46 protein-coding genes, 4 pseudogenes, 2 riboswitches and 1 other annotated feature (1 of these 53 running past the window's edge) are annotated in these 42,850 nt (G+C 35.1%); of the genes and pseudogenes, 32 read left to right on the top strand and 18 right to left on the bottom strand.

The annotated features are described in order from the left end of the window. Positions 1 to 44: 44 nt before the first annotated feature. Positions 45 to 188, bottom strand: coding sequence for a hypothetical protein (locus U860_RS35845; protein WP_002172701.1), 144 nt, complete (start codon positions 186 to 188; stop codon positions 45 to 47). Between the two features lie 98 nt (positions 189 to 286). Then, a riboswitch (cyclic di-AMP (ydaO/yuaA leader) is annotated at positions 287 to 431 on the bottom strand. 28 nt (positions 432 to 459) lie between these two features. Continuing rightward, positions 460 to 930: a GNAT family N-acetyltransferase gene (locus tag U860_RS0111685; protein WP_025148682.1), complete on the bottom strand. Its 471-nt coding sequence runs from the start codon at positions 928 to 930 to the stop codon at positions 460 to 462. 114 nt (positions 931 to 1,044) lie between these two features. Between U860_RS0111685 and U860_RS35840 the strand changes: the two genes are divergently transcribed. Further along, complete coding sequence (locus U860_RS35840) at positions 1,045 to 1,245, top strand: hypothetical protein (protein WP_033795411.1); 201 nt, start codon at positions 1,045 to 1,047, stop codon at positions 1,243 to 1,245. A 68-nt stretch (positions 1,246 to 1,313) separates the two neighbouring features. Then, complete coding sequence (locus tag U860_RS0111680; RefSeq protein WP_025148681.1) at positions 1,314 to 2,435, top strand: AI-2E family transporter; 1,122 nt, start codon at positions 1,314 to 1,316, stop codon at positions 2,433 to 2,435. 28 nt (positions 2,436 to 2,463) lie between these two features. Here the strand turns inward: U860_RS0111680 and U860_RS0111675 are convergent, their stop codons facing one another. Further along, entirely contained in the window at positions 2,464 to 3,621 is a 1,158-nt protein-coding gene (locus tag U860_RS0111675; RefSeq protein WP_025148680.1) for a 1-deoxy-D-xylulose-5-phosphate reductoisomerase, read from the bottom strand. 140 nt (positions 3,622 to 3,761) lie between these two features. Next, positions 3,762 to 3,969, top strand: a binding site (T-box leader). A gap of 51 nt (positions 3,970 to 4,020) precedes the next feature. Here U860_RS0111675 and U860_RS0111670 point away from each other — a divergent pair. After that, positions 4,021 to 5,019, top strand: coding sequence for a tryptophan--tRNA ligase (locus U860_RS0111670; RefSeq protein WP_025148679.1), 999 nt, complete (start codon positions 4,021 to 4,023; stop codon positions 5,017 to 5,019). On the opposite strand, the gene U860_RS0111665 is transcribed toward U860_RS0111670, so the two are convergent. Both U860_RS0111665 and U860_RS0111660 read right to left on the bottom strand, forming a co-directional pair. Continuing rightward, positions 5,016 to 5,483, bottom strand: coding sequence for an NUDIX hydrolase (locus U860_RS0111665; RefSeq protein ID WP_025148678.1), 468 nt, complete (start codon positions 5,481 to 5,483; stop codon positions 5,016 to 5,018). The two genes, U860_RS0111670 and U860_RS0111665, sit on opposite strands and share 4 nt — an antisense overlap. 17 nt (positions 5,484 to 5,500) lie before the next feature. Next, a pseudogene (locus U860_RS0111660) lies at positions 5,501 to 5,785 on the bottom strand (DUF2785 domain-containing protein); the annotation flags it as partial. A 126-nt stretch (positions 5,786 to 5,911) separates the two neighbouring features. Here U860_RS0111660 and U860_RS0111655 point away from each other — a divergent pair. The 6 genes and pseudogenes from U860_RS0111655 (at position 5,912) to U860_RS0111630 (ending at position 11,632) form a co-directional block, all read left to right on the top strand. Continuing rightward, positions 5,912 to 6,634, top strand: a complete 723-nt coding sequence (locus U860_RS0111655) for a GNAT family N-acetyltransferase (RefSeq protein WP_025148676.1) — start codon at positions 5,912 to 5,914, stop codon at positions 6,632 to 6,634. A 50-nt stretch (positions 6,635 to 6,684) separates the two neighbouring features. Then, positions 6,685 to 7,524: a hypothetical protein gene (locus U860_RS0111650; protein ID WP_025148675.1), complete on the top strand. Its 840-nt coding sequence runs from the start codon at positions 6,685 to 6,687 to the stop codon at positions 7,522 to 7,524. Between the two features lie 90 nt (positions 7,525 to 7,614). Then, entirely contained in the window at positions 7,615 to 8,637 is a 1,023-nt protein-coding gene (locus tag U860_RS0111645) for a tyrosine-protein phosphatase (RefSeq protein WP_025148674.1), read from the top strand. 120 nt (positions 8,638 to 8,757) lie between these two features. Further along, positions 8,758 to 9,676, top strand: a pseudogene (locus U860_RS31415) (phosphotransferase). A 48-nt stretch (positions 9,677 to 9,724) separates the two neighbouring features. Beyond that, a complete protein-coding gene (locus U860_RS0111635; RefSeq protein ID WP_025148673.1) occupies positions 9,725 to 10,435 on the top strand; it encodes a YjjG family noncanonical pyrimidine nucleotidase in 711 nt (236 codons plus the stop codon). 234 nt (positions 10,436 to 10,669) lie between these two features. After that, positions 10,670 to 11,632: a hypothetical protein gene (locus tag U860_RS0111630; RefSeq protein ID WP_025148672.1), complete on the top strand. Its 963-nt coding sequence runs from the start codon at positions 10,670 to 10,672 to the stop codon at positions 11,630 to 11,632. Between the two features lie 286 nt (positions 11,633 to 11,918). Here the strand turns inward: U860_RS0111630 and U860_RS0111625 are convergent, their stop codons facing one another. Together U860_RS0111625 and U860_RS0111620 are read right to left on the bottom strand one after the other, a co-directional pair. After that, positions 11,919 to 12,119, bottom strand: a complete 201-nt coding sequence (locus U860_RS0111625; RefSeq protein WP_025148671.1) for a helix-turn-helix transcriptional regulator — start codon at positions 12,117 to 12,119, stop codon at positions 11,919 to 11,921. Beyond that, a complete protein-coding gene (locus U860_RS0111620; RefSeq protein WP_025148670.1) occupies positions 12,107 to 12,466 on the bottom strand; it encodes a DUF3796 domain-containing protein in 360 nt (119 codons plus the stop codon). Before U860_RS0111620 ends, U860_RS0111625 begins: the two co-directional genes overlap by 13 nt. 179 nt (positions 12,467 to 12,645) lie before the next feature. On the opposite strand from U860_RS0111620, the gene U860_RS0111615 reads away from it, so the two are divergent. From U860_RS0111615 to U860_RS33145, 6 genes are all read left to right on the top strand, one after another. Further along, positions 12,646 to 12,840, top strand: coding sequence for a hypothetical protein (locus tag U860_RS0111615; RefSeq protein ID WP_025148669.1), 195 nt, complete (start codon positions 12,646 to 12,648; stop codon positions 12,838 to 12,840). Between the two features lie 103 nt (positions 12,841 to 12,943). Continuing rightward, entirely contained in the window at positions 12,944 to 13,669 is a 726-nt protein-coding gene (locus U860_RS0111610; protein WP_025148668.1) for an ABC transporter ATP-binding protein, read from the top strand. After that, positions 13,662 to 15,326 carry an ABC transporter permease gene (locus U860_RS0111605; protein ID WP_025148667.1) on the top strand — a complete coding sequence of 555 codons (1,665 nt, stop codon included), beginning with the start codon at positions 13,662 to 13,664 and terminating at the stop codon, positions 15,324 to 15,326. Before U860_RS0111610 ends, U860_RS0111605 begins: the two co-directional genes overlap by 8 nt. 56 nt (positions 15,327 to 15,382) lie before the next feature. Continuing rightward, entirely contained in the window at positions 15,383 to 16,141 is a 759-nt protein-coding gene (locus U860_RS0111600) for an SDR family oxidoreductase (RefSeq protein WP_025148666.1), read from the top strand. Between the two features lie 337 nt (positions 16,142 to 16,478). Continuing rightward, entirely contained in the window at positions 16,479 to 17,189 is a 711-nt protein-coding gene (locus tag U860_RS0111595) for a hypothetical protein (protein ID WP_025148665.1), read from the top strand. Between the two features lie 264 nt (positions 17,190 to 17,453). Next, positions 17,454 to 17,717, top strand: a complete 264-nt coding sequence (locus U860_RS33145) for a DUF3947 family protein (RefSeq protein ID WP_081806691.1) — start codon at positions 17,454 to 17,456, stop codon at positions 17,715 to 17,717. A gap of 172 nt (positions 17,718 to 17,889) precedes the next feature. On the opposite strand, the pseudogene U860_RS36355 reads toward U860_RS33145, so the two are convergent. Then, positions 17,890 to 18,043: pseudogene (locus tag U860_RS36355) on the bottom strand (IS4 family transposase); the annotation flags it as partial. Positions 18,044 to 18,176: 133 nt separating this feature from the next. Between U860_RS36355 and U860_RS0111585 the strand changes: the two are divergent. Continuing rightward, positions 18,177 to 19,646, top strand: coding sequence for a S8 family serine peptidase (locus tag U860_RS0111585; RefSeq protein ID WP_025148664.1), 1,470 nt, complete (start codon positions 18,177 to 18,179; stop codon positions 19,644 to 19,646). A 217-nt stretch (positions 19,647 to 19,863) separates the two neighbouring features. Here U860_RS0111585 and U860_RS0111580 read toward each other — a convergent pair whose 3' ends face one another. After that, complete coding sequence (locus U860_RS0111580) at positions 19,864 to 21,537, bottom strand: alkaline phosphatase (RefSeq protein WP_025148663.1); 1,674 nt, start codon at positions 21,535 to 21,537, stop codon at positions 19,864 to 19,866. 282 nt (positions 21,538 to 21,819) lie between these two features. Between U860_RS0111580 and U860_RS0111575 the strand changes: the two genes are divergently transcribed. After that, the gene (locus tag U860_RS0111575; protein ID WP_025148662.1) at positions 21,820 to 22,872 is read left to right on the top strand and encodes a pyruvate kinase; all 1,053 of its coding nucleotides are present in this window, start codon (positions 21,820 to 21,822) and stop codon (positions 22,870 to 22,872) included. A 168-nt stretch (positions 22,873 to 23,040) separates the two neighbouring features. Further along, complete coding sequence (locus tag U860_RS0111570) at positions 23,041 to 23,316, top strand: DUF1292 domain-containing protein (RefSeq protein ID WP_025148661.1); 276 nt, start codon at positions 23,041 to 23,043, stop codon at positions 23,314 to 23,316. Positions 23,317 to 23,409: 93 nt separating this feature from the next. On the opposite strand, the gene U860_RS0111565 is transcribed toward U860_RS0111570, so the two are convergent. Beyond that, complete coding sequence (locus U860_RS0111565) at positions 23,410 to 23,718, bottom strand: hypothetical protein (protein WP_025148660.1); 309 nt, start codon at positions 23,716 to 23,718, stop codon at positions 23,410 to 23,412. Between the two features lie 166 nt (positions 23,719 to 23,884). After that, positions 23,885 to 25,177, bottom strand: coding sequence for a histidine--tRNA ligase (locus tag U860_RS0111560; RefSeq protein ID WP_025148659.1), 1,293 nt, complete (start codon positions 25,175 to 25,177; stop codon positions 23,885 to 23,887). 344 nt (positions 25,178 to 25,521) lie between these two features. Here U860_RS0111560 and ybaK point away from each other — a divergent pair, with 344 nt between their 5' ends. Continuing rightward, complete coding sequence (ybaK, locus tag U860_RS0111555; RefSeq protein WP_025148658.1) at positions 25,522 to 25,998, top strand: Cys-tRNA(Pro) deacylase; 477 nt, start codon at positions 25,522 to 25,524, stop codon at positions 25,996 to 25,998. Positions 25,999 to 26,414: 416 nt separating this feature from the next. Further along, positions 26,415 to 26,582: pseudogene (locus U860_RS33140) on the top strand (alpha/beta hydrolase); the annotation flags it as partial. 126 nt (positions 26,583 to 26,708) lie between these two features. Here the strand turns inward: U860_RS33140 and U860_RS0111545 are convergent. Together U860_RS0111545 and U860_RS0111540 are read right to left on the bottom strand one after the other, a co-directional pair. Next, a complete protein-coding gene (locus U860_RS0111545) occupies positions 26,709 to 27,155 on the bottom strand; it encodes a PH domain-containing protein (RefSeq protein ID WP_025148657.1) in 447 nt (148 codons plus the stop codon). 256 nt (positions 27,156 to 27,411) lie between these two features. Then, positions 27,412 to 28,845: an SLC13 family permease gene (locus U860_RS0111540; protein WP_025148656.1), complete on the bottom strand. Its 1,434-nt coding sequence runs from the start codon at positions 28,843 to 28,845 to the stop codon at positions 27,412 to 27,414. Between the two features lie 220 nt (positions 28,846 to 29,065). Between U860_RS0111540 and rraA the strand changes: the two genes are divergently transcribed. From rraA to U860_RS0111505, 7 genes are all read left to right on the top strand, one after another. Beyond that, positions 29,066 to 29,548, top strand: coding sequence for a ribonuclease E activity regulator RraA (gene rraA / locus U860_RS0111535; protein WP_025148655.1), 483 nt, complete (start codon positions 29,066 to 29,068; stop codon positions 29,546 to 29,548). Between the two features lie 360 nt (positions 29,549 to 29,908). Next, on the top strand, positions 29,909 to 31,714 hold the full coding sequence (locus U860_RS0111530) for a DUF4430 domain-containing protein (RefSeq protein ID WP_025148654.1): 1,806 nt from the start codon (positions 29,909 to 29,911) through the stop codon (positions 31,712 to 31,714). Between the two features lie 56 nt (positions 31,715 to 31,770). Next, a complete protein-coding gene (locus U860_RS0111525) occupies positions 31,771 to 32,571 on the top strand; it encodes a DUF4430 domain-containing protein (RefSeq protein WP_025148653.1) in 801 nt (266 codons plus the stop codon). Between the two features lie 23 nt (positions 32,572 to 32,594). After that, positions 32,595 to 33,473 carry an energy-coupling factor transporter transmembrane component T gene (locus U860_RS0111520; RefSeq protein WP_025148652.1) on the top strand — a complete coding sequence of 293 codons (879 nt, stop codon included), beginning with the start codon at positions 32,595 to 32,597 and terminating at the stop codon, positions 33,471 to 33,473. After that, positions 33,446 to 35,107: an energy-coupling factor ABC transporter ATP-binding protein gene (locus U860_RS0111515; RefSeq protein WP_025148651.1), complete on the top strand. Its 1,662-nt coding sequence runs from the start codon at positions 33,446 to 33,448 to the stop codon at positions 35,105 to 35,107. Before U860_RS0111520 ends, U860_RS0111515 begins: the two co-directional genes overlap by 28 nt. Further along, a complete protein-coding gene (locus tag U860_RS0111510) occupies positions 35,080 to 35,781 on the top strand; it encodes an ECF transporter S component (protein WP_025148650.1) in 702 nt (233 codons plus the stop codon). The genes U860_RS0111515 and U860_RS0111510 overlap by 28 nt, the downstream gene beginning before the upstream one ends. Positions 35,782 to 35,974: 193 nt before the next feature. Then, positions 35,975 to 36,697: a YwiC-like family protein gene (locus tag U860_RS0111505; RefSeq protein ID WP_002172661.1), complete on the top strand. Its 723-nt coding sequence runs from the start codon at positions 35,975 to 35,977 to the stop codon at positions 36,695 to 36,697. Between the two features lie 31 nt (positions 36,698 to 36,728). Here the strand turns inward: U860_RS0111505 and U860_RS0111500 are convergent, their stop codons facing one another. After that, on the bottom strand, positions 36,729 to 36,920 hold the full coding sequence (locus U860_RS0111500; protein ID WP_002172660.1) for a hypothetical protein: 192 nt from the start codon (positions 36,918 to 36,920) through the stop codon (positions 36,729 to 36,731). A gap of 112 nt (positions 36,921 to 37,032) precedes the next feature. Next, a riboswitch (SAM riboswitch) is annotated at positions 37,033 to 37,131 on the top strand. Positions 37,132 to 37,171: 40 nt separating this feature from the next. Between U860_RS0111500 and U860_RS0111495 the strand changes: the two genes are divergently transcribed. From U860_RS0111495 to U860_RS0111480, 4 genes are all read left to right on the top strand, one after another. Continuing rightward, positions 37,172 to 37,492: a hypothetical protein gene (locus tag U860_RS0111495; RefSeq protein WP_002172659.1), complete on the top strand. Its 321-nt coding sequence runs from the start codon at positions 37,172 to 37,174 to the stop codon at positions 37,490 to 37,492. A 263-nt stretch (positions 37,493 to 37,755) separates the two neighbouring features. Then, on the top strand, positions 37,756 to 38,139 hold the full coding sequence (locus tag U860_RS0111490; RefSeq protein WP_025148648.1) for an SWIM zinc finger family protein: 384 nt from the start codon (positions 37,756 to 37,758) through the stop codon (positions 38,137 to 38,139). A 28-nt stretch (positions 38,140 to 38,167) separates the two neighbouring features. Beyond that, the gene (locus U860_RS0111485; RefSeq protein WP_025148647.1) at positions 38,168 to 38,743 is read left to right on the top strand and encodes an NAD(P)H-dependent oxidoreductase; all 576 of its coding nucleotides are present in this window, start codon (positions 38,168 to 38,170) and stop codon (positions 38,741 to 38,743) included. Then, a complete protein-coding gene (locus tag U860_RS0111480) occupies positions 38,740 to 39,093 on the top strand; it encodes a hypothetical protein (RefSeq protein ID WP_025148646.1) in 354 nt (117 codons plus the stop codon). Before U860_RS0111485 ends, U860_RS0111480 begins: the two co-directional genes overlap by 4 nt. 52 nt (positions 39,094 to 39,145) lie before the next feature. On the opposite strand, the gene U860_RS0111475 is transcribed toward U860_RS0111480, so the two are convergent. Then, complete coding sequence (locus U860_RS0111475; protein ID WP_025148645.1) at positions 39,146 to 40,492, bottom strand: short-chain fatty acid transporter; 1,347 nt, start codon at positions 40,490 to 40,492, stop codon at positions 39,146 to 39,148. A 382-nt stretch (positions 40,493 to 40,874) separates the two neighbouring features. Here U860_RS0111475 and U860_RS0111470 point away from each other — a divergent pair, with 382 nt between their 5' ends. Then, positions 40,875 to 41,303 carry a helix-turn-helix transcriptional regulator gene (locus U860_RS0111470; RefSeq protein ID WP_025148644.1) on the top strand — a complete coding sequence of 143 codons (429 nt, stop codon included), beginning with the start codon at positions 40,875 to 40,877 and terminating at the stop codon, positions 41,301 to 41,303. 289 nt (positions 41,304 to 41,592) lie between these two features. On the opposite strand, the gene U860_RS33135 is transcribed toward U860_RS0111470, so the two are convergent. The 3 genes from U860_RS33135 to U860_RS0111455 all read right to left on the bottom strand — a co-directional run. Next, on the bottom strand, positions 41,593 to 41,697 hold the full coding sequence (locus U860_RS33135) for a YjcZ family sporulation protein (protein ID WP_081806688.1): 105 nt from the start codon (positions 41,695 to 41,697) through the stop codon (positions 41,593 to 41,595). A gap of 311 nt (positions 41,698 to 42,008) precedes the next feature. Next, complete coding sequence (locus U860_RS0111460; RefSeq protein ID WP_025148643.1) at positions 42,009 to 42,380, bottom strand: cupredoxin domain-containing protein; 372 nt, start codon at positions 42,378 to 42,380, stop codon at positions 42,009 to 42,011. Positions 42,381 to 42,553: 173 nt separating this feature from the next. Next, on the bottom strand, positions 42,554 to 42,850 hold the 3' portion of the coding sequence (locus U860_RS0111455) for a serine hydrolase (RefSeq protein WP_025148642.1). It continues 963 nt past the right edge of the window; only the last 297 of its 1,260 coding nucleotides appear in the window; the start codon falls outside the window, past its right edge; its stop codon occupies positions 42,554 to 42,556.

Genomic DNA, 42,850 nt, shown 5'->3' with positions numbered 1-42,850 from the left:
TTGCAAAGCCTTTTGTATTACATTATATCGTACGTATAATCTATTTATCTTTTCGGCTGAAAAATATGTTGGAAAAAGTATTTGTGATGTAAATTATCGACCATTTTGTTTGCTTGATACGTACGTTGTTGTTCTAATCGAATGCGTTGCTCCATCATTTTTACTTCGTGATCTGATAAACGTAACATTATACATGTCTCCTTTTCTATAAATATAGGTTTTTGTTTGATATCGATTCCATAATTTATAGTTAAGGAGGTATACTGTGTAACATTGGCAAAAAGCACCTTCCTCTCCCATTACGCTTACGAGGTTAGCTGTCGGACTCGGGAAGTGAGAGTTTCCCTACTTAAAAAGATTCGCCCCAAGTAGCAAAAAGCTACATAAATGGTTCCCCCGCTCCAAAAAAATGGACTCAGCAAAAGGTTGTATAGAGTAAAAAATAACATACATAAACAACTAAGTCAAATTATTTCGTATTTTCTGTTTTTTGAGTTGTGTAAGAATCATGCCATCAGGGAGTGTTGTATCTGTTACTTCAGTGAAGCCGTGTTTTTTATATAATGCGATAGCAGGAGTATTTGCTTTCCCTGTTTGTACAATATACGTTTCAGAAGAGGAGAACATGTCAAATATATGTAGGAGCAGCTTCGTTGCAATCCCTTTATGAAAATGATCGGGTGAGACTACTAAACGATGAATATCAACTACATCTTCATCAACTTTAAAAGAAATAAATCCGGTGAGTAAGTCTTCATGAAAATATCCGTAAAAAGTTTCATCACAATTTTGAATATCAGTTACAGTGTCATATAAACGGGGGATGGCTGTACTATTTATATATTTTGCCTCAATTTCATAAGCGGGAATTTGAATTTTTAAAATAGACGTAGCTGTATCATAAGAGTTTACTATTAATTTTTGAATCATAGTTTATAATCTCCTTTTGGGCCGTTTTTTCATGCGTTTGACAAGATTTTTCTTTTCTGGATATAATAAATGTAAGGATTAAGTAATGACTTGGTAGCTAAATAGAGTCATACTATTATAGGTACAATTGCAGTTTCTATAATAGGTAAAGATTTTCCTGCTCGTATGTTTGGAAATATAATCGCTTGTTTACTAGGAGTTTGGCTAGGTGATGAATTATTGTGCTTAGTGTCCTTCGTTAGATGGTGTGTATACATAGGAGCAATTGTTCTAATTCTCATTGTATCATTTATCGTAAAGGTCGCAAGAAGATAAATTTATAATATATACAATGATGAAAAGCCCTTTATAAGGGCTTTTCATCATTAACTGAGGTGGTATAGTTGGAGAAAGTAAATTTGAGAAAAAGAGATAAGTTGAAAAAGTTTTTTAAAGAACAAAATTATTTAGCGGTGTTACTTGGATTTGCATTATTGTTCATTAACATATTGTTGCTAACAAAAATTTCATTTGTCTTTACACCGTTTATTGTCTTTTTGAAAACAATCTTCTTCCCAGTGTTATTGGCGGGAGTCCTATTTTACATCTTGCATCCTTTCGTTTCATTTCTAGAAAAGAAGGGTGTTTCAAGAATTGTATCGATAGCTTCCATATATATACTTGTACTAGGGCTATTTGTGTTTTTAGTTGTAACGGTTATCCCGATTATTAGAGACCAAATTGATGCGTTAATAAGTAACCTACCGTATTTTGGTCATGAGATTGAGAGAGCAGCACGTAGACTTGGAGAAAGTAATTTACTTGGTAAAATTCAAGAGAATTTAAATGTTGATGTTGCGAATATAGTAAAAGACTACACAGTAGATTTTACAAAATCGTTATCATCAGTAACGGGAAATGTAACAGGATTTTTAAGCACAGTAACTGAGGTCGTCTTAACATTTGTGATGGTTCCCTTTATATTGTTCTATCTTTTAAAGGATGGCGAACAGTTACCGAATCACTTTTTAAAGTTTATATCTGAGCAAAGGCAACCAGCTGCGAAGAGAATACTAGATGATATGCATTATGCGATTAGTTCGTATATTAGAGGACAAATCATTGTTAGTCTATTTATCGGAATTATGTTATTTATCGGGTATTTAATCATTGGAATTAAATACGCCGTATTACTCGCTATTTTGGCGATGATTGTAAACGTTGTTCCGTATGTAGGCCCTGTTATTGCGATAACACCAGCATTAATTATCGCATTTATTGACTCACCAGCAATGATTTTAAAAGTAATTATCGTAATGATGGTTGTACAACTAGCAGAAGGGAAATTTATTTCACCACAAGTAATGGGGAAAAAGTTAGATATTCATCCCATTACAATCATATTTATCATTTTGACCGCAGGGAATTTATTTGGAATTATGGGGGTTATTTTAGCAATTCCGGGATATGCGATACTAAAAGTGTTAGTGACGCATGGTTATAGATTTGTTAAGTTGAATACGTGAAAAAAGAGCTGAAACAGATAAAACTGTTTTAGCTCTTTTTCATTAACAATTGATTTGCATATTGGCGCGCCCATTGATCAGCTTCCAATATGGCATCTAAAGAAGGATCTTTTACGTTATGATGAGCCTCAATTGTTTTGTAAATTGTTTTTTCAATATCGAAAAATGGAATTTCATTTTTAAGAAATAGTGCATTTGCAATTTCGTTCGCTGCATTTAATACGGCGGGAGTAGTACCACCGATTTTGCCACATTCATATGCGTATTGTAGACATGGGAACTTCTCTAAATCTGGTTTTTCAAAATGTAAACTACCGATTTCTAGTAAATTTAATTTTTCATAGGAAGAAGGTAGTCGAGTAGGGTAGTGAAACGCATATTGAATCGGCATTCTCATATCAGGAGCACCAAGTTGTGCCATGACTGATCCGTCAATAAATTCGACTAAAGAATGAATAATACTTTCTTTATGGATCATAACATCAATTTTTTCGTAAGGAATATCAAATAGCCATCTCGCTTCCATCACTTCAAACCCTTTATTCATTAATGTGGCAGAATCGATTGTTAGTTTTGCCCCCATTAACCAGTTTGGGTGTTTTAAAGCATCCTTCGCTTGTAATAGTTTCATTTCTTCACGTGCTTTATCACGAAAAGCGCCACCAGAAGCTGTAACAATTAGTTTTTCGATTTCTTTATTATTTTCTCCGTTTAAACATTGGAAGATGGCTGAGTGTTCGCTATCAACTGGAATTAAGCGACATCCATTTTGTTTCGCTAATTCGGTTACGATATGTCCAGCTGCAACTAAAGTTTCTTTGTTAGCGATGGCAATATCTTTCTTTGCTTTTAATGCTTCAATCGTTGGAAGTAATCCTGAAACACCGACAACGGAACTTAATACAAGATTTGTATCAGGATGAGTAGCTACTGTAATTAAACCATCAGTCCCATATGTAATTTTCGTATTTGTTGAAATACGAGAACGTAATGTATCTGCTAATTCTTTTGTCGCAACGTTTACAATATGAGGTTGAAACGTTTCAATTTGTTTTTCGAGAAGATCGATATTATAATTTGCAGTTAAACCGACGATTTTAAAATGTTCAGGATGAGCTGAAACGACATCTAATGCAGATGTGCCGATGGACCCTGTTGAACCTAAAATGGATATATATTTTACCATGAAAAAAACCTCCAAAGATGTTTCAATTATTTCTACAAACCTATATATTATTAGACAATTAAAGTGGAAATTCCTGCTATATAAAACGGAAAATTGGGGTTTATTTGGAAGTGAAGTGTGATAAACTGTGGAGAATAAATGAAAAAGCAATGAAAGAGAAGAGTACATATTCAAAGCTTTTCAGAGAGCTGATATTTGGTGAGAATCAGTAAGGGATGAATATGGAATGGGCTCTGGAGCTTCTAGCTGAAATGAGTAGGCGAAGACGGTTACTTCACGTTAAGAAGTTGAAGTGAGCTATAGTGATAGCTAATTAAGGTGGTACCGCGGGAGTCTCTCGTCCTTTTTTTAGGATGAGGGGCTCTTTTGTTTTTATATTTGTATAAAGGAGGGGTTAGGATGAGTGAGAAAATTGTGATTACAGGAATTAAGCCAACAGGTTATCCTCATTTAGGTAATTATATTGGTGCAATTAAACCTGCATTACAAATGGCTAAAAACAAAGAAGGAAAAGCATTATATTTCATAGCAGATTATCATGCATTAAATGCTGTGCATGATCCAGAGAAGTTCAGTAGTTATACGAAAGAGGTAGCAGCTACTTGGTTATCACTTGGGCTTGAAGAAGACGTTATTTTTTATCGACAAACAGAAATACCGGAGATTTTAGAATTAACGTGGATATTATCTTGCCTAACTCCGAAAGGTCTTATGAATCGTGCTCATGCATACAAAGCGAAGGTGGAGCAAAATAAAGAAGCTGGAGTAGAGATTGATACGAGTGTAAATATGGGATTATATACGTATCCGATTTTAATGGCGGCGGACATTTTATTATTTCAAGCTACTCATGTACCAGTCGGAAAAGATCAAATCCAGCATATTGAAATTGCTCGTGACATTGCGACGTACTTTAATAATACATTTGGTATGACATTTACGCCTCCAGAGTATGTGATACAAGAAGAGGGGGCAGTCTTACCGGGGCTTGATGGAAGAAAGATGAGCAAAAGTTATGGGAATGTTATCCCGTTATTTGCAGAGCAAGAAAAGCTCCGAAAGTTAATATTTAAAATAAAAACAGATTCTTCACTTCCAAATGAACCGAAAGAACTGGAAACGTTATTTACGATCTATAAAGAATTTGCAACAGAAGATGAAATTCAGTCGATGTGTGAAAAGTATGAGACTGGAATTGGATGGGGCGATGTGAAAAAAGAACTATTTCGCGTTGTAGACCGTGAGTTATCGGGTCCGAGGGAAAAATACGGGAAATATATGAATGAGCCGCATTTACTATATGAAGCGTTAGAAAAAGGTGCTGAGAAGGCACGAGCTATTGCGAAGGCAAATTTAGCGGAAATTAAGAAGCGGATTGGATTTGAGAGGGAACGTTAAGCGTTCCCTTGTTTTTGCATTGTTTGCTGAAACTCCCTAATAATTCTCTCAATGACTGGATGGAGAGTACTAGGCAGTGCATCAAGCGGAAAGAAGCGTAATTCTTTTGATTCAGTTTGATCACATATAAGCTCGCCGTCAAAATCACGGCAAATATAAATAACAAGCACACCGTGTACTTGGTCACCGTTTGGATAGATTTGAAAGAAATCTGGTCCAGAGTATGTACGGAACAGTTCGACATTTTTTACGGTAAGTCCAGTTTCCTCAAATACTTCTCGTTTTAAAGCGTCTTCTAATGTTTCGTTATATTCTAAGGCCCCGCCGATAATACCCCAGCGGTTAAAATCTGTACGGAGTTGTAATAATATTTCATTTTTTTCATTTAATATAATTGCGTGTGAACCGATTAAAATAAGTGGATGATTTCCTACTCGTTTTCTCATGTCTTCAATATAGCCCATATCATTTCTCCTTGTATTTAATAATAGTTAGGAAGTTCTTTTAACATTCTTTCCGCCTTATGTTTAGTAAAAGTTAAGTTATGATCATTTTTTGTTCTAAAGTATAATGTACGTAAAAATGTTTTAATGTTGGCACATAAAATGCAATATTCATTGAGAGAAAGGCGCTTTCTAATTTGAGGAAGCCTTTTTATTTTTTTATGAATAATTGTTGAAATTAAATCTTCTTGCGCATAGTCATGATACAACATCGATACTAAGGGGGTAACAATTCTCTCATCTTCATTGTTATGGTAAATATCCAATGGAGAACCTCCTCCGCACTTTAAAGATGCGATCTTTTCTAGTATTCTATATATTCAAGGACAATCCTGCTCATGCAAGGAGAACAAGCGGAAATTAGAGTATTACATAGATGAGGGAAGATTATGACGATTATAAAACATTTAGAAAAAAACTTTAAAGTAAAAAGAGAAGCGTCTTCTGTAACGATAAAAGAAAATAATACGGTAGTTTTTACAGACGAACAAATTGAAGAAATGGTGCAATATTTTGTTGCTGAGGCGAAAAAAGACGGATTAGAAAATTTACATTTTGAGATTTCTTCAAAAAGCCCAAATTATGATGTATATAGGAAGTGTTTCGGAAAGTATTCATTTGAATATTTTGCTGAAAACATAATTGTATTTAAGGATATATATGAAGTGGATGATATAGAAAGTGATATTGATTTTAAACTTATTGAGGAAGTAGGAGAAGGAGCTTTTCACTCTCTTTGGAATGAAGTGACAGAAGAACAAGTAGCGTATGATCAATTTGTAAATATGATGGAACAAGAAATTGGTGGGCAATGGAAAGAACATTGTTTAATAGCGGTTGTAGGTGAAGAGCCAATAGGAATTGTAATCCCGCATATTGAGAGAGGTACGATAGAAGAAGGGAGACTCATGTATTTCGCAGTTGCTCCAAATGTGCGAAATAAAGGGTATGAAGTAGCATTATTTACAGGGGCGATGTTTGTCTTAAAAGAAATAGGAGCTTCCTATTATATTGGCGAGACAAATGTAAAAAATGAGTGGATGAAGGATATTTTTGAAAAGAACGGATGTCAGTTGCTAAGTTCTACTGAGCGATATGTGAGAAAGTTTTAGAAGGATGAATGACATACTTACTCGAACTCATTTAGCGGGAGGGAGTATATATGTTGAAGCAAGCATTGCATTCATTCGCTTTACTGTATCCAAAAGTATTGTTAGAAGGCTGGAAAGTAGAAAAAGTTTCAGAACGTAATGAAGGGGGAAAATGGGAAACTTTTTGGTTTCAAGTTATTACCCCAACTAGCAAGTTTCGAGTTAAGGAATTTTTTCTTGATATAATGGAGCCGGTGTTTCCAGATAGTTGTCTTTCTCAGGCAAAAGGAGATTGTTTTCAATATAAAGGGCTTGTGTATTGGAAAGGTGTAAATTATAAGGGGAAAGAAAGTTATGTAACATCTAAATGGAAAACGCAAATTGAAATTTCTATTGATCTTGGATATGTAAACCAAGATCAAATGGAAAGGTTCTTATTCGAGTTACAGCCGATAAATATGGAGTTTGCGAAAAAGATATTACATACACCGTTTCACCATTTAAGCTTTCAAGCGAAAAGAGGTGAAGTTGGTGAGATAGGAAGATGTCATGAATGGAATTCTCCAGATGACGTATCATATTCGCAATTTCCAATTCATAAAAAGTTAGGTTGGAAGCTCGAGTCGGTCGGATTCGGAGATGATGAAACGCAGTATGTATACTGGGACGAAGATAATAAACTATATGCACTTTGGGTTTGTAGGCATAAAAACAAAGCGTACTATCCTGTTTCTTCATGGACAACGAATTATGGTGTGAAACAAGTAGTAAACGGTTTAGAGCTTTATTCACACCGGGGGCGAGGCACAGTTGTATATGAAGATTTAGGTGATGAGCAAATCGCTTATGTTTTTCGCGGTAATCCGTGTACAACTTTTGAACAAATAAAAGAACTTTTTGTATGTTTGTAAGATAAACAGAAAAATCAAAACGACAAAGTAAGTTTTCCTATAATACAATAGAGAAGGATTAGACTATACGAGGAAAGCGTTGGTGAAAGTATGAAGCAACAAAAAAATTGGTTACAAGCAACTGTAGAACGAAATGAAGATAATACGTTACATATAGAGTGGGAAAATAATATAGAAGAAGTTCGAATTTATTGGAGTACTTCACCAGAACATATTGAAGAAAATGGAGAGTTACTTGTAACGGTAATTGGAGAGTCATCATGTACAATTGAAAACCCGAGTGAAAATGAGCGTCCATATTTTAGGTTAGTAGGAAATGATGGACAAGTGGTAACAGTCGCGGAGCGCAGATTACCATTAAAAGGAGCGTTTAACTTCCGTGATATGGGAGGATATGAAACGACAGAAGGCCGTAAAGTAAAATGGGGCAAATTGTATCGTTCTGAAGAGTTAGCAGGATTAACAGAATGGGATATCGAGTATTTACAGAAGTCGGGATTAAAACTAATTTGTGATTACCGTACAGATTTTGAAGTGAAGCATAAGCCGAACCCAGGCATTAAGGGTGCTCGTCAAGTATGCATACCAGTTATGCAAGACTTAGCGAAAGATTTAAATATAAATGAGTTTTTCCAGGTTGGTGACTTATCTGTATTAGGAAAACCTGGTGAATATTTAGTGAAAATGAATCAAGATTTTGTGAACGGTAATGAGGCGTTTGTGAGCTTTTTACAGTTAGCACAAAATCCAGAAAACTTACCGTTAGTGAATCACTGTACAGCCGGAAAAGATCGCACTGGCTTTGGTTCAGCATTATTATTACTCCTATTAGGTGTATCAGAAGAAACGGTAATGCAAGACTATTTATTAAGTAACGGTTTCCGTGAAAAGTTAAACGAAAAAATGATGGCATTTTTAGGTGCAAAATTACAAAATGATGAAAGTAGAGCAATATTAGGTGCGATGTTTGAAGCACGCGCTGAGTATTTACAGGCTGCGATTGATGAAATTAAAAAGCAGTATGGATCTATTGAAGCATATGCTGAAAAAGGACTTGGCTTTACGAAAGAATCATTAGAGGAAATGAAAGAATTACTTTTGGAAGATAAATAACAAGAAGGGAGGCTGATTTAGATTAGCCTCCTTTTATTATTGTTGATATAATTTCGTTTATGAGGATGTTGTGCACCGAGGGGGAAATGGGTGAAAAGAACTTACGAATCGGGGGATAAAATGATTCATACACGTTTAAAAGCAGAAGAGTTAAGGGGAAAGCTAACAACAATATTAAGTCAAGAATATAAGGATTTAGCTGTTCAGGATTTAAAGGTGATTGGAACAGGAGTGCAAAATATTGTTTTTCGAGGAGATTCAGAAAAAGGACCTTTAGCATTTCGAGTGCCGTGGGAACGTGAAGTGGAAAATATAAATGAAGATTTATTTAATAGTCGACTTTCGTTGCAAAAGGAAGCAGAGCTTTCTAAGTTTTGTAATTCAAAAGGTATTCCAGTACCAAGGATATACGGATTGCATCTTTCTACCGACCTTGATTTTTTAATTTCGGATTATGTGGCTACGGATCATATGCCTATTCCTGCGTATAAAATAGGAGAGCTAGTTAACAAGCTTCATAGTATGTCACTTGAAGGTTTACATTACGAGCAAAACATTAGAGAGCCAATTAGTAAGCATATAGCGGAACGAATTGTGAAAAGAGTAGAAGGTTTTAATACAGTTACGAACTATAATATTAAACTTCCAGATGCACAATCAATTGAACATATTCTTAGTAGGGCTGACCATACAAAAAGTTTATTGCATATGGATATTCGACCAGCAAATTTAATTGGATATAACGGAGAAGTTAAAGCGATAGTTGATTGGGATAACGCTCTAATTGGTAATCCATTATTGGAGCTTATGAGAATAGCTGAAACGAATGAGGTTAGTTGGGATGAATTTAAAGATGGATATAAGAATGATAATATCTTTAACGCTACTCCTCATATTGTTAGTTTGTTTGTTTTATAGATTAGATACCTCGGTCATGCTTGCAAACTTATTTATAGCACATTTGAAAATAGAAGATAAAGGTGTATTCTATAAAGAGCGAGTCAAAGCACTTTATAATGAAATATATAAAAGCCTATAATTAAGCTATAAGAATGAAGTTTTTAATATAGGAATTGAGGAGAACATCATGAAATACAAAGTTATATTATTTGACGTAGACGATACATTATTAGATTTTCCTGAAACGGAAAAAAACGCATTACATAATGCGTTTGTACAGTTCGGAATGCCTACAGGGTATGATGATTATCTTGCAAGTTATAAAGAGATTAGTAATGGATTATGGAGAGATTTAGAAAATAAAATGATTACGCTAGGTGAATTAGCGGTAGATCGATTTAGACAATTATTTGCTCTTCATAATCTAGAAGTAGATGCACAGCAATTTAGTGATGTATACCTTGAAAACTTAGGGAAAGAAGTACATCTTATAGAAGGTGCAGTACAATTATGTGAGAATCTTCAAGATTGTAAGTTAGGTATCATTACGAATGGATATACAAAAGTACAACAATCAAGAATTGGAAATTCGCCTTTATGTAACTTCTTTGATCATATTATTATTTCAGAAGAGGTCGGCCATCAAAAACCAGCTCGTGAGATTTTTGACTATGCATTTGAAAAGCTTGGGATTACTGATAAGTCGGGCGTATTAATGGTTGGTGACTCGCTAACTTCTGATATGAAAGGCGGAGAAGATTACGGTATTGATACTTGTTGGTATAATCCGAGTCTGAAAGAAAACAAGACAAGTGTTAAGCCGACTTATGAAGTGGAGAGTTTGTTGCAAATTTTAGAAATTGTGGAAGTGGCGGAAGAAAAGGTAGCCTCATTTTAATCATGTTGATATTTGTCGATAAATCGATATATCGAAAAAATCGTTGATATATTGTAAGTTGCGTTAGATATATTTGAAAAATCGTTCAACTAATATATGGATTGAAAAATAGCGCTACTATACTAAGGTCATTCATGTGTTATAATGCATGAATTAAATATACGTATATGCATAGTTTTTCAGAGTGATTTGATGTCAGGTTTGAGCTGTGTAACAACTAGAGGTGAGTGAAGGATGTTAACGTTTTTATTTGAGTTAGACAAGGCTATTCCGCAGAAGGATGAGCCACGGTATGTCTCTTATACAAAGGGCTTTATTGAAGGGGATTTAACAATTCGTGTCGGTAACAGAGTACTTTTTCAGAAGTCATGCATGAAGGTCGCAGAGCTCGGCATTTATTTAGGACAGTGGATGGAACAAGTTCAACATGGACAGAACGTACAAATGAATTATGAAACGAGTGACCGTGATGAAGTAATTCTCGGATTCTTCTATGAAGAGGACGATCAGTGGGGAGTTTCTTCCAGTTGGCAACAATTTGAACTTCAGGAGCGTATATCTACTGCAACATTAGTAGAGAGCGTTCAACGCTATTTATATGAGCTAAATAAGGAACTGCGCGCGATAGAATATCCTGTGACGTTTGATCAGTACTTAAGAGGAGAGCGAATGATGCAGCTTTCTTACAAACGACTGTGTGATAGTAAAGCGGATACGACGTCGATAGAGGTTTACAATGGAAGCAAACAAGTAGGCGTAGTACGGGGCTATTATAAAAATACGTTGATGAAAGTGCTAGACTTCATTCCGAAAGTTGGTAGTAATATCATTTACGAAATAAAGGCTAGTAAGGACAATATTCGCGTCATTGCAAAGGATGTAAGTAGGCAGCGCCAAAGAAAGATTTTAGTAACGTACATCGATAATAATGATGCAGAGCATGAAATGCTTGTATGTGACGGAAAGTTATTGGATGCAAATTTCTTATTTACCTTTACATATAAGACAGAAGAATATGTTGTTCACAAAACTTCATTTGGGATGGGAAAGTTATTACGAAAAGGCTATGTAATCGCAGATTGGAATATTCGTCTTGAGGAAGATATGTATTACATCGAGATGAATGTATATGATGATGATTATATACAGGATCAATACTTACTGTTAGGCGTATTTCATGCGGTTTTGTATGGGTGATAAATGAGAAGTACTGGTTATTCTTCATGGGAAGGGTGCCGGTATTTTTTTATGTGGTTCTGGAAAAAGTACGGTATTTCTTTAAGAATTACAGAAACAACATTACATCAAAGCAACATACTTGTCGCTTTGATGTATGTAGTGATAAAAGCCATAAAAAAATAGGCGTATCAAGTAAAGTGCTGATACACCTTAAAACTACATTGTTAAACAACATGCGTCATCGTGTAATGTATTTTTAATTACTGTAGATTCAGTATTACATATTAGACATGGTGGCCTTAAATTAATCCTCAAAAATAAAAGTCTCATCAATCGTACTATGCAGTGCCCTCGCTATATCGTGAGCAAGCTGCAATGAAGGATTATACTTTCCTTTTTCAAGATGGCTAATCGTTTCCCGACGTACACCAACGCTCTTCGCTAAATCTTCTTGTGTCATATTCAATTTGGCACGGTATTCTTTTATCTTTGTTACGAACGCCATGGTGCATCTTCCATTTCATCAACTGGTTTATCATAAAAGAAAATAGAGAAACCGAACGTAAGAATGAGTGTGCCAAAAATAATAGCAATATCAATTTCTTGTAAAACCGGATTTGGAAATAGCATTTCAGTAAACATAATAATAGCAGTTGTTAGTAATGTAACGATAAAGGCATTTCGGCACGATTTATTTACAATCTGTTCAAAAAGCTCATCATGATGAACCTTTCTATACGTTGTGAAAAAGGAAAAGAAACAGAACATAGTAAACAATCCTTTTTCATAAAAAAAACCGAGAAAACCGAAGAGACCGAGAAATCCTAAATATTTTATCCACGTTGTTTTCACGATAGGTCCTCCTTATAATGTTAGAAATAGTTCACGTTATGTTATAAATATATCACGTATAGAAATTTATGGTAATAATAGTTTTCCAATTCTTTTCATAATAATAGTAAAAAGACTAAATATACTGCGAAATAAAGAGGATAATATTGTAAAATGGTTGTAAGGAGGGGGAGGAAGGAATGCTAACTTGGATAATGATCGTTATATTACTTGTAGTTATTACTGTCATTGGAACGATATTAATTGGGCGAAATGGTGATGCGAATTATAGTAAAGCGACAAAAGGAAATATTACACGGCTTACGATGATTTATATTATATTAGCTTTTGTTTTAATAGTTGGACTTGGTGTTTATATTTACTTTAAAGGATAAAAAGTACAACAAGATAAAACTGAAAAATAATAAAAATCTAAAAATATAAGTATGCTATAATGTTAATATAGTTATTTGGTAATTAAGGAAAGGATTGGATGTAATGATCGAAATTACGAATGTGTCAAAAAGTTATAATGGATCTTCATATGCAGTAAAAGATTTAAGTTTAACAGTACCTAGCGGAGAAATCTTTGGGTTTTTAGGACCGAATGGTGCCGGAAAATCAACGACAATAAAGATGATTACTGGTATTCATGGGGTGGACAAAGGAACCATTACGATTAACGGTAAAGATATTATGAAAGAGCCGATGGAAGCGAAAAAGACGTTTGGTTATGTCCCAGATAGCCCAGATATGTTTTTACGATTAAAAGGAATTGAATATTTAAACTTTATGGCTGATATGTATGAAGTGCCGAAAGAGGTAAGGCAAGAGCGAATTCAATCGTTAGCAAAGAAATTTGATCTTTATAATGCTTTATCAGATCAAATTCAAAGCTATTCACACGGTATGAGACAAAAGATTGTTATTATCGGTGTGCTTTTACACGAACCGGATGTGTGGATTTTAGATGAGCCATTAACGGGGCTTGATCCAAAATCTGCATACATTTTAAAAGAAATGATGAGAGAACATGCAGATAAAGGGAAGATTGTATTTTTCTCTACACATGTATTAGAAGTAGCGGAAAAAATATGTGACCGCGTTGCTATAATTAATAAGGGGAATTTGCAGTTTAAAGGAAATTTAAATGAAATGAGAGATCATTTTAAATCCAATGAATCACTTGAAAAAATGTTCTTGGAGATGACGGGAAATGAGTAAAATTTGGACGTTAACAAAGGTATTATTGAAATTAAATTATGCAGATTTCATAACAGATAAAAAGAAAAGATGGGCGTATTTATTTTCATTTGCAGCCATTTTATTTGTAGGTTTTTTAATATTCGGTTCGATGACTCATGGAATATATGAAGGAATGATACACATCGGACAGAATCCAGGAATTGTTATTGCGATGGGATTAGCAGTTGCTAGTATATGGGTATTTTTGATGAGTATTATGAACATTTTAACAGTGTTTTACTATAGTAATGATGTTGAAATGTTGCTACCGTTACCGTTAAAACCAGCGCAAATTATTTCTGCAAAGTTCTTTACAGTGTTAATTACACAATACGTAATGAGCTCGTTTATTTTATTGCCTATCTTTATTACTTACGGTTTAAAGAGTGGTGCTTTCATTACATATTACATTTATATGATTGTCATTTACTTATTCTTCCCGATCATTCCGCTAGTTTTAGCTTCGTTAATTATGACAATTATTATGAGGTATACGAATATAGCGAAAAATAAAGATCGAGGAAATATATTCATTGGAATTGTAAGTATACTATTTATCGTAGGAATTAATGTGTTTATGCAATGGAGAAATAAAAGTGCAGTATCTGGAGCCGGAGATTCGGTTGCAAATTATCTTGCAAATAATGAATCCTCACTTTTCATACAAATGACAAATTATTTTCCAACTACATATTTTGGAGCGATGGGATTAGTAGAAAGTGCATCGTGGAAAGGCCTAGTATACGTTCTTATTTACATGCTTATTTCTATCGCGTTTTTCGGGCTGTTTTACTACATTGCAGAGCGTACATATTTGAAAGGGGTTATTGGGCTTTCAACGAGTACAGCAAAGAAAGAGGTAATTTCAGCAGAAGGTTTACAGAAATCAACGGTACAAAGTTCTCATTTAAAAGCATATGTGAAAAAAGAATTTAAAACGTTATTCCGTACACCGCAATTTTTCTTAAATTGCATTGTGCAAACTTTTGTAATGCCGATTATGCTGTTCTTTATTTTATTTGTACAAGATGGAAATTTAAAGTTTATTACGGAATATATAAACAATCCAGAGAAAGCGGGTTTTGCAATTGGTGCTGGCCTTTGTGCATCATTATTTTTAATGGGAAATAACGTAATTGCAACAACGTCATTTTCTCGAGATGGAAGCTCTTGGTTTGTGAATCGCTACTTACCAGTAAAGGCTTCCGATATCTTTTTCGCAAAAACATTAACAGCTTGGCTAATTAATATATCAATTTTAGCAGTATTCGGTATTACGATGGCAGTTGTGGCGGGGGTTTCTCCAGTATTTATGGTACTTTGGTTCTTACTAAGTGCGAACGGATTATTGTTAATTAATTTAATCGGTACGCGCTGGGATGCGCAAACTGCAGATATACATTGGGATACAGAACAGAAGTTATTTAAAAGTAGATATACAACTTTGTGGAATTTTTTAGCTAATATTTTAATAGCTTTAGTTATTGTAGCGGGAGTAAGTGTATTATACTTTGTCCTTCATGTAGGACTTTGGATTATGTTTATCGTTTTATTTGTACTGTTTACGATTGTAAACTATATTTTTATTAAAATTTTAAAATTAGGTGCAGAACGTATATTGTCAAATATTAATTAAAAAGATAGATCCTCTGTATTCGTGCAGAGGATCTACCTATAGATGGAGGAGAAAATGTGAAGAGAATAGCAATTGTGACAGGGGCAACTCGTCTTAATGGAATTGGTGCAGCTGTATGCAAGGTGCTTGCTCAAAAGGGGATAGACGTTTTTTTCACGTACTGGCCTCGGTATGATAAAGCAATGCCGTGGGGAATGAATGATCAAGAACCTTTTGTATTGAAAAAGGAAATTGAAAGTTATGGCGTCCGATGTGAAATGGCAGAAATCAACTTATCGCAGTCTTATTCGCCTAATCGTGTATTGTATATGGTATCAGAACGTTTAGGTGAACCATCTATTCTTATTAATAATGCAGCTTATGCTACTCATACGAAAATTGAAGAGTTAGATGTAGAACAGTTAGATAAACATTATACGGTTAATGTTCGTGCTACTATGTTATTAAGTTCATTATTTATTAAACATTTTTCACTCAAAACGAACGGAAGTATTATTAATCTTACTTCAGGGCAGTCATTGGAGCCGATGCCAGATGAACTTGCATACGCAGCAACGAAAGGAGCAATAGAAGCATTTACAAAGTCAGTAGCACCAGTTGCTATGGAGAAGGGGATTACAGTCAATGCTGTAGATCCAGGACCAACGAATACAGGATGGATTACTGAGGAATTACAGCATCATTTAGTATGGAAATTCCCACAAGGAAGAGTTGGAGAATCAATGGATGCTGCACGTTTAATTGCTTTTTTAGTAAGTGGAGAAGCGAAGTGGGTTACTGGGCAAGTAATTCATTCGAACGGTGGTTATTCATAAAAATATTATGTTAACAAAAGTTGAGAAACAAAAAAAGTTGGCTGATTTTATTTTTTTTGTATAAATAAAATGTCAAAAAAGAGAAAAAGTTGATATGAGAGTATATTGCCACATGTAGATTACAATTCTTTATGTGACAATATACTCTTTTTCTTTTATTACGGAGTAGAAAAATTGGATAGAAGAAACTCGAATGTTAAAATCATTTTATCAGTTTTTGTACGTATTATTATGAAGATTACTGTCGGAAAGATGGTGATTCGTGTGAAAAGGGATTTTTTATTGGAAAATAGAATCGTAAAGAGGAGGATAAAATTGTAAACATAGGGGGATTTTTATGAAAATGAAAAAGGTCGCTATCGCTTCGATTACAATTGGTACAATGCTTACTATGGCAGCTTGTAGTACCTCCACGGATAAAGATGCAGCGAAGAAGGATCAGGCAACTGCACAAAATGAAGAGCAATCAAAAACGACAAGTGCAAATGAAGCGTCAAAAACAACGAAAGATACTGAAAAAGACACAAATACTTCTTCGAATGAAAAAACAGATAAGGATTCAAAAAATACGAAAGAATCATCAAGCACAGAAAGTAATGGCAAAACGTCTACTCAAAATCAAAATGGAAAAACGACAGAAAAAGAAACGACAGGAAAAACGAATGATCAAACTACTAGTGGGAAAGCAACAGATCAAAGTACAAGTACAAACAATAACGGAAATACAACGAAAGATCCGAAGAAAAACGTTGCTGTGAAAACAAATGTAAAAGAAGTAGTTGTATTAATTGAAAGCTTAGACAAGCAATTAGCGGCAAACCCTAAATTTGAAACAGTTAATAAACTTGGAAAGCAAATTAATGAGAAGTGGGATGTAATTGAAAAAGAGTTAGAAGCATCACATCCGACTGATTCTAAAACAATCGGTCAAAGTATGTACCCGTTAATTGTAGGAGCGGAAAAAGAAAAGATAGATGTTAAGAAAATGAAGTCATTAACGACAAAAACGAAACAAGATTTAAATCAATTATTAACGAAGCTTTCATAGTTTCAAAAGCCTACTCGTGTGAGTAGGCCTTTTTAGTTTGTAGAGATAGTATGTGGGGCTCGTTATTTATTGTTCTTTTCAATTATGATACGAAATGAATCGAACGCTTGTTGACTGACATAATTTTCTTTACTCACTTTATAAGGAGATGGAAAAGCGACTAGTTGGAAAGGTGAAAAATCTTATGAATTATCCACTTTAATTCAATATTCATAGTATGAAAGATGAAGACAAAAATATTTACAGAGGTGAGGTGAAGAAAGAATGTTTTGCAATTATTTTTACAATGAAATGCAAATGCGTCCTTTAGGAGGGCCGGGACCTGCACAAAGTACTATTCAAGCTGTTCATCAGGCTATACAAGCACAGCAACAAGCATTACAATCACAACAAATGCAACAAAGTTATTACCCATCACAATCGTATTACCCATCACAATCGTATTATCCATCACAATCGTATTACCCATCACAATCGTATTGCCCATCACAGCCGTATTACCCATCACAATCGTATTACATGATGTAGATTATACAAGGATGGAATTTATTTTTGATCGTTACTGTATGAAACTGTATATGTTTTATAGCGAACAATGACAAACAGAAATAGCTCTTTGATGGGAACAAAAACCTTTTTAGCTTGATGGGGATAGGACATTGCCATCAAGCTAAACTCATATAACGTCAATGATAAGCGAGATTGTTTGATCTTGTAATCTTTTTTTGTTCTTTTGTTAGCTGACGAATAATCACATGGATTGGCACTTTATCAGTCATTCCTACATAAGCATTGGATATTTTACATGTTTGTCCTGGTTGAAGAGAGTTCATTAAGACCGTCATATTTATTTTGTTAGCTTGATAGCTATGGGGGAGGAGCAGCAAAAAAATATTTTCACATAGGTAGTTTATCGAAGGTTTTACTATTCCTAATGTGGAATAGAATCTTATCCAAGCATTACTAATTTTTTTAGGGGGAATTGTAATGAAATTAAGGATCACCACTTTGACATTAGCTACAGCCTTAACATTCGGTACTCTAGCAGGAAACAATGTGTCTGCGGAAACAAAAACAACATCTAGCTCAACTCAAACAGAAAAAAGTTATTTGATTGCCTTTAAGAAAGATTTACCTAGCAATTATCAATCTATTATTTCGAATGCAGGTGGGCAAATTCTCCGCGTCATTCCTGCCATCGGAGCAATGGAAGTAAAGTCAAGTAACCCTTCCTTCTTGGATAACTTGAAAGGGATTTCATCTATCCAAGCTGCAAATCAAGAAGTTTTCCACGCTTTAGATAAAGAAGAAATAAGGCCAACCGCAGCGGACGGAAAGCCAGTAACGGATATCCCACAGCCAGAAAATATAGACAGCTATTGGAATTATCAATGGGACATCAAAAATATAACAAATGATGGTGCGTCTTATAAGCTGAATGGAGGAACAGGGAAAGGAGCAACAGTCGGTGTAATCGACAGCGGTATCGATGCGAATCATCCTGATTTAATAAAAAACTATAGTGGTGGTCAGAATTTCGTACCAGCTGGTGCGGATGAAACTGAGAAAGGTGATCCTGCTGATGTGAAGGATAGGGGAGGACATGGAACCCATGTAGCAGGCTCAATTGCAGCAAATGGCAAAATAAAAGGGGTTGGACCAGATCTTAAAGTTCGTTCATATCGCGTTTTCCCCGAATCTGGTAGTGCACCGACAGCTTGGATTGTAGACGCTATTGTTGCGGCTGCAAATGATAATGTTGACGTTATAAACATGTCTATCGGTGGATTTGATAGCATGAAATACTATGATAACGGAAAAAAATATAGCGATAATGCGGATGTTCTTATTTGGAAGCGTGCAATTCAATATGCCGTACAAAAAAATGTAACAGTCGTAGCGGCAAGTGGAAACGAATCACTCAATATGAATGATAAGAAAATGATAACAGATTATTTAAATAAGGAGTATGGCTCAGACGATCTTATCTTTAAAGGGCCTTATGTAGAAACTCCGGGTCAAATTCCGGGTGTAATTAATGTATCTTCTTCTAATCAATGGTCAACTGATAAAATTGCATTTTACTCAAACTATGGAAACAGTTTTATTGATGTGGCAGCACCAGGCGGTGATAACGGTCCTGTATATGCTGAAACAGGCGATTTAGCACAGCGAGATTTCCATTATCGTACATTAAGTACATGGCCAACTTATTTGGAACCATATTTCACTTCAGATCTGCATAACTATGCTTTAATGCATGGAACATCAATGGCCTCGCCAAAAGTAGCGGGAATTGCGGGGGTTATTAAAGCGGCTCATCCGACATATTCTCCTGCACAAGTAGAGAACTTAATTAAACAAACAGCAAAAGATTTCGGTAAACCAGGACATGATGCATTATTTGGATCTGGAGAAGCAAATATTTATAATGCGTTATTAAAAATAAAAAAATAATAAAAAAGTGGGATAGCACCTATCCCTATTAAGTTCAGATACCTGTTGTTCCAAAAAACGGGCAGAATCTACATTGATAAATATCAAATGATAAAAATCTCGTTTTCGGAGTACTTCAGAATATTAGTTTGATGGATATGTGGAGCTAGACTACAAAAACATACATTTCATACTTAAATAAAATAAAAAAGATTGCCTCATAAGAGGCAATCTTTTTTTAGCGAGAATGTCTTAAAAATAGTTGAATTGCTTGTTCAGGTACATAGAATTTTTCGTTGCTTTCTACAACGATGCTTCCTAGTTCATAATCTTTTCCATGGATACAGATAATGTTTTTATTAACAGACAATTTTGCCTCCGTATTATTGCGTTTTACTACAAGTACAGGGTTTGCTACATCTTTTTTATCAATCGTTACAATCGCACCAATTTTTTTAAAGGATGTTTCGGCATCTAAAAATAATTTCTTCGTTATGTCTCCTAATTGGAAGCCCATTGCTCTGGCCATTGTCTTCGCAATGTCTGTATTTTGAACTAAACCGTATGGCTTTTGAGGACCGTAAGAGTATAAGAATACATCTTCACCCGTATGACCACCAGTTGTAAAACCGATGTTCGCACGGTTAGCCAATAATGTAGTAAGGATTGGACCTACATCAGCTTTCTTTTGAGCAGCTTTTAATTTTTCACTTTCATTATTAGTTAGGTTGTCTAAACCGTAAAGAGCAGCGACCTCTTTTATATTAGATAAATCATCTTTTAGTTTATTTGTAGCACCTTCAAGTGTCATTTTCGCCTTTTTCAGTGGGGTAATGAAGGCTGATACTGGTGTGGTATCATATCCTTTTGTAGTATTGCTGTTACCAATGGAAAGACCGCTATTTCCATGATCGGTTACAGCGATGACCATAGTATTACGATCTTTCTTCGCAAACTTTAACGCTGCCGTAACCGCATCATCAAATGCCAATACATCGCTAATCATCCCGATTGGGTCATTTGCATGTGCTGCCCAATCTGCCTTACTGCCTTCTACGAATAAGAAGAAACCATCTTTATCTTTTGATAAAGTTTGAATTGCTTTTTCCGTCATTTGGGAAAGAGTTGGTTGTTCAGGATTGGTTGCTGCACGATCTATATCGAATGCAAGTGCATTACTGGAGAAAGAGCCCCAGATTTTATTTGATTTGGAATTTAATAATGCATCCTTTGTTTCGACGAAGTCGTATCCTTTATCTTGAATCACTGTTACTAAATTTTCGTTGTCTTTACGAATACCACTGCTTGTCGGAGGCAGAAGTGCTGCCTTTCCACCGCCTAATACAACATCTATATTTTGATAAACTTGCTGTTCACTAATTACTTCAAAATTTTTGCGGTTAGCATGGTGGGCAGAGAAACTAGCCGGAGTAGCATGCTGAATTTCTGATGTAGCAATAATTCCTGTTGCACGGCCTGAACGTTTTGCACCTTCTAAGACGTTGGCAACTGGACGAAACTTGCATTCTTCTTTGACGGGTTCTAAGCCAGGCGAATTCACAACAGAAGGTAATACGCCCACATAGCCTGAATTTGATTTATTGCCTGTCGCTAAAGCTGTGGCTGCTGGTGCAGAATCCGTAATAGCTGATTCTGCCGAATACGTACGAACACCTCCTGATACAATTTGATCGAGTGCAAGAGGTGCCCCTTTATACCACCTGGCCAATGTTGTGACAGAAGAGCTTGTCCCATCCATAACCATGATAATTACGTTTTTTGGTTGTTTCTCTGCTTTTTTCGCCGCAGCTTTTACTTCATTACCACTCATCATGCCTCCTGCAGCTAATGAACCTAGTGTTATAGTACTGGCTAAAGTTAATCCCATTATCTTTTTACGAAGATTAGTCATTGTTGTCCCTCCATAGATTGTTTTCGGCATCCCAATCTAATATTCGTATGTAAACATAGTTTTGATTTTTTACTATTTGTTAGTAGTACCCCATTGCCACGAAACTAACAATAACTATTAAGTCAAAATGTTGAACACAAAAAGGTGAATTTAGGCTACTTCTTCAGAAAAATCTTCTCATCACATAAAACCTTTTTGTATCCTTAAGTAGTACGGTCTTTCCTATAAAAAGAATCTTCTCTTTATTTTATGGGAAACATTAAAAAAAGGATGGTGGGAAGAATGACAATCGATCGCGTTTGTACAATTGGACCAGTAAGCAATAATAAAGAAACATTAGCTCAGTTAATAGACAATGGTATGAAAATTGTTCGGTTAAATTTATCACATGGCACGCATGAAAGTCATAAAGATATCATTCGTTTAGTAAAATCGTTAGACGATTCTATTAAAATTCTAGGGGATGTACAAGGTCCTAAAATAAGATTGGGTGAAATGAAAGAGGAACAAATTACCCTTGAAGCAGGGGAGTTATTTACTTTACATACCAATCCAGTTCAAGGGAATAAAGAAGAAGTAAGTGTTGATTATGTAGGGATCGCGAATGACGTAAAAGTAGGAAGTAGAATTCTTATTAATGATGGAGAAGTTGAATTAATTGTTGAAAAGGTAAGTACGGAAAAAATAGAAACAAGGGTAAAAACAGGTGGCAATATTTCCTCTCATAAAGGGGTGAACTTACCAGGTACAATCGTAAGTTTACCAGCTATTACAGAGAAGGATAAAAAAGACATTCAGTTTCTGCTAGAAGAGGGTGTTGATTTTATTGCGTGTTCTTTCGTTCGAAAACCTAGTCATATAAAGGAAATACGAAATTTTATACAAGGGTACACAGAAACTGCACCTAATTTAATTGCAAAAATTGAAACGATGGAAGCGATCGAGAATTTTCAAGATATATGTAAAGAAGCGGATGGAATCATGATTGCAAGGGGAGATCTAGGAGTGGAATTGCTCTATCAATTTATTCCGCTTTTACAAAAAATGCTGATTCGTGAGTGCAATCGAACGAATACGTATGTCATTACAGCGACACAAATGCTTCAATCTATGGTAGATCATTCTATTCCTACAAGAGCTGAGGTGACGGATGTATTTCAAGCTGTACTGGATGGAACGAATGCAGTTATGCTTTCTGCTGAAAGTGCGTCAGGAGATCATCCAATCGAAAGTGTGAAAACATTGCGTCTCGTTTCTGAATTCGCTGAGCACGTAAAAAAAGATGGTCCTTATGCGATGAAAGATGTACTGGAATTGTTGCATAAGTCACTTTAGTATAAAAATTTACATTTATCGCGTATAGTATTATTTGCATACTTATGCTGAATCAACAAGAATTTGTTGTTCTTTCTGTATGAATTCAACTTTTTTATGGAAAGATATGTTAGTGAGTATACGATTTGAGCGTTCTATTTTTTAGAGTGTGATAGGAGGAGAATGAATATGTCAGATATTGAAGTAGGCGAAGTGTTTAGCCTTAGCGACGAGAATAATGAAGAGCAGGAAGTTGAAGTGCTTGGAGCGATGGATGTCGAAGGAGCAGAATACATTGCAGTTGCCTTTGTAGAAGACATCCAAGCGGAAACAGAGGAAGACGTTGATATTTTCTTTTTAAAAGTAGAAGAAGATGACGAATTCTCATACATTGAAAGTGATGAGGAATTTGAAAAAGTATCTGCGGCGTTTGAGAAGATTATGGACGAGCAAGAACAAAAATAATAAAAATAGTTAGACAAAAGAGGGAGATGCATATCTGCCCTCTTTTTTGTATAGGGTTGAAAAATCTTTCGCTAACTTCTATTTTTCAATCCGCTATAAATCATACACTTCTTTTGTGTTCGTGGAAGCCGCATCTAATAGAAGGAAAATCGACGCTATAATATGTATAGCGATTCGTATATAGGGAAAGAAAGCAACTAGAATAGTGAGGATTCCTATATAATTAGCATAGGTTTTCATGCCTTCTTTTTTAGCTAATAAAATAGTAATGATATGTAGAGTAATTACTATAAGTAATGGTATCTCGGATAAGTCAACTATTCCTTGAAGTAAATAACAAAGAATTAATAACAGATGGGAAATACCTGTAGTCCACTTTAATGTTTTTACGACTTCCTTCAAAGTAAATTCCTCCTAAATATGCTCGTATGAATATATTACCAAATATAGTGGATGAATAGATATGTTTTTGTGATTTACGTTAAAATGTAACGATAATTATATTATGTAAACTAGTTCAATTTTTATTTATTCATTAGAAAAACCACCCAAAGGAGGGTGGCTCTTATTATATATAGTTTTTAAATGTGTTATTTTCTAAAGAAGAAAGGGGAATCTTTACTTCAGTGCCTTCCTTCATATTTCGCAGCACAACGGTTTCTGCAGTAATTTCTTCTTCACCAATTATAAGTACATACGGGATATTTTCTTTATTGGCGTAATTAAGGGCACGCTTTAATTTACGACCAGCTAGTTCAAGTTCAACTTTTAAGGAAGTTGTAGCACGTAATTTTTGGGCGATTTGTAAACATTGTAATTCTGTCCCGAGTGGAATGATAAAAATATCTGCCGTAGATGCCATCGTTTCTTGTTTTTGCAGCGCTGTATAAATAACATCTAAACCGAATGAAATCCCTACAGTTGGATAGCTCATATTATCACCACGGAAGGCTCCGATTATATTGTCATAGCGACCACCACTACCAATACTCGATGTGATACTTCCATCTTTTAAAAAGATTTCATATATAGTTCCTGTATACATTGTGAGTCCTCTTGCTAAAAACGGGTTGAATATAGTACTTTCTTTAATTCCGAGAGCGAGTAAATATTGCTGTAATTGCTGTAGTTCATTTACTCCACTTGTAACGAGTGTATTATTGAACGCTTTTTCAAAGTCAGCAATATCAAACTCCATGCAAGATTGCACTGTATCACATATTATTTCTACTGTTTCTTCTATAATTCCGCGGTTTTGCAAATCTTTTCGAATACCATCAATGCCGATCTTTTCAATTTTGTCTAATGACAAGATAACATCATTCGTTAATTCAGTAGGAATGTTAATCGATTCGAGAATACCAGTTAATAATTTTCGATTGTTATATTGAATTTGTACATCTAAGTTTAATGTACGAAAAAGTTCAAATGCCATGCCCATTAATTCAGCTTCTGCAATTACAGACTCTACACCAACTATATCAACATCACATTGTATGAACTCACGAAATCTCCCTTGTTTAATTGGACCATCTCGAAATACTTTTCCAATTTCATATCGTTTAAAAGGAAGGCGGATATTTGGGTTCATCGCAACAACTTTAGCGAATGGAATTGTTAAATCGTAGCGTAAGGCAAGCTCACGTTTTCCTTGATCTTGAAGCGTGTATATTTCTTTTAAAATCTCATCGCCACCACCATATTTATATGCCATAAGTTCGTACATATTTAATGTTGGAGTTTCTAAAGGTTTACATCCATATCGTTCAAATGTATCTTCACAAGCTCTTTTAATTTTATTTCGTAATACTTGTTCCTCTGGTAAATAGTCTTTTGTTCCTTTTACATTTTTCATTTCCATTCTAATCACTCCTCTTTTAAATTAAAAAAAGCCATGCAGGTATAAAAATACCCACATAGCTTTATGAACGCTTCGTGGGTCAACAGGAAAAGCCCTGTACCCACGAAGAAAAATTTTTCTTCGGATACACGGCGTTACGTATGATGATGAAGTTGGAAAGAAGTATTAAAAGTTCGCATTACAAATCTCTCCTTAATAAGTTTTTTCAAAAGTATAACAGAAGATTTTTGAAATATCAATATTTTCAGTTTTGAAAAATGAGTGAAGTTATGCAGGGTAATTTAAAAAAGGTGTATAATAAAAGAAATCTTAATAATATGAAATAATTTTTTAAGGAGAAACTCATGAAAAAAGATAAAACAAATGCGATGCGAATATTAGATAAAGAAAAAATTGAATATTCGATGATGTCATATGATCCGGACGATGGGAAAATTGATGGTGTTTCAGTTGCGGGGAAAATTGGTAGGGACGTGAGAGAAGTATATAAAACACTTGTCGCTCAAGGGAATAGTAAAGAATATCATGTTTTTATAATCCCGGTAGATGAGGAACTGAATTTAAAAGCAGCCGCAAAAGCAGTCGGTGAAAAAAAGATAGAAATGATTCCTGTAAAAGATATTACGAAAGTTTCAGGATATATTCGCGGTGGTTGTTCACCAGTAGGAATGAAGAAGTTATTTGCTACATGCATTGATGAGAGCGCCCAATCACTTGAAACGATGATCGTTAGTGGCGGGAAAATTGGTGTGCAAATTGAGCTCAAAGTTGAAGATTTGGCGAAAGTGACGAAAGCGAAATTTGGTGAAGTAACGAAATAATTATACATAGAAAAAGAAGTTCTAGTTTACTGGAGCTTCTTTTTATTTTATGAGGATGTTTCCTAATAGTTGATTTTGTTAAGTGAACTACTCACCACTTAGCAAAGCTTGAAGTGGGAGCTTCTCAGTTCCACGACGAAAGTAACCTTTCGTCTCCCTGAGCGTTACTTCGGGGCGTTCCACCCCTAGATGTCCAACGCTTGGATGCTCTCTTTATACGGTTGATATTTTACGCAGGAACCGAATGGCTTGGTTTTCGCATTCTATTTTCTTCCTGCAACCTTATATATCAAGTTATCAAAGAACTTCATATAGCTAGTTTATCAAAAGTTTTTGGCTATGCCAAACCGAAATTCATCTCCCACTTATCGCTCTTCACACGCTTGAGGAAGGAGAATTCTTTCGGTAAATTCGTTAAAAAGATTTATGCGGAAGGAGCAGCTAAGCCACTTCATCCGAACCTGGAAGAAATAATTGTGAATTGGATGGATACGCATTTTATCTCGCTATATGCGGGCAGTAAGGTTCCTACATCAAAATCCAGCGAATGTGAGGAAGCTGGAAGGGAGAGTAACTGCCTGTAAATAACCAATTGATGTGGCCTAATAATCAGTGGGGATGGGCATCCCCACTGATTAAGTTTCGCCTTATTCGTAAATCATAATAATCTGTACACTGTGTAAAGGACATTTTAAAATGTTTATTACCATTTATTTGAGTTCTTGAATTAGTGCATTAGGACATCGTTTTCTTAATTCGGTGATGAACTTTATTTTATCCTTTGGTAAAACCTTTACATTTCCAAGGGGGGCTGATGTGAGTAATATTTCAAATCCTTTATCAGAAGATGAAATTCGATAACCAGTGAATCTCTCATTCGTTGGAGACACCTCTATTATGTTTTGATACGGAATTTTACTTTTGAATGGTCCACCTTTAATTAATAAATAATCTTCATAGAAAACATATTTAATAGAAGTTGCGTACCAGAATATTAGACCTACTGAAATAACAAGGATAGCAGTTAAAATAATTATAATAGATAGTGACGTTCCTCCATAAATGAATAGGGGAAGCAGTGGTAGTGAACTCATTAGAAAAACGGTTAAAAATATAAAAGTTATAAAAAAGATGTCCACTTTTGAGCTGAAAGTCATTAGTTAATCACATCCTTTCTTATAATATGTATACAATTAATTATTATTAAGAATGTATTCTTAAATCAATTATTCTACTTAAATTGTAATTTACCTTACATAAAATTACAATTTATCGAATTGATCTTTTCTAAAAAGGTAAGAAAATTTACAATAACAGCCTATAAATAATGGTGTAATGTTTTAAAGCCGAGCAGTTATAGAAACAAATGAAGCTATCACTTTTGAATCGTGATAGCTTTATTTGTTTTATTATTTAATAAGGTCCCCACTCTATATTCACTCCAACAATAAGAAAAATAAGTCCAATTATAAACCAAATGAGTGCAAGGGGGGCCATAAAACGAATCCATTTCCCGTAAGAAATACCACTTGCTGCGAGTACGCCCATTAACACGCCAGATGTTGGATTTAGGCAGTTTACTACGCCTTCTCCAAGCATAACCGCTTCTACAGTTACTTGGCGTGTAATATGCATTAAGTCTGCTAGAGGCGCTAAAATAGGAATGAAAATAACAGATTCTCCTGTTCCTGATGAAATAAGGAAGTGTAGTGCGGCGCTTCCGATATACATTCCCATAACGCCGAATATAGGACTTTGTCCTTCAAGAAAATGTGCGAGTTGGTTAACGATTGTATCAAGTAGTTTTCCTTGTTCTAAAATGACTGAAATACAACGAGCCATTCCGACGATCAAAGCACCATATATGAGTTTTTGACATCCTGCTAGAAACGTAGAGGCGATATCATTTGCTTTCATACCACCAATGAGCCCAGCTGCAATTGCTATAAAAATAAATGTGGCAGTCATTTGTGAATCCGACCAATGTAGACGAAAAGCCCCTATTAAAAATGCAATTAAAGATAATGACGTAACTAGTAATATTAATTTATGGCGAATTGTCCAAGAGACATCTGTTTTATTTGTTTCTTCATTATTATTTGAAAGTGCGTTGCTTGGAAACCAGTCGTTTCCGAGGATACTGCCTTTATTCGGTTTCTTCAAACGTTTGACATAAAAATGTATATACAAAATCGTAGCAATTAAAAAAGATATATAGATTGCGACACGCAAACCAATTCCAGAAAACATCGGAAGTTCTGCGATTTTTTGTGAAATGCCTAAAGGTGAGGGAGATAATAAAGTAGCATTAAAACCAGCATAAGTGCCTAAATAGATGATTGCTACACCGACGATAGCGTCCCATTTTAACGTGCGTGCAACGATGATCCCGATGGGGATGAAACCGATAACTGAGTTAACGATAATGCCAGTTGTGCCAAGAATGGAAAAGAGTGCTGCGACAATACAAATGAAAAGTAGTTGCTGATTACGAAATTTGTTAATAACATGATAGATTAAGCCATCAAGAGCACCTGTTTTTTCGAGAATAGCAATTGCGCCACCGGTGAATAAAATTAAAAAGATAATTGGGGCAGCAAGTGTCATTCCTTTTTCAATGGCAGTAAAAAAGGAAACAAACCCTACAGGAGATTGCGGAACAGAATGATAGCTTCCTGGTATCGTTGTGGTAATGGCGCCTTTTGTAACTCTTTTGAATTCTCCAGCAGGAACAAAATAAGTTGCAATTGCACAAAGTAAAGCGATAAAAAATAATAGAACATATGCATCAGGCATTTTAAATTTTGATTGACTAGGCTGTTTTTTTGTCTCAGTCTGTAGTTGCATGAAATCCCTCCTTCTTTCACATGGTTAAGTTTTAATATTCTGAATTTACTTACGTGTGATAGATTATAATAAAGCTTTCTCCTTAAAGCAATAGTTTTTAAAACTACTTTTTTCTTATTTGGCTTTTACTTCATATGCAAATTATTACAACATTAGACAGGGAAACGAAAAAAATCCAAGAATATGTAATATAAAAAGAAATAGGAAAAGAGGGAAAGAGATGTGGAAAACTACTGATCTATGTGATGAATTTGAAAATGAATTACAAATATGTCGCCAGTCTTTTCAGTCTTATGGGAAGAAAGAGCAATTCTATGGAAAAATCGCAACAGTAAAAGTGAAGGATGATAATGTACTAGTAAAAGAAGGATTACAAACACTACCAGAAGGAACAGTATTAGTTGTTGATGGTGAGGGCTCTACAAATTGCGCGCTACTCGGTGATAATTTAGCGGCTATTGCGGAAGAAAGAAATTTAGCAGGAATTATTGTGAATGGTTATGTTCGTGATTCTAGAGAGCTGAAAAATATTAATATCGGTATTTTAGCATTAGGGACGATGCCAAATAGAAGTATAAAAGAAGGAAAAGGAGAAAAAAATATTCCATTGCAATTTGGAAAAGTTGAATGGAAACCGAATGAATATGTTTATGTGGATGAAGATGGAATTATTGTTAGTGAAAAGAGCTTACATAGTAAGTAGTGAGTTCTATTAATTAAAGCCTAATAAGATAGTTTTATAGGGAAATAAATCTAATAAAACATGGACAAAATCCTTTGTCAATAGTAAAATAATACAGAAATTTATAATTTACAGAATGTATAGGTTTATCGTTTTACGATAACTTGAAATGGAAGTAAATTTTGCCTAGAAAAGTGAATGTTATCACAATGGTGCGTTCATAAACGAAATTATTTTTCCTATACAAATATAGCCGCGAATCATGCGGATAGGAGGTGTTGTGCGCTTTTTGTTCGACACTTACAAAAAAAGAGTGTCAATCGCACGCCCTTGAAGGGCCTTTTTTTGTGTGAATGTTAGTAAAGGGAGGAATAATTGAGGATGGCAATGTTAAAGAAATGGCTGCTTACATCATTAATGGCAGTCGCACTTGTATTTGTTTCTTTTACGAATTCCGTACATATTGCGTTTGCTGAAGGAAAAACAGCGAAACTTGTAATTGTTGGTGAATCACAAAAAGGAATTATGTTATGTCCGAAAGAAGTTTCCATTGAAGATGGAGAAACAGCTCTTAGTTTGCTCCAAAAAGTAATGGGGGACAAAGTTACATCTGAAAGTATGTCATTTGGAACGTATGTAAAGGGCATTGATGGATTAATGGCTGGAGCAACGAGCGGCTGGATGTATGATGTAAATGATAAATCCGCAGAAGTTGGTGCGGATAGTTATAAATTAGAATCTGGGGATGTTGTTGCATTTCGTTACGTTTCAGACTGGAGCAATATGAGTCAAGAAACATTGAAAGAAACGTTAGATAAGTTCGGAACTTGTAAAACGGAAGAACCTAATGGCGAAACAAAACCAGAAGGCGAAAATGGTAAACTGACAGGCGAAACAAAACCAGAAGGTGAAAATGGTAAACCGACAGGCGAAACAAAGCCAGAAGGCGAAAATGGTAAACCAACAGGCGAAACAAAACCAGAAGGCGAAAATGGTAAACCGACAGATGGAACGCAAACAAATGATAAACCAACAGAACAACCAAAGCAAGAGAATATTCAAATTCCAGCGGCACAATTAAACGAAGCAATTTCTAAAACGTCAGAAAAGATGTTACAAGATGGAATTGGTAGTGATTGGGTAGCGATTGGGCTTGCTCGTTCAGGTGTAAACATTCCGGTTGAAACGAAAGTAAACTATGTTAAGCCAGTAGCCGAAAAGGTTAAGAAGCGTTTAAATCGTTTTTCAGCAACAGATTTAGCTAGAACGATTATCATGATGAATGCAATGAATGTAGATCCTACAAAGATAGAGGGACAAAACTTAGTACAAAATTTGTTTGAATCAGATAAAGTGGATTCTGTAACAGGATACGCATTTGCTTTACTTGCATTTGATACAAAGAAATATGAGGTTCCAGTTGAAGCGAAATGGAATCGAGTTGCATTAGTACAAGCACTTTTACAGGCGCAACATACAGATGGCGGCTGGACGTATGATAGTTCAAGTAAAAAAGAAAGTGCTAGTAACATTGATGTAACAGGTATGGTTTTATCAGCATTAGCTCCTTACCAAGAACAACAAGATGTTAAGCCAGTTATTCAAAAAGCTGTTGATTACTTATACAAGCAGCAGTTAGACAATGGTGGCTTTGCTGCTGATGGACAAGAGAATTCTAATAGTACTGCACAAGCAATTATTGGACTATCGCTAGTTAAAGATGTAGATCACACTCGTCTTAATAAAGCAGTACAAAATTTAATGTCATACCAGCTTCCAAATGGTGAGTTCAAATGGTTACCAAAAGATCAAAAAGGTAGCGGAATGGCTACAGAGCAAGCATTTTTAGCTTTACTTCAGTTTAAAGATCTTGGGAAATCGATTTATGATTTGTCAAATGTATCAGGTAATGAAATCGATACGAAACCAATTGTAGAACCAGAAACAACTGTAGAAGAAAAAGAAGTTGTAGAACAGCCGAAACAACAAGAAGAGTTACAAAAACAACCAAAAGATGAAAATTTGAAAGTTGTTGTAGATAACGAACGAGTTAATAAAGAACCAAACAACAATAAGAATCAATTACCAAAAACAGGAGCATCTTCTCATAGTGCAGCTACAGAAGTAGGTATGGGTGTATTATGTATTGCTTCTGCATATGTATTATGGAGACGTAAAGCAGCTTAACAAAAATTAGGAGCAATTATTTGCTCCTAATTTTATTATGAAAGGTGAGGGGCAGCATGAGTAAGATGAAATGGTTCATTTCGTTATTTCTTTCTTTGGGATTATTAGCCGGATGTGAAGAAACGGCTGTAAAGCCTGAGAAGAAGGCAGAACCAAAGCAAGAAGAACAAAAAGAAGTAGCGAAACAAGAAGAACAAAAAGATGAAACGAAACCGGAAGAGAAACAAACTGAGCCGGAACAGAAACAACAAGAAGAGCAGAAAGATAAGCAAGAACAAAAAGAAGAAAAAGCGCAGGAACAGCCTGAAGTAAAGAAAGAAGAGAAACCGAAAGAACAACCTGCTGCAAATAAACAACCGGAACAACAAAAAGTACAAGAAGAGAAGCAGCAACCGAAAGCACCAGAAGTAAAAGAAGAAGCAAAGGTTGTTAATCAGCCGAAAGAAACACCAAAGCAGGAGCAAAAAGTTGATCCGAATAAAGGTGGAAAAGACGTAACTGTTCCAGAACTACCGAAACCAGTGCCACCTAATCCGCCAGAACCACCGAAACCGCAAGCGAAACAAGTTACTATCTCCGTAAAAGGTCATGAAGGATACTTATTAGGTGCGAAAAAGGTTGATGTACAAGAAGGTGATACAGTTTACAGTGTGCTACAGAGTACAGGACTAGAGGTTGATGCAATGGGCTCTAAAGATGGTATATATGTAAAAGGTATTAATGACTTGTACGAAAAAGATATTACTGCTACTAGTGGGTGGAAATATCGTGTGAACGGTGCTTTTCCAAATTATAGTGCTGGTGTAGTTAAAGTAAAACCAGGAGATACAATTGAGTGGGTGTTTGTATTAAAATAGGAAAGGATCTTCGGTAAAGGACTATGAAAATAAGCTTTTCTTCTTTACATCCTTTTGTGAATTTTTTCTATTATATTGGGGTGATGATACTATGTATGATGTGTCTTCATCCTCTTTTTTTAATTGGAGCGATTGTACTAATAGTAACCATAAATATAGTACAAGGGAATGGCGAGAAAATAAGAAAGATGCTGCCGAGTACTATTGTATTCTTTTTAATGGTAATTTTGTTTAATTCTTTATTAACACATAGAGGAGCGACTACGTTATTTCATTTAGGAGATAGCCGGATTAAGCTTGAGGCCTGTATGTATGGACTTGTTATGGGATTATTATTAGTTGCGGTAATGTTTACTTTTGCATCTTATAACGATATTATTTCAAGTCATAAATTTTTATATTTGTTTTCAAGAATTTCACCGAAAGTTGCACTATTAACGATGATTACAGTGCGATTTGTTCCTTTATTTATACGACGATTAAAGAAAATTACACTCGTCCAAAAAACGAAAGGTGTACAATTAGATTCAGGTTCACTCATTGAGCGTATAAAAAATGGAATGCAATTACTGCAAGTATTGTTAGTTTGTTCGTTAGAAGACGCACTACAAACGGCTGATTCTATGCAAGCTCGCGGATTTGGTGTAACGAAGCGTACGACGTATATTCGATATAGAATGGAAAGACGTGACTGGTCTACGTTGAGTTATTTAGTTTTTCTATTAATAACTTCATTCATATGTAGTTATTACGGCGGAGGCAAATTGATCATTTATCCGAAAGTGGAATCAATACTATTCCAGCAATACGATGGAATTATGTTTTTGTTATTTATGATGTTTATTAGCTTACCGCTTGTAATGGAAGGAAGGGAATGGATATGGTGGCGCATGCAGAAATAAAGAATTTATCATTTGTATATGCTGATGAAAATGAAGAAGCGTTACAGCATATTTATCTTTCTGTTCAAAAAGGAGAATTTATCGTACTTGCTGGCGGTTCAGGTTCTGGGAAGACAACTTTATTAAAACATTTCAAAAAGGAGTTACTTCCAATTGGCACGCGTTCTGGACATACATATTATGATGGTGCTTTATTAGAAAATGTACCAGATTTATTATCTGCACAAGAAATTGGTATGGTATTTCAAAATCCAGAAAATCAGCTCGTAATGGATACAGTGATTCAAGAGCTAGCATTTTCTTTAGAAAATATCGGATTACCATCACATATTATTCAAAAAAGAATAGCGGAGCTCATTAGTTTTTTAGGGTTTCAAGATTTGTTACACCAATCTGTTCATACTTTATCTGGTGGACAAAAACAACTAGTAAATTTGGCTGCGGTATTAGTCATGCAGCCGAAGCTATTATTACTGGATGAACCAACAGCGCAGTTAGACCCGATTGCTGCGAAAGAGTTTTTAGGATTGTTAAAGCGTATTAATGAAGAACTCGGAATTACGATTATTTTAAGTGAACATCGTTTAGATGAAGTGATGCCGCTAGCAACTCGTGTCGTTTGTATGGATAACGGAAGAATCATTTATGATGGTACGCCTAAAAGTGTGATAGCGAAAATGTGGGAAGTAGAAAAATTCCGTCCATTCATTCCGCAAATTCCAAGATTGTTTTTAGAGTGGAATGTGAAAGATATTCCGTTTACAGTGCGAGAAGCACAAATGAAAATGAATGATTTTAAGGCGATACAATATATGAATCAGCAAGTGGAACAACGTGAGAAGCAAGAAGTAATTTTAAGTGCAGAACATATATCTTTTCAATATGAAAAAAATAGTCCAATCATTTTGCGAGATTTGACAGTGAATATCGAAAAAGGAAAATGGACAGCTCTCGTCGGAAAAAATGGTACAGGGAAGTCTACACTGTTAACGATTTTAGCAGGATTACAAAAGGCTAGAAGAGGGAAAGTAAAGTGGAGTGGAAAAGTGATACATAAAATCGATTCGAAAGAACGATTTAAAAGTATAGGATACGTATCACAACATCCGTACTATCATTTCACATTTGATACAGTGTGGGAAGAGGTTTATGAGCGTGCTCGTGAATTATATGGCGAAGAGGGAAAAGTAATAGCAGAAGAAATGTTAAAGAGATTTTGGCTAGATTCGCTTATCGATCGGCATCCGCATGATTGTAGCGGGGGAGAGCAACAACTACTCGCATTATGTACAACGTTATTATCAAAGCCAACTTTATTATTACTTGATGAGCCAACGAAAGGCCTGGATCCATGGAAGAAAGAAAGAGTAGGAGAGCTATTTAAGCAGTTGCAAAAAGAAGGTACAACGATTGTGATGGCAACGCATGATATTGAGTTTGCAGCAAAATATGTAGATCAATGCATGATGTTATTTGATGGGAAAGTCATTATGAATGATACACCGAAAGAGTTCTTTAGTGGCAATTTCTTTTATACAACATCTATTAATCGATTCATCCGAAAAGAGTTGCCATTTGCATTAACGTGGGAGGATGTGTACGAAGCGTGTCCAAACGATATGTTGCATTCATAATATTTATTTTTGCTATTGTAATATGTACACTACTCTTTACGACTCTTATTATGGATGGTTATTACATGGTAAGTAGTTTGTTTTTATTAGCTATCATTATGTTACCTTTCTATGTCCGCTTTGAAAGGAAAGCGTTTGTTTCACGTGAAATTGTTATCGTTGCCGTGTTAGCAGCAATCGCAGCGGTTAGTCGAGTGCCATTTTCGATTTTACCGAGTGTACAAACGACTTCCTTTGTCATTATCGTTTCTGCAATTGTTTTTGGGAGTGAAACTGGCTTTATGATTGGTGCAACAGCGGCCATTGTATCTAATATTTTTTTAGGACAAGGTCCGTGGACGCCGTGGCAAATGTTTTCGTGGGGCATGATTGGATTTATAGCTGGACTATTGCGCAACACATTTTTAATGAAAAAGCTTTGGGGAAGACTCATATATGGCTTTGTCGTTGGATTCGTTTTTGGATGGATTATGAATTTCTGGGGGCTTCTTGGTTTTATACGAGAAGCAACGTGGGAAACAGTTATTGCCTACTATGTCGCAAGTTTTTCTTTCGATCTTAGTCATGCGATATCGAATGTTATTTTCCTACTGTTATTCAGTACTTCATGGATTACGATCCTCACAAGATTTAAAAAAAAGTATGGTATATTAGATGAGCATAAGGTGACGTAGAACAGCATACTCATATAAGGTAGGGTCGCGACTTACATATTCGTTTGCCTCTTTCATGCTTCTTACATATTGTAAGAAGCATTTTTTTATTGTAAAAGTGTCAAAGAATAGATTTAATATATCTTCGTTTTTATATGAAGTTATTTGTATAATAATAGGTGAGAATTATTTTCAAAAGGGAGGTGTATAGTTAATGAAGTTAGTTATTCCGAAACAGCATGGAGCATGGGCGATGCTTGTCATTCCATTTCTATTAAGTGTATTACTTGGCAAACCTACTTTTTATCATATTCCATTGTTCTTAGCTTGGTTTTTTATCTATTTAGCTACGTATCCATTTCTCATGTACATAAAGCAAAGAAGAAAAAAAGAGTTTCTGCACGCTGCAATTGTATATTTTATTTGCGCATTCGTATTTGGGATGATTTCTTTATTATATGAATGGCGAATTCTTTTATTCGTAGTGTTACTGATTCCTTTGTTTATTGTAAACATGTATTACGCTCGTCAAAAAAATGAAAGAGCATTACTAAATGACATTTGCGCGATTGTTGTGTTTTGTATAGGCGGCTTAATCAGTTATTATTTCTCAATGAAATTTATTGATAGAACAGCAGTATTCATTGCGCTTATTTCATTCTTATATTTTTTAGGAAGCACGTTTTACGTGAAAACAATGATTCGTGAAAAAAATAATCCGAAGTATCGTTATATATCTTGGGGATATCATATTGTATTAACGGTAATCGTATTTGCTATAAATCCATGGTGTTCTCTCATATTCGTACCAAGTGTCATTCGAGCAATTATGTTGTATGGTAAAAAGATTTCTATATTAAAAGTAGGGATTTTGGAAATTGTTAATTCTGTATATTTTTTAATAATAACGGCAATAATGATGAAGTATGCCATTTGAAAAAAACTTCCCATCTTTTGATGGGAAGTTTTCATTCTTGTTCTAAAATATGAACGGTATAATCACATCTTTGTAATGCTTCTTCTACAGCATAAAGGGATTGTTCAATACGTGCGCGATTGCTTTCTTTTTCAACAGTTTGTAATGCATCTTCTAAACAATGCTTCGCTTCTTGTAACGAATGAAATGAATCTTGTACGTATCCACGGGCGTTCTTTTGCAACGTAGTAACCTCCTTTTGTATATCTGTTTGTAGTATGAACAATAAAGAAGAAAATATAATTTATTTGACAATTACAATAAAGATACGTATAGTTAAATTCAAAGTGAATATTTTCTTATCCAGAGAGGTGGAGGGACTGGCCCGATGAAACCCAGCAACCGCGATGCAGGTGCTAATTCCAGCAGAACATATTTGTTCTGGGAGATAAGACGAAGATATATACGTAACTTCTTCTTATCGGAGAGGTTTTTTTGTTGCAAAAAAACCGATTACGAAAATACATAATAAGAAGAAAGGGGTTGCGAAGTACTGTGACACTCGAAAAATACGTAAAACTGCGTAATGCAGTTTATGAATATATGATAGAGCAAGATAAGCCAATATCATTGTTAGATATTCAAGAACATATCGTTTCGCATCATGAAGGAAAATTCACGAAAAAAATGTTACATCAATTTTATTTATCAAGACTATTAGATGAACTGAAACTGGATGGGAAAATTACTTTAGCTTCTGATGAATATCTCTATGCTGAAAAAGGGGTATTTTATAAAGCGAGAAAAGGGAGCTAAGCTCTCTTTTTTTCTTGGAATAACGAAGTATGTAGAGTAAAAGACTGCTAAAGCAGCCTGATACAAGGGAATGGTGTTGAGTGTGTAGTGTCAAAAATTGAATGTGCCTGAAAGAGGCACTTCATATCGGCTACAAATAAAAATAGACACCTTCGCCGAATAGGTGTCAGTTGTTTTGTCACGTAGACTCGCTACTTGACAGTAATTAGAATAACACGCAGGGTTTTGGAAGTCAAAAGGGAATTAAAGGAAGAGGTGTTGTTATGTATGCTTATTTATTAAAAGATATAACGAAATGGATTCCAAAGTACATTATAGATAGAGGGTATGAATATTATGAAGAAGGACATGTAGAAGATGTTGAAATACACGACAAGAAAGTATTTGCTTTCGTTACTGGAAATGCAGGGAATTATGAAGTGATTATTGATCTTGAAGATTTTACAGAAAGTAGCTGCGAGTGTCCTTATGAGAACTATTGTAAACATATGGCAGCGGTCGTTTATGATATTCAAGGTGCTGGTGAGAGTACAGTTAAAGAGCAACTGAAAGGTTTAGAAAAAGAAGAGTTACTAACAGTGTTAAATCGTTTATTACAAAGTTCTAAAAATGTGCAAATTGTAGAGAAGATGTTAAAGAAAGGGTAAATTTAACTGTAGAAGGGGGTGCTTTGTAGTGAATATATTAATTATATACGCTCATCCTAATCCTTCAAGTTTTAATGCATCGATTTTGGAGCATGTTCAAAAAGGACTACAAGGAACAAATCATTCTGTTACACTACTCGATTTATATAAGGAACAATTCGATCCAGTACTTGTATTTAATGAGGAGAAGAAAAGACGTGATTTACTACATGAAGAAGAGACGAAGCGATATAGGGAATTAGTGCAGAAGGCCGATGCTCTTCTATTCATATATCCGATATGGTGGTGGGGCATGCCTGCCATTTTAAAAGGATTTATCGATCGTATTTTTGTAGCTGGATTTGCTTATAAGTATAAAGGTGCATTACCGAAAGGCTTATTTAAAGGAAAGAAGGCGTGGGTTATTAATACGTTAGACTCACCGTTATGGTACGTGGCACTATTATATCGATCAGCGGATTGGATTATGATGAAAAGAGGAGTTTTACGCTTTTGTGGCATTCGTAATATAAAGCGTTCTGTTTTTCAATCTGTGAAAACGAGTAAAGTAACGCAGCGTGAAAAATGGCTGTTACAAATAGAAGGAGAGGCTCGTAAATTATGAATGAAATCGATCGTATTATAAAGTGTTGTAATTATGAGGACGAACTTTTTCGTACGTATATAAAGTGTTTAGTCCAATTGAAGAAATGCAGCGAAACGTTTAAACAAATTCAGATACAATTAAGAAATGATTATCTAATAAGAGGAATTTGTGAAAGAGAAGTTGATGAGGTGATAAGGGGAAGTAAAGAATATGAAAAACATTTTCTTCCTAAAGTGCTACGGTGGAATTTCTTGAAGAACAATCCTCATATGATTGAAAAAGTGTGCGAAGATTTGTTTGCATATGAAGTGTTAAATCATACAGAGATAGTGTGGAGAAAGATAATAAATTGTATAGAAAGCGAATAATTTATCATATAAAAAAGCTAGTATAAAACTAGCTTTTCGAGTAATTAATTATTTAAATGAAAAGGAAACATAGGCTTATGATTACGCCGGCATAAAGTAAATTGACAACACAAAATCCCATAATATCACGAGCTCCTAAACCAGCTATCGCTAATGCTGGTAACGCCCAGAAAGGTTGAATTAAATTCGTCCAAGCATCGCCCCATGCGATTGCCATCGCTGTTTTTGCAGCGGGTACACCAAGCTCAGCGCCAGCTGGAATCATGATTGGTGCTTGCACTGCCCATTGACCGCCTCCAGATGGAACGAAAATATTAACAATTCCAGCGCTTAAAAATGTAAAGAGCGGGAATGTGTTTTCATTTGAAATGCTAATAAAGAAAGTAGATATAGCTCCTCCAAGTGAAAGACCTTCACTATTCACTCCAATCATCATCCCCATAATTCCTGCGTAGAACGGAAATTGAAGTAAAATACCAGAAGCGCTTTTTGTTGAGTCAGAAAAAGCACGAATATATTGAATCGGAGTACGGTGGAAAATAAGTCCCGCAATTAATAACATAAAAATGACGATATCAAGCGTAAGGTTAAAGCCTTTCGTACTAAAATAGTTAAAAATATAAATAAGACCTAATAACCCGATGCAAAGTGTAATAATAATACTATTCTCCATTTTTTCAGCGAATGTTTTTTGCTCAACTTCTTGAGCGGCAGCTTCTTCATGAAATACACTAGGATCTACTGTAATCGTATGTTTTTCATCTGGATGCATTGCTTTATTAATGAGAGGCATTGTGATTAAAAAGATAATAACTGGAACGAGAGCGTATGGTGAGAATAACGTTTCTGTTATTGGAATCGCTTCTTTAATACTCCCAGCTGTCGTTTTGATTAACGTTTCGCCGCCTGTAGCTAACGTAAGAGGGATAGAAGCAGAAAGACCTGCATGCCAAATGAGAAATCCGGAGTAAGAAGAAGCGATTGCTAGTCTATAATCAAGTCCGTCTAACTGCCTTGCGACTTCCTTTGCATATAAAACAGATACAACAATGCCAAATCCCCAGTTTATATATGCTCCTAGTAAACTAATAATAGAAATGGCAATAATACCTTGACCATTTGTTTTCGGTAGTTTCGCCGCTTTCGTTAATCCTTTTTTAATAAGAGGAGCGTTTGCTAAAGCAGATCCAGTCACGAGTACAAGAGCCATTTGCATAGAAAAGGCAAGTAAGCCCCAAATACCATTACCCCAGTGAGTAATCATTTCAACTGGTGTTTGATGTGTTGCAAACATGCCGAAGAAGATAACGAAAACCGTCAATAAACAGGATAAAATAAACGGTTCTGGTAAGAAGCGTTGCACTAAGGCGACGCAACCATTTGTAAAGGAACGAAACAAAATAAATCAACCTCCTTATGTATATTTATTACAATATTCGAGGTTGTTTGAGTAATAACCTTTAATATATAGAAAATTCAGAATCATTAGGCGATTGTCGTAATTTATTGATAGATCAATATTCTATGTAGAAACGTTATTTCATTTTGCGTTGAAGTATTTCAAAGGAGGGTAAAGCCACATGCCCATCAAATAAAGAATTTTGTAAGAACCTCAAAATTTGTTGTTCCGCCAGCTCGATTGCGGAAGATAATAAACATCTTTAACATAATGCAACCAGCTGTTTCAAACGTTTGCTACTCTTAGGTTACATCATTCTACTTTTCGATTCTTACGAACTTTTATAATCTATAGTAAAAATAAAATTAGAGGAGTTGAAATCATGGAATTCTATAAAAAGCTAAAAGAAGAACGCTTAAAGCATAACTTATCACAAGAAGAATTAGCTCTTAAGTTAAACATAAGCAGACAATCAGTTTCTAAATGGGAGCTTGAAAAAGGCTATCCAAATATTGAAACACTTATTACATTAAGTGATTTATTCAATATTAGCATTGATGAATTAATTAAAGGAGATGACTTCTTGAAAGATAAAATCATCAAAGAAGGAAAAATGGGGGAATTAAAAATGACAGATCAATTCAAATGGTTATATGTATTGAGTTCAATTTTAGTAGTATTTTGGCTTTTTGTACTTCCTTGGTCCAATCCATCAGGTCTAACATTAAGCATAATTAGTCTCATAGCTGTTATTTATTTTGTAATTGTCGTTAACTACATCAAAAATAACAAGAAAAAATTTTTTAATTAAACTTTAAAATTAAAGCCGACAGCAATCGGGGAGATGAATATTATCTGATTGCTGTCGGCTTTAGTAAATTCATACTTAATCACAATTTTGGATACGCAAACCTTTGAAATGACGGCTGTACCCCATGCCCATCAAGTTAAAATCTCATATCACCCAGAGAACGAAAAGTTTGTGCATTTTACTCGTATTTATTGTTTGGGGATAACTCGTTCTTTTAGCTTGATGGCGATGCGTCAGCACCCCATGAAGAAAAGACACCCTTATATGGGTGTCTTTTCCGATAGTTTTTTTAGCAGAAGCAAGCAGCTCCAACTATGATTAATAAAATAAATAATACAACTAATAAAGCAAATCCTCCAGCAAAGCCGCAGCCACAACTACCACCAAAGCCCATAATAGTTCCTCCTTTAGATAAGAGGGGAAAACTAGGGTTCACTCATGTTTTTTAATGGATTCACTTTACTTTATGTTTTTACGCGTTAATTGAGCAGGTCCTTTTGAAAATAAAGAAAAGACACTCGTATATGAGTGTCTTTCCCTGACTTTTTTAATTAAACATTTTTCTTTTGATCCTGTTGAATTTCTTTTGTATCAGTTGTGGGTTTTATAAGTATGGACGATGAATTATTTATTACTTTTCTTTGACTTTTTCCGCTAATCTAAGTTTCACCTTATTAAAAAGAGAGGATCAATTGGTACTGCTTGTTATTTGACTATTACTTTTCCATCCATTCCTTTCAGGTAGTGGAACCGACAGATTAGTTCATATGTACCGGGATTTTCAGGTTTTATGGTAATGGTTTTTTCTTTCCCTGACGGGACTTCGGCGTCGATTCCGAGCTTTTTCACCGTAAAGGTGTGATCTCTATTTCCTTTGTTTTTCAATAGTAAAGTTGTCGTCTTTCCAACCGGAACAGTGATGACATTCGGATTAAAGTAATCATCATTCAATTCGACCTCAATAGGCTGTGTTACAACGTCGGATTCGGCAAATAAACGGAGTGATCCTAAAGTAGTCATAACTACAATCATCGCAAGTGAAATGATCAATACAGTTAATTTCTTTTTCACAGACATTCGCAATCCCTCCTTTCCTAAGTACTAGTGTTTTCAAATTTATAAAATATTATCAATATTAATGGGGGGTGGCGTGTTTCGAATAGTAATTCTTTCAGCATCTCCTAATAACGAAATGATAACTGGAATAGGATTGATGTAAATAAAACGCTCAAATAAGAAAAAAGCTTCCACTATTGTGAAAGCTTCTCTAAATGATTTGCGATATCAACATACATATTTGAATAAATCGAATGTATTTCATTACTCGGCGTAGCATTAGAAGAGAAGTGGACGATCACCATATTTGCTTTCGGATCGATGTAAAGTGTTTGTCCGTAACTGCCTAACACTTCGAAAGCACCTTGTTCATTGTGGGGAATCCACCACTGATTATGATAAGAAATAGAAGCACCACGGTCAATTGCGAGTTCACCTTCTTGTACATTTTTCAAACTTTCTGTTATAGAAGAAGGGATGATTTGTTTGCC

The organism is Bacillus sp. H1a (assembly GCF_000633475.1).
Taxonomy (GTDB): Bacteria; Bacillota; Bacilli; order Bacillales; family Bacillaceae_G; genus Bacillus_A; species Bacillus_A paramycoides.
This window is presented reverse-complemented; position numbering and strand designations above follow the sequence as displayed.

Bases quoted from the DNA above. Each gene is read 5' to 3' on its own strand.
- U860_RS35845 (WP_002172701.1), bottom strand. From the start codon at position 188: ATGTTACGTTTATCAGATCACGAAGTAAAAATGATGGAGCAACGCATT.
- U860_RS0111685 (WP_025148682.1), bottom strand. From the start codon at position 930: ATGATTCAAAAATTAATAGTAAACTCTTATGATACAGCTACGTCTATT.
- U860_RS0111675 (WP_025148680.1), bottom strand. From the start codon at position 3,621: ATGGTAAAATATATATCCATTTTAGGTTCAACAGGGTCCATCGGCACA.
- U860_RS0111670 (WP_025148679.1), top strand. From the start codon at position 4,021: ATGAGTGAGAAAATTGTGATTACAGGAATTAAGCCAACAGGTTATCCT.
- U860_RS0111665 (WP_025148678.1), bottom strand. From the start codon at position 5,483: ATGGGCTATATTGAAGACATGAGAAAACGAGTAGGAAATCATCCACTT.
- U860_RS0111655 (WP_025148676.1), top strand. From the start codon at position 5,912: ATGACGATTATAAAACATTTAGAAAAAAACTTTAAAGTAAAAAGAGAA.
- U860_RS0111650 (WP_025148675.1), top strand. From the start codon at position 6,685: ATGTTGAAGCAAGCATTGCATTCATTCGCTTTACTGTATCCAAAAGTA.
- U860_RS0111645 (WP_025148674.1), top strand. From the start codon at position 7,615: ATGAAGCAACAAAAAAATTGGTTACAAGCAACTGTAGAACGAAATGAA.
- U860_RS0111635 (WP_025148673.1), top strand. From the start codon at position 9,725: ATGAAATACAAAGTTATATTATTTGACGTAGACGATACATTATTAGAT.
- U860_RS0111630 (WP_025148672.1), top strand. From the start codon at position 10,670: ATGTTAACGTTTTTATTTGAGTTAGACAAGGCTATTCCGCAGAAGGAT.
- U860_RS0111625 (WP_025148671.1), bottom strand. From the start codon at position 12,119: ATGGCGTTCGTAACAAAGATAAAAGAATACCGTGCCAAATTGAATATG.
- U860_RS0111615 (WP_025148669.1), top strand. From the start codon at position 12,646: ATGCTAACTTGGATAATGATCGTTATATTACTTGTAGTTATTACTGTC.
- U860_RS0111610 (WP_025148668.1), top strand. From the start codon at position 12,944: ATGATCGAAATTACGAATGTGTCAAAAAGTTATAATGGATCTTCATAT.
- U860_RS0111605 (WP_025148667.1), top strand. From the start codon at position 13,662: ATGAGTAAAATTTGGACGTTAACAAAGGTATTATTGAAATTAAATTAT.
- U860_RS0111595 (WP_025148665.1), top strand. From the start codon at position 16,479: ATGAAAATGAAAAAGGTCGCTATCGCTTCGATTACAATTGGTACAATG.
- U860_RS33145 (WP_081806691.1), top strand. From the start codon at position 17,454: ATGTTTTGCAATTATTTTTACAATGAAATGCAAATGCGTCCTTTAGGA.
- U860_RS0111585 (WP_025148664.1), top strand. From the start codon at position 18,177: ATGAAATTAAGGATCACCACTTTGACATTAGCTACAGCCTTAACATTC.
- U860_RS0111580 (WP_025148663.1), bottom strand. From the start codon at position 21,537: ATGACTAATCTTCGTAAAAAGATAATGGGATTAACTTTAGCCAGTACT.
- U860_RS0111575 (WP_025148662.1), top strand. From the start codon at position 21,820: ATGACAATCGATCGCGTTTGTACAATTGGACCAGTAAGCAATAATAAA.
- U860_RS0111570 (WP_025148661.1), top strand. From the start codon at position 23,041: ATGTCAGATATTGAAGTAGGCGAAGTGTTTAGCCTTAGCGACGAGAAT.
- U860_RS0111560 (WP_025148659.1), bottom strand. From the start codon at position 25,177: ATGGAAATGAAAAATGTAAAAGGAACAAAAGACTATTTACCAGAGGAA.
- ybaK (WP_025148658.1), top strand. From the start codon at position 25,522: ATGAAAAAAGATAAAACAAATGCGATGCGAATATTAGATAAAGAAAAA.
- U860_RS0111545 (WP_025148657.1), bottom strand. From the start codon at position 27,155: ATGACTTTCAGCTCAAAAGTGGACATCTTTTTTATAACTTTTATATTT.
- U860_RS0111540 (WP_025148656.1), bottom strand. From the start codon at position 28,845: ATGCAACTACAGACTGAGACAAAAAAACAGCCTAGTCAATCAAAATTT.
- rraA (WP_025148655.1), top strand. From the start codon at position 29,066: ATGTGGAAAACTACTGATCTATGTGATGAATTTGAAAATGAATTACAA.
- U860_RS0111530 (WP_025148654.1), top strand. From the start codon at position 29,909: ATGGCAATGTTAAAGAAATGGCTGCTTACATCATTAATGGCAGTCGCA.
- U860_RS0111525 (WP_025148653.1), top strand. From the start codon at position 31,771: ATGAGTAAGATGAAATGGTTCATTTCGTTATTTCTTTCTTTGGGATTA.
- U860_RS0111520 (WP_025148652.1), top strand. From the start codon at position 32,595: ATGAAAATAAGCTTTTCTTCTTTACATCCTTTTGTGAATTTTTTCTAT.
- U860_RS0111515 (WP_025148651.1), top strand. From the start codon at position 33,446: ATGGATATGGTGGCGCATGCAGAAATAAAGAATTTATCATTTGTATAT.
- U860_RS0111505 (WP_002172661.1), top strand. From the start codon at position 35,975: ATGAAGTTAGTTATTCCGAAACAGCATGGAGCATGGGCGATGCTTGTC.
- U860_RS0111490 (WP_025148648.1), top strand. From the start codon at position 37,756: ATGTATGCTTATTTATTAAAAGATATAACGAAATGGATTCCAAAGTAC.
- U860_RS0111480 (WP_025148646.1), top strand. From the start codon at position 38,740: ATGAATGAAATCGATCGTATTATAAAGTGTTGTAATTATGAGGACGAA.
- U860_RS0111470 (WP_025148644.1), top strand. From the start codon at position 40,875: ATGGAATTCTATAAAAAGCTAAAAGAAGAACGCTTAAAGCATAACTTA.
- U860_RS33135 (WP_081806688.1), bottom strand. From the start codon at position 41,697: ATGGGCTTTGGTGGTAGTTGTGGCTGCGGCTTTGCTGGAGGATTTGCT.
- U860_RS0111460 (WP_025148643.1), bottom strand. From the start codon at position 42,380: ATGTCTGTGAAAAAGAAATTAACTGTATTGATCATTTCACTTGCGATG.